Annotated in this window: 49 protein-coding genes, 3 tRNA genes and 1 CRISPR repeat array (2 of these 53 only partly in view); of the genes, 25 read left to right on the top strand and 27 right to left on the bottom strand. The window is 53.7% G+C overall.

Annotation, left to right across the window (positions count from 1 at the left end):
* The 3 genes from ABVS15_RS02175 to ABVS15_RS02185 form a co-directional block, all read right to left on the bottom strand.
* Positions 1-3294, bottom strand: the 5' portion of a protein-coding gene (locus ABVS15_RS02175; protein ID WP_369282132.1) for an S-layer homology domain-containing protein. Its footprint begins 1296 nt before the window's first position; the window shows 3294 of its 4590 coding nt (coding positions 1-3294); it begins with the start codon at positions 3292-3294; its stop codon lies off the left edge, out of view.
* 529 nt (positions 3295-3823) lie between these two features.
* Positions 3824-3946: a rubredoxin gene (locus tag ABVS15_RS02180; protein ID WP_293009589.1), complete on the bottom strand. Its 123-nt coding sequence runs from the start codon at positions 3944-3946 to the stop codon at positions 3824-3826.
* Positions 3947-3981: 35 nt separating this feature from the next.
* On the bottom strand, positions 3982-5334 hold the full coding sequence (locus tag ABVS15_RS02185) for an MBL fold metallo-hydrolase (RefSeq protein ID WP_369282133.1): 1353 nt from the start codon (positions 5332-5334) through the stop codon (positions 3982-3984).
* 428 nt (positions 5335-5762) lie between these two features.
* Here ABVS15_RS02185 and ABVS15_RS02190 point away from each other — a divergent pair, with 428 nt between their 5' ends.
* On the top strand, positions 5763-6341 hold the full coding sequence (locus ABVS15_RS02190) for a hypothetical protein (RefSeq protein WP_369282134.1): 579 nt from the start codon (positions 5763-5765) through the stop codon (positions 6339-6341).
* A gap of 170 nt (positions 6342-6511) precedes the next feature.
* Here the strand turns inward: ABVS15_RS02190 and ABVS15_RS02195 are convergent, their stop codons facing one another.
* Positions 6512-7756, bottom strand: coding sequence for a peptidoglycan-binding protein (locus ABVS15_RS02195; RefSeq protein WP_369282135.1), 1245 nt, complete (start codon positions 7754-7756; stop codon positions 6512-6514).
* Between the two features lie 366 nt (positions 7757-8122).
* On the opposite strand from ABVS15_RS02195, the gene ABVS15_RS02200 reads away from it, so the two are divergent.
* The 9 genes from ABVS15_RS02200 to mtnN all read left to right on the top strand — a co-directional run bounded on the left by ABVS15_RS02200 (position 8123) and on the right by mtnN (position 18403).
* Positions 8123-9016, top strand: a complete 894-nt coding sequence (locus ABVS15_RS02200) for a rhodanese-like domain-containing protein (RefSeq protein WP_369282136.1) — start codon at positions 8123-8125, stop codon at positions 9014-9016.
* Complete coding sequence (locus tag ABVS15_RS02205) at positions 9013-9189, top strand: CD1871A family CXXC motif-containing protein (RefSeq protein WP_369282137.1); 177 nt, start codon at positions 9013-9015, stop codon at positions 9187-9189. Before ABVS15_RS02200 ends, ABVS15_RS02205 begins: the two co-directional genes overlap by 4 nt.
* Positions 9189-10088 carry a 4Fe-4S binding protein gene (locus tag ABVS15_RS02210; RefSeq protein WP_369282138.1) on the top strand — a complete coding sequence of 300 codons (900 nt, stop codon included), beginning with the start codon at positions 9189-9191 and terminating at the stop codon, positions 10086-10088. The genes ABVS15_RS02205 and ABVS15_RS02210 overlap by 1 nt, the downstream gene beginning before the upstream one ends.
* A 190-nt stretch (positions 10089-10278) precedes the next feature.
* Entirely contained in the window at positions 10279-11787 is a 1509-nt protein-coding gene (locus ABVS15_RS02215) for an ABC transporter ATP-binding protein (protein ID WP_369282139.1), read from the top strand.
* A 15-nt stretch (positions 11788-11802) separates the two neighbouring features.
* Complete coding sequence (locus ABVS15_RS02220) at positions 11803-12864, top strand: ABC transporter permease (protein WP_369282140.1); 1062 nt, start codon at positions 11803-11805, stop codon at positions 12862-12864.
* Position 12865: 1 nt separating this feature from the next.
* Entirely contained in the window at positions 12866-13786 is a 921-nt protein-coding gene (locus ABVS15_RS02225; RefSeq protein WP_369282141.1) for an ABC transporter permease, read from the top strand.
* A 73-nt stretch (positions 13787-13859) separates the two neighbouring features.
* A complete protein-coding gene (locus ABVS15_RS02230) occupies positions 13860-14897 on the top strand; it encodes a BMP family protein (RefSeq protein ID WP_369282142.1) in 1038 nt (345 codons plus the stop codon).
* 275 nt (positions 14898-15172) lie between these two features.
* Positions 15173-15862, top strand: a complete 690-nt coding sequence (gene sigK, locus ABVS15_RS02235; RefSeq protein ID WP_369282143.1) for an RNA polymerase sporulation sigma factor SigK — start codon at positions 15173-15175, stop codon at positions 15860-15862.
* Positions 15863-16183: 321 nt separating this feature from the next.
* Entirely contained in the window at positions 16184-18403 is a 2220-nt protein-coding gene (mtnN, locus tag ABVS15_RS02240) for a 5'-methylthioadenosine/S-adenosylhomocysteine nucleosidase (RefSeq protein ID WP_369282144.1), read from the top strand.
* A gap of 83 nt (positions 18404-18486) precedes the next feature.
* A CRISPR array of direct repeats spans positions 18487-21674; the repeat unit is 33 nt; unit sequence ATTTCAATCCACGTCCCTCTCGCGAGGGACGAC.
* Positions 21675-21833: 159 nt separating this feature from the next.
* On the opposite strand, the gene cas2 is transcribed toward mtnN, so the two are convergent.
* The 7 genes from cas2 to cas3 are packed head-to-tail and all read right to left on the bottom strand — an operon-like array spanning position 21834 to position 29691.
* Entirely contained in the window at positions 21834-22124 is a 291-nt protein-coding gene (gene cas2 / locus ABVS15_RS02245) for a CRISPR-associated endonuclease Cas2 (RefSeq protein WP_369282145.1), read from the bottom strand.
* Between the two features lie 3 nt (positions 22125-22127).
* On the bottom strand, positions 22128-23159 hold the full coding sequence (cas1c, locus tag ABVS15_RS02250) for a type I-C CRISPR-associated endonuclease Cas1c (protein ID WP_369282146.1): 1032 nt from the start codon (positions 23157-23159) through the stop codon (positions 22128-22130).
* Positions 23156-23827 carry a CRISPR-associated protein Cas4 gene (gene cas4 / locus ABVS15_RS02255; RefSeq protein WP_369282147.1) on the bottom strand — a complete coding sequence of 224 codons (672 nt, stop codon included), beginning with the start codon at positions 23825-23827 and terminating at the stop codon, positions 23156-23158. The genes cas1c and cas4 overlap by 4 nt, the downstream gene beginning before the upstream one ends.
* Entirely contained in the window at positions 23817-24677 is an 861-nt protein-coding gene (gene cas7c / locus ABVS15_RS02260; protein ID WP_369282148.1) for a type I-C CRISPR-associated protein Cas7/Csd2, read from the bottom strand. The genes cas4 and cas7c overlap by 11 nt, the downstream gene beginning before the upstream one ends.
* Complete coding sequence (cas8c, locus tag ABVS15_RS02265; protein WP_369282202.1) at positions 24677-26536, bottom strand: type I-C CRISPR-associated protein Cas8c/Csd1; 1860 nt, start codon at positions 26534-26536, stop codon at positions 24677-24679. Before cas8c ends, cas7c begins: the two co-directional genes overlap by 1 nt.
* A 9-nt stretch (positions 26537-26545) precedes the next feature.
* Complete coding sequence (gene cas5c, locus ABVS15_RS02270; protein ID WP_369282149.1) at positions 26546-27265, bottom strand: type I-C CRISPR-associated protein Cas5c; 720 nt, start codon at positions 27263-27265, stop codon at positions 26546-26548.
* 14 nt (positions 27266-27279) lie between these two features.
* The gene (cas3, locus tag ABVS15_RS02275) at positions 27280-29691 is read right to left on the bottom strand and encodes a CRISPR-associated helicase Cas3' (protein WP_369282150.1); all 2412 of its coding nucleotides are present in this window, start codon (positions 29689-29691) and stop codon (positions 27280-27282) included.
* 454 nt (positions 29692-30145) lie between these two features.
* On the opposite strand from cas3, the gene ABVS15_RS02280 reads away from it, so the two are divergent.
* Together ABVS15_RS02280 and ABVS15_RS02285 are read left to right on the top strand one after the other, a co-directional pair.
* Positions 30146-30544, top strand: a complete 399-nt coding sequence (locus tag ABVS15_RS02280) for a hypothetical protein (protein ID WP_369282151.1) — start codon at positions 30146-30148, stop codon at positions 30542-30544.
* A 91-nt stretch (positions 30545-30635) separates the two neighbouring features.
* The gene (locus ABVS15_RS02285; RefSeq protein ID WP_369282203.1) at positions 30636-30695 is read left to right on the top strand and encodes a hypothetical protein; all 60 of its coding nucleotides are present in this window, start codon (positions 30636-30638) and stop codon (positions 30693-30695) included.
* 302 nt (positions 30696-30997) lie between these two features.
* Here the strand turns inward: ABVS15_RS02285 and ABVS15_RS02290 are convergent.
* Both ABVS15_RS02290 and ABVS15_RS02295 read right to left on the bottom strand, forming a co-directional pair.
* A tRNA-Ser gene (locus ABVS15_RS02290) sits at positions 30998-31088 on the bottom strand.
* Positions 31089-31125: 37 nt separating this feature from the next.
* A tRNA-Ser gene (locus ABVS15_RS02295) sits at positions 31126-31213 on the bottom strand.
* A 236-nt stretch (positions 31214-31449) separates the two neighbouring features.
* Here ABVS15_RS02295 and ABVS15_RS02300 point away from each other — a divergent pair.
* Positions 31450-31525: transfer RNA gene (locus tag ABVS15_RS02300), tRNA-Pro, on the top strand.
* Between the two features lie 115 nt (positions 31526-31640).
* On the opposite strand, the gene ABVS15_RS02305 is transcribed toward ABVS15_RS02300, so the two are convergent.
* The 6 genes from ABVS15_RS02305 to nifS all read right to left on the bottom strand — a co-directional run bounded on the left by ABVS15_RS02305 (position 31641) and on the right by nifS (position 37769).
* Positions 31641-32633 (bottom strand): linear amide C-N hydrolase, encoded by a 993-nt coding sequence (locus ABVS15_RS02305; protein ID WP_369282152.1) that lies wholly within the window; start codon positions 32631-32633, stop codon positions 31641-31643.
* A gap of 165 nt (positions 32634-32798) precedes the next feature.
* On the bottom strand, positions 32799-33563 hold the full coding sequence (locus ABVS15_RS02310; protein ID WP_369282153.1) for a hypothetical protein: 765 nt from the start codon (positions 33561-33563) through the stop codon (positions 32799-32801).
* A 316-nt stretch (positions 33564-33879) separates the two neighbouring features.
* A complete protein-coding gene (locus ABVS15_RS02315; RefSeq protein ID WP_369282154.1) occupies positions 33880-35202 on the bottom strand; it encodes an EAL and HDOD domain-containing protein in 1323 nt (440 codons plus the stop codon).
* A 185-nt stretch (positions 35203-35387) separates the two neighbouring features.
* Entirely contained in the window at positions 35388-35903 is a 516-nt protein-coding gene (locus ABVS15_RS02320) for a hypothetical protein (RefSeq protein WP_369282155.1), read from the bottom strand.
* A gap of 216 nt (positions 35904-36119) precedes the next feature.
* Entirely contained in the window at positions 36120-36557 is a 438-nt protein-coding gene (gene nifU / locus ABVS15_RS02325) for a Fe-S cluster assembly scaffold protein NifU (protein ID WP_369282156.1), read from the bottom strand.
* A gap of 21 nt (positions 36558-36578) precedes the next feature.
* Positions 36579-37769 carry a cysteine desulfurase NifS gene (gene nifS, locus ABVS15_RS02330; protein ID WP_369282157.1) on the bottom strand — a complete coding sequence of 397 codons (1191 nt, stop codon included), beginning with the start codon at positions 37767-37769 and terminating at the stop codon, positions 36579-36581.
* A 335-nt stretch (positions 37770-38104) separates the two neighbouring features.
* Here nifS and ABVS15_RS02335 point away from each other — a divergent pair, with 335 nt between their 5' ends.
* Positions 38105-39346 carry a polysaccharide deacetylase family protein gene (locus tag ABVS15_RS02335; RefSeq protein WP_369282158.1) on the top strand — a complete coding sequence of 414 codons (1242 nt, stop codon included), beginning with the start codon at positions 38105-38107 and terminating at the stop codon, positions 39344-39346.
* Positions 39347-39367: 21 nt separating this feature from the next.
* On the top strand, positions 39368-39760 hold the full coding sequence (gene cdd / locus ABVS15_RS02340) for a cytidine deaminase (RefSeq protein ID WP_369282159.1): 393 nt from the start codon (positions 39368-39370) through the stop codon (positions 39758-39760).
* 69 nt (positions 39761-39829) lie between these two features.
* Here cdd and ABVS15_RS02345 read toward each other — a convergent pair whose 3' ends face one another.
* Positions 39830-40351 (bottom strand): spore maturation protein, encoded by a 522-nt coding sequence (locus tag ABVS15_RS02345; protein ID WP_369282160.1) that lies wholly within the window; start codon positions 40349-40351, stop codon positions 39830-39832.
* Positions 40348-40926, bottom strand: coding sequence for a spore maturation protein A (locus ABVS15_RS02350; RefSeq protein ID WP_369282161.1), 579 nt, complete (start codon positions 40924-40926; stop codon positions 40348-40350). Before ABVS15_RS02350 ends, ABVS15_RS02345 begins: the two co-directional genes overlap by 4 nt.
* Before the next feature lie 215 nt (positions 40927-41141).
* On the opposite strand from ABVS15_RS02350, the gene ABVS15_RS02355 reads away from it, so the two are divergent.
* Positions 41142-41387: an AbrB/MazE/SpoVT family DNA-binding domain-containing protein gene (locus tag ABVS15_RS02355; RefSeq protein ID WP_294853180.1), complete on the top strand. Its 246-nt coding sequence runs from the start codon at positions 41142-41144 to the stop codon at positions 41385-41387.
* Between the two features lie 565 nt (positions 41388-41952).
* On the opposite strand, the gene ABVS15_RS02360 is transcribed toward ABVS15_RS02355, so the two are convergent.
* The 3 genes from ABVS15_RS02360 to ABVS15_RS02370 are packed head-to-tail and all read right to left on the bottom strand — an operon-like array spanning position 41953 to position 45416.
* On the bottom strand, positions 41953-42210 hold the full coding sequence (locus ABVS15_RS02360) for a hypothetical protein (RefSeq protein WP_369282162.1): 258 nt from the start codon (positions 42208-42210) through the stop codon (positions 41953-41955).
* A gap of 16 nt (positions 42211-42226) precedes the next feature.
* On the bottom strand, positions 42227-43762 hold the full coding sequence (hutH, locus tag ABVS15_RS02365) for a histidine ammonia-lyase (RefSeq protein ID WP_369282163.1): 1536 nt from the start codon (positions 43760-43762) through the stop codon (positions 42227-42229).
* Between the two features lie 13 nt (positions 43763-43775).
* The gene (locus tag ABVS15_RS02370; RefSeq protein ID WP_369282164.1) at positions 43776-45416 is read right to left on the bottom strand and encodes a BCCT family transporter; all 1641 of its coding nucleotides are present in this window, start codon (positions 45414-45416) and stop codon (positions 43776-43778) included.
* A 271-nt stretch (positions 45417-45687) separates the two neighbouring features.
* Between ABVS15_RS02370 and ABVS15_RS02375 the strand changes: the two genes are divergently transcribed.
* From ABVS15_RS02375 to ABVS15_RS02415, 9 genes are all read left to right on the top strand, one after another.
* Positions 45688-47388 carry a sigma-54 interaction domain-containing protein gene (locus ABVS15_RS02375; protein WP_369282165.1) on the top strand — a complete coding sequence of 567 codons (1701 nt, stop codon included), beginning with the start codon at positions 45688-45690 and terminating at the stop codon, positions 47386-47388.
* A 148-nt stretch (positions 47389-47536) separates the two neighbouring features.
* Positions 47537-48439: a LysR family transcriptional regulator gene (locus tag ABVS15_RS02380; protein WP_369282166.1), complete on the top strand. Its 903-nt coding sequence runs from the start codon at positions 47537-47539 to the stop codon at positions 48437-48439.
* Between the two features lie 204 nt (positions 48440-48643).
* Positions 48644-50272, top strand: a complete 1629-nt coding sequence (nikA, locus tag ABVS15_RS02385; protein WP_369282167.1) for a nickel ABC transporter substrate-binding protein — start codon at positions 48644-48646, stop codon at positions 50270-50272.
* Positions 50273-50355: 83 nt separating this feature from the next.
* A complete protein-coding gene (opp1B, locus tag ABVS15_RS02390; RefSeq protein ID WP_369282168.1) occupies positions 50356-51294 on the top strand; it encodes a nickel/cobalt ABC transporter permease in 939 nt (312 codons plus the stop codon).
* A 3-nt stretch (positions 51295-51297) separates the two neighbouring features.
* A complete protein-coding gene (opp1C, locus tag ABVS15_RS02395) occupies positions 51298-52122 on the top strand; it encodes a nickel/cobalt ABC transporter permease (RefSeq protein ID WP_369282169.1) in 825 nt (274 codons plus the stop codon).
* Positions 52119-52949: an ABC transporter ATP-binding protein gene (locus ABVS15_RS02400; RefSeq protein WP_369282170.1), complete on the top strand. Its 831-nt coding sequence runs from the start codon at positions 52119-52121 to the stop codon at positions 52947-52949. The genes opp1C and ABVS15_RS02400 overlap by 4 nt, the downstream gene beginning before the upstream one ends.
* Positions 52942-53739 carry an ABC transporter ATP-binding protein gene (locus tag ABVS15_RS02405; RefSeq protein ID WP_369282171.1) on the top strand — a complete coding sequence of 266 codons (798 nt, stop codon included), beginning with the start codon at positions 52942-52944 and terminating at the stop codon, positions 53737-53739. Before ABVS15_RS02400 ends, ABVS15_RS02405 begins: the two co-directional genes overlap by 8 nt.
* Positions 53736-54662 carry a M14 family metallopeptidase gene (locus tag ABVS15_RS02410; RefSeq protein WP_369282172.1) on the top strand — a complete coding sequence of 309 codons (927 nt, stop codon included), beginning with the start codon at positions 53736-53738 and terminating at the stop codon, positions 54660-54662. The genes ABVS15_RS02405 and ABVS15_RS02410 overlap by 4 nt, the downstream gene beginning before the upstream one ends.
* 49 nt (positions 54663-54711) lie before the next feature.
* Positions 54712-55185: a tyrosine-type recombinase/integrase gene (locus ABVS15_RS02415; protein ID WP_369282173.1), complete on the top strand. Its 474-nt coding sequence runs from the start codon at positions 54712-54714 to the stop codon at positions 55183-55185.
* Positions 55186-55681: 496 nt separating this feature from the next.
* Here ABVS15_RS02415 and ABVS15_RS02420 read toward each other — a convergent pair whose 3' ends face one another.
* The 3 genes from ABVS15_RS02420 to ABVS15_RS02430 all read right to left on the bottom strand — a co-directional run.
* Positions 55682-56179: a hypothetical protein gene (locus tag ABVS15_RS02420; RefSeq protein WP_369282174.1), complete on the bottom strand. Its 498-nt coding sequence runs from the start codon at positions 56177-56179 to the stop codon at positions 55682-55684.
* The gene (locus ABVS15_RS02425) at positions 56172-56675 is read right to left on the bottom strand and encodes an ImmA/IrrE family metallo-endopeptidase (protein ID WP_369282175.1); all 504 of its coding nucleotides are present in this window, start codon (positions 56673-56675) and stop codon (positions 56172-56174) included. Before ABVS15_RS02425 ends, ABVS15_RS02420 begins: the two co-directional genes overlap by 8 nt.
* A gap of 413 nt (positions 56676-57088) precedes the next feature.
* Positions 57089-57671, bottom strand: partial view of a hypothetical protein gene (locus ABVS15_RS02430; protein WP_369282176.1) — the 3' portion only. 263 nt of this gene lie beyond the right edge of the window; only the last 583 of its 846 coding nucleotides appear in the window; its start codon lies off the right edge, out of view; it ends in the stop codon at positions 57089-57091.

A 57671-nucleotide genomic window follows, 5' to 3' on the forward strand; every position in this document is an offset into this window, starting at 1 on the left:
ATAGCTGTTGGCGGCCTGACCGTTGACATACGTAATTCCAGTGCCGTCGGCATTGAGGACGCAGTAGAGACTTGTGACGCCCATGCTTACCAGTTCGGGATAGTTGTTGACGTTGCAGTCCCAGGTTCCCACCACATCGCTCAACTGGGCCAAAGAGCTGGCGGTGCGGGCTGCGGTGTAATCCATATTCTCAAGGCAGAACAGGGAGATTACCTGCTCCAGCAGTTCTTCGCTGCTGTCCGCCATCGCGCTGGTGGGAATGCCCGCAGCCAGCCAATTGGCATAGCTGCCGGTTGCAAATTGCTGAAGCGCATCTAAATCGCTGCCATAGCGGAATTCAATGTGATAGGTTGAGGCAGGCGTATCGGGCGCCATCAGGAAGTAGGTGTACTCTCCGGAGTTCGCATCCAGGCTTTGCAGGATGGTGAAGCCGGGCATAACCACCTGCCCCTCCATATACAGGGCCCCGGTACCCACGTAGCGATAGGGATGAGAGAATAGCTGGACGCCCTGCGCGTCAAAGCCGGAAATCTGCAAGCCGTTAAAGGTGAGGCTCGCTACATCGCCCATGAAGCCGCAGAAGAAAGAATCCCCACCCTGCTGGCCTTCTGCCGCGCCGATGGAAGCCTTCATCATGGCAACCATTTCGTCCGCCTTGTCCGCACCCACAATGGCAGCACAGTAGTCATACCAATAGTGGTCGTACTGGCTCTCCAGAGTCGCGCCCTCGAAAAGCTGCTGATAGGTATCGCTGATGCCTTGGATAAAGCCTGCTGTGTCGTCCTCACCGTATTGGTCCCCGCTCTCGTACATGCCGTTGGTCGTGCCCACGGCGTTTACGGCGGCCACGCTGTTGATTGTCAGACCGCTGAACGTATTGCTCTCATCAATGCTGCTGCCCACGGCCCGTCCGGCAATTGCACCGGGAGTGGTCGCGCCGTACAGGGAATCCACGCCGGTTCCGGCAGTGATGGAGCCGGAGACGGTATTGCCGCTGGCCGTGTATCGGTCTTCCATTCCGTAGAAATACAGACCGGTTCCGATCAGGCCGCCTACATGGGTGGCTCCTGGGGCATTAATGGTAATGTCAACCGTGTTGCCGGTGACAGTGGTAGGCGCGGCAGGCGCAACGTCGATGCCCGCTCCGTCAGTTCCGGTGCCCGCATAGCCGCACAGTCCGCCAATGGCGTGGCCGCCTTGCTGCGTGGTGATGGTCACACCGGAAACAGTGTTATCGGTGATGGCCGTCATGCATTGCAGGCAGCCAGCCAAGCCGCCAAGGCCCACAGGCTCATTACCGGCAGCGCTTACCGTGCAGTCGGTGGCGGAGCTGTTTGCGATGGAGCCGCCGAAGCCGCCGCCCACCACGGGACCACCGCATTCCGCAACGTCGACCTGAATGATGCGGCCCGGAGTCTCCGAGAAATCGTTGCTGCCCAGCACCACAATATCGGTCTTCGAGACGTCGCAGTAAGACAGCGTGGCGTTCTCACTTCCGCCGGTAATGCCACCCACGCAGTTCCGTCCGGTGACGGTATTTCGATGTCCATCAGCCGCCGTCAAGTCGACGTTGCTCAGAACTGCACCGGGCAGGGCATATCCGATGACGCCGCCGGCAGTCATGGCCGCATTTTCGTTGGAGGTGACGGTGACATTTTTCACTGTCAGGTCCTTCACCGTGCCGGTGACGCAGGAGAAGATGCCGCCGGGAGCCATCATCGTTTCATCGGCGCTGGCATCCACCGTGACGTTGGAAATCGTATAGTTTCCGCCGTCAAAGGTACCGGAAAACGCCTTGGTCAAATCCATCGCTCCGGTGGTCATATCCACGTCCGTGCCGTATCGCAGCACGCCGATGGGCTGCCACCTATGGTAGACGGTGCTGCCGTAACTCAAATCAAACGTGGCCCCAAGGTCAAGGTCAGCCGTCAGCTTGTAATTTGCATTCAGGCCGTAGTTCACCGCATACAGCGCGGCGGCATCTGCAATCTGATAAGGAGTATTGACAGCGCCGTCTCCGCCCGCAAAAATACGCTCGCTTCCGGGTGTGCCATTAATGCTGTCAAGCTCGGTGGCATGGCCCACCAGCCCATAGGAACCTGCGTCCGCGGTGCTATTGGTCACACTGATCCGGGCGGGAACCGGGTAATACGAGGCATAATCGGGGAAATAGAATCCGCCGCCCAACAGTCCGCCCACGCGGCTGGTTGCACCGATAGCGTAAATTTCCGAACCTGCCACGGTGCAGTTGTTAATCTGCGTAGGGGCCGCAAGGCCGCTTGTCCCGGAATAGCCCACAAGGCCGCCGATCAGGTCGGACTCGCCGTTGGCAATTCTGACCGTCACATTGGTCGCTTCGCAGTCTTTCACATAGGCCGCTTCAATGGCGCAGCCCGCAAGACCGCCGATACCGAAGGCATATTCTCCGGCAGTGGTGACCTCGACGCCGCCGCCTGTCGCAGTACAGTTCTCCAGCGTGCACCCTTCCATACCGCCAACCACAAGGCCCGCGTCATGAACGTTCGCGCCTGAATATGCTGCGCCGGAAATTCCGTCCATGGTCAGGGTAGTCCCGGAAACATCGCAGTTCAGAATGGTGGAATCCATGCCCGCGCCAACAATGCCCGCCACCATATTGGCAACGTTGGCGCCCGTACTCCGCCCGCGAATGGTATTGGCGCCGGTCAAGTCCACGTTGTCAACCGTGGTGTTGTAAGCATAGCCAATGACCGCGGCGGTCATGGTGAAGCCTGCAACCTGCGCGTCCTCAAGAGTCAGGTTTTTTACAGTGGCATTGGACGTAACGCCGAACAGGCCCACGCACATGGCGTTTTCTCCCCCGACGTTCAGTCCGGAAATCGTATTCCCGTTGCCGTCAAAGGTTCCGTGGAAGGCATAGGCTCCATCGGGCTCCTCGGCATTCTCCGCCGACGCCTGAAACGTACCGATGGGCGTCCATGTACCGGTCAGGGGAATATCCTCCACCAGCTGATAGGATGCTCCCATATCTTCCGCCACCAGGGCAAGCTGCTCGGGAGTCTGAATCTGATAAGGGTCGTCCACCGTACCGGAGCCGCCGGCAAAGTTTGATGTACCCTGCGATGCAGTGGTCAAATAGCTTTCGAGCTGTGCGTCGCTGCTGCGCTGCATTTCGCCGCTAATTTGCGCCGAAACGACCTGTTTTGCCGAATCGGCATCATTCAGTTCCGCCGCCAGTGCCGCCGACGGCAGTAAGGACAAAGCCATCACTGCCGACAAAACCGCAGACATTATTTTCTTACGTTCGATTTTCATTTTTTCCTCCTCTTAAAATACTGTACCGCCAGAAAGATTCTCCTCCTTTCCGCTTAATAGTTAGCTAAAGCTAACCACTAGGCAATATATGTTGCTTGCTGCAAGCCGCGGTCCGGAAATCAAGCAGAATACTCTGTCAAGCCCTTTGGTTAGTTAATACTAACCAAAGCCTATAAAAAAATCTCCCTCTGCCCTTTCCGCACCTCATTATTCTAATCTCAGCATCCGTATTTTACTGCAATGCTGCACACATGTCAACCGCAATTAAGAAAATTATGGAAATAAAAACTCGGACTAAATGTAAGCCAATGCAACAATTGCAGTGCCAAATTTAGCGAAGCGCGCGACTTTGCATCCTCCCGGGGGCCGATGTCCTCCTGCCGGGCCTCTGGGGATGATCGCACAGGCAGCTCCATTCCCGCCCGCAGATTTTTTGGCGGGCTAATCATTCTCGTGTCTTTCGGGTTGTACGGACCGGGCGGGGCCGTCTCTTTATAAAAGAAGACGGCCCCGCCCGTTTTTTAATCAATCAATCCTCGGGATGGAAATGGCTCTTGTCCGCGCCGCACAGAGGGCAGACGTAATCGTCGGGCATGGGGCCTTCCTCGGCCTCGTCATAGACATAGCCGCACATGTCGCACACATACTTCATAAAAAATCTCCTTTCCGATATATTTTTTCCTGTTTTCAGGGCAGGGGCTCAAAGACTTCGGCGGTGCGATGACAAATCGGACATTCAAAACCGTCCGGCAGGGCGTCACCCTGATAGATAAAACCGCACACCTTGCACACAAAGCCCTTGGGCTTGTCCTCATTTTGATCGCCGGGAGTAGCCGGCGTCTCTCCCCGCAAATCGGCGGCCAAGGCATCAGCCAAAGCCTCCAGCTCCGCGTCCTGTCCGATGGCCAGCGCGGATTTCAGCGTGACGGGGGCAGTCACAAGCTCCATATTCTTCATCCCGCCCAGAATCTGGGTCATCAGCTTTCCGCTGGCGGGTGCCCAGGAGCCGTTTTCAATCAGGGCCACCTTCCTGTTTTGCAGGTTGTGGTGGGCCACATCATGGAGCAGATTTTCCATGGAAACGAAGATGCCATTATTATAGGTAGTGGATGCAAACACAATATGGCTGTATTTAAACAGCTCGGACAATACGTAGGAATAGTGGGTCACGGACACGTCGTACATATCCACAGCGATGCCCCGCTCCGCCAGACGGCAGGCCAAAATGTTGGCCGCAGCCTCCGTCCCCCCGTAAACCGAGGCAAATGCAATCAGAACGCCCTGCACCTCCGGTTCATAGGCGGCCCACTTGGCATACTTGCTCAGGGGATAGTCCAGATTCTTCCGCCACACCGGTCCGTGGAGCGGGCAGATCATCCCCAGCTCCAGCCCCGAAACCTTCTTCAACAGCGAAAGCACCTGCGGGCCGTATTTCCCCACGATGTTGGTGTAGTACCGCCGGAACTCGTCCAGCCAGTCCCGGTCAAAGTCCACCTCGTCGGCAAACAGGATTCCGTTCAGTGCGCCGAAGCTGCCGAAGGCGTCGGCGGTAAACAGGATGTGGTCGGTGGAGTCGTAGCTGGCAATGACCTCCGGCCAGTGGACCATGGGGGCGTTGTAAAAGGTGAAGCTGTGCCGCCCGGTGGGAAGGGTATCCCCCTCGTTTACAAGAATCACCCGCTTGGGGTCCGTGCAGTGAAACTGGTGAATCATATTGACGGACTTCCCGTTGCACACAATCGTGGCCTCCGGATGCCGAAGCATCAGATCGCCCAACGTGGCCGCGTGGTCCGGCTCCATATGGTGGACAAACACGTAGTCCAGCGTCCGTTCCCCCAGCGCATACTCAAGATTCTCAAAAAACTGGGTCTGTACCGCCCGGTCCACCGTGTCGAACAGAACGGTTTTTTCATCCAGCAGAAGATAGGAATTGTAGGCCATGCCCCTAGGTGTAGGGTGGGCCGCCTCAAAGCGTGGGGCCTGACGGTCGCTGACACCGAGCCAGAGCAAATCCTCCGTTACCTTCCGAATACAGTGCATAGTCAACACCTTACCTTTCTAAAACGCAGCGTTTCCATACCGCCATACGGCGCGGTCAACAGTTCTTGGCCGTGCTTTCAGGCCGCCTCCGGCGGGCAAAAACGCAGCCAAAAACAATTACATTGCCTGCTTTGCTAATATTATAACATACTCTTCCTGTAAAAACCAACCGGAAATATGACAATTTTAGAGCCGCCATTCCGGATTTCAAAGTCCGTGGACCACAGCAACCAGCCGCAAAAGCGGGCGGTACAAGATTTGAATTCAACATATACCGGGCCCGGTGGCTTTGTCAAGCGGCAAATGCCTCGTTTTTCCCGACGGAGAACGGAAAATTTTTTTGAGAGCGAAACTTATTGGAGCGTTTTTACGTCAATTATTACAAGCCCAGCCAAAAACGGCAGGGATTACTTTTGGAGGTATTTTGTATGACAGGAAAAACGAAACCGCTTACTCATTTTAAAAAGCGGATGCTGGCACTATTGGCGGCGGTGTCCCTCATGGCTCTGAGTGCCTGCGCGGCGCAGCCGCCCGCAGGCTCTTCCGGCAGCGAGGGGCAGGCGTCCTCTTCCGGATCCGCCCAGTCGGGGACCTCTTCCGCCGGGTCTTCTCAGGCGGAGGACGCCGGTGCCATGGACCTTTCGGACCTGACGGGGCTTCTGGGCCTGACCCAGGAGGAGCTGATTGCCGCCTTGGGAGATGAAACGCCCGAATCTGTGGACGAGGGCGGATTGGCCTTTGAAAAGGCAGGCATCCGCGTCTGGTTTGACACTGACACCTACACGAAGGTGGCACAGGTCCTTGTGATGACGGACGACATTGACTTGAACGGGCTTCATCTAGGCGACAGCCTGTCCGACTTTACAGAGGTCTTCGGCGAGCCCCTCAGCGACAAGGATGGCGACGCCCATTTTGCCTATGAAGACATGTTCCTTTCCGTGGTTTACGATACGGCCTCCGCTTCTAAAGAGGTGATCAGCGTCTACGTACTTCAGGAGGATTTTTAAAACCCCGTCCCGTCTTTTCCATTTCTTTGACGGGCATTTGACAGCTTTTGCACAACCGGGTCCCTGCGCCATAGGCGCAGGGACCCGGTTTCATTTATTTCGGCGTGATTTTGCGGTGGGCCGGGGCATCGGCAAAGCTTGCGTGGAATTTCGCAGCTTTTTTGCTGAAACTACGCCAGATTGGCCACGGCGGTATAAATGCCCGAGATGCGGTACCATGTGGGGAAATTGACCCGTCCCGTCACCGGCAGGTCAAACGTCTCCTGAAATACCCGCACGGCATTTGCCGTACTCTCTCCGTACACGCCGTCCTCCGCCACCTTGGGAATCAGGGGATAGTTGTTGGAAATGGCGTTGAGCTGGTGCTGGATGGTCTGCACGGGAGCGCCGGTGGAGCCCTGCTCCAGCACGTAGCCGGGGAAGGAGATGGGAATACCCTCCACCTTTTGCGCCTGCTCCAAAAAGATGTCGTAGCCATAAAAGCTTTTCAGGATTTGCAGCGCGGGATAGCCCTGATCTCCCAAGTCCTTGGAGCCCCACTGGCTTAGCCAGCCCGGGCAGTTCCGCCTTGCCCCGTCGCAGTACTGGGTAAACAGGGGCTGGACAATGTCCGGCTTCGTGATATAGGTGGTAAATATTTCGTCCACCACCTCGGAAATCTCCCGGAAGATGGTGCGTCCATAGGTAAACGCTTGATCGTAGGCAGTGGAGTTGGTGACTGTAAAGTCAAAACCCTTATTTCGATACCACTCCGTGTAGACCCGATTGAGGGTAAAGGAAATGATTGCCAGAACGTTTGCCGTAATTGTTTCCCGGGGCCAGGTGGAGTAAATTTCACTGCTGGCCACGTTTTTGATGTAATCTGTAAAAAGCACCGTGACGTTGGCCGCATCTGTATTTTCCGGACGGCCCTGATGCACCACAATGAGTTCCGGTACCACCGGCTCCGGCAACACTACAAAATTCTCAGCAAAGGGCAGTTCTTTTATGGCATCCTCCGGAATTTTGGGTGGGAAATCTCCCCAAAGCGTGGGATAGGGAATCAAAAGGCCAGAAAACGTCGGCCGCAGGGCCACGTTCTGCACCGCGGTGACCTCTGGAAACATCTGCACGTTTTCGATGACCGTCTGCCCATAGCCGGGGAGTGAGACGAGCACATTGTACTGATTAAAGGGCCGGGGCTGCCCTGCCTCCATGGAAAATTCCAGCGGGGGCGTTGGAAAGGTCAGCTCCGGGGCCTTTCCTTGGGCGTTGGTCTGCACCTCCTCCAAAACATTTCCGGAATCGGGGTCAATTATCTGGACGGACACGTCTTCCGCGGGCACGCGCCGGTCCTCCAAAAACGCGTTGATCTGCAATTGTCCCAGTCCACCCCGGGTGTTTTGCACCGGTGCGGTATTGTTTTCACCATTCATACTTCAAGCGCTCCTCCCTGCGGCATGTGGATTTGACTGCTGACGGCGCGCCTCTCTGCGTCCGCCTGCCGCCCGGGCTTTCCCGGCGGCAGGCGGACGCAAAGACGCTTTTCGGACCGACAATACCATCCTATGCCGCTCCTGCGGGCCTTATCACTCCTGCTGCGCGGGAGCGTTTTTTCCTTTCCAAAAAGGGCATATAAGCCAAATACGAGATAGCTATAAGCCCAATAAATAGTAATCATTCCGAAAATATCCTTGCATTTTGGACCCTGATATGATACATATGAAGGGTACTACATCTGTCAAAACCCCGCATCGGACTGCCTAAAGCATTGCCGCTGCCGCCGTAAAGGAGGAACGACTGTGAAAAAAATAACAGCATTGCTGAGCCTGTCTTTTTTATTTCTATTGAGTGCCTGCTCCCCCAGTGAGCCGCCTGCTTCGGGTGGGGGTTCCGAGGACGTTTTTCCGGAGCCTGTTAAAATTACCGCTGAGGAAGCCCATGAGCGCATGACCGCAGGGACCCCCGTGGTGGTAGACGTGCGCACCGCCGGAGAATACGCAGAGGTCCACATTCCCGGGGCCATCCTGCTCCCCAACGAGGAAATCGGCACGGAGCCGCCGGCCCAGCTTCCCGTTCTGGACGCGGAGATTTTGATTTACTGCCGCAGCGGAAACCGCAGCGCACAGGCCGCAACAAAGCTCTCAGGCATGGGCTATACGAACCTCAGTGATTTCGGCGGGATCATCGACTGGCCCTATGAAACGGAGAGCGGGGAGTATCAGCCCGCCGAGAAGGCGGGAACCCTGTCCTCCTTCGCCGCGTGGGATTTAAACGGCGTCCCCGTGGACGAGGGGATTTTTGCGAATCACAAGCTGACCTTAATCAACATCTGGGCCACCTTCTGCGGCCCCTGCCTGCGGGAAATGCCGGATTTGGGCCAGTTGGCCGCCGACTATGGGGAACGGGGCGTTCAGATTGTGGGCATTGTGGTGGACGTTTCGCAGACCAGCGGGGCCTTCTCCCCGGATATGGTGCAGACCGCCCAGGAATTGGTAGAGCAGACGGGGGCAAACTACCTCCATCTGCTGCCCTCGGAAGATTTGATTGCCGCCAAGCTGTCTGGCGTCAGCTCCGTACCGGAGACGATTTTTGTCAACGACAAGGGCGAACTGGTGGGCCAGTCCTATGTGGGCGCACGCAGCGGCGAGGAGTGGTCCAAAATTATTGACACCCTGCTGGAGACTGTGGGATGACGGCAAAGGACGCACCCCGGCCCCACCGCCGGTTGGCAGGAAAACGCCTTGTCACCGTCGCGATTTTTACCATCTCGGTTGGCCTGATTGCGGTGGGCATTTCTGTTGGTGAGCCGGCGGAGGTTTTGCAAAAGGCCGTGAACATCTGCCTTGAGTGCATCGGGATCGGCTGATGAAACAGGGAACTCGGCATTTGATTCAGGCGCTGGCGGCGCTTGCCCAAAACCCGCATCTGGGAAACTTTATTACCGGGCGCATTCATCAGGGCCCTTCCAAGCGCCTGTGTGTCCCAGGGCTGAATTGCTACTCCTGCCCCGGCGCCGCGGGGGCCTGCCCCATCGGCTCCTTACAGGCAGTGATCGGCGGACGGACGCGGAGCGTATCCTATTACGTGGCAGGAACGGTTCTGCTGTTCGGCGTGTTGTTCGGGCGGCTGATCTGTGGCTTTTTGTGCCCTTTTGGCTTTGTGCAGGACCTGCTGCACAAAATCCCCTCTCCCAAGCCCAGCCCACCCCGGCGGCTGGACAGGACACTGCGCTGGGGGAAATATGTGTCTCTTGCTGCCGTGCTGCTGCTTCCCGCGCTGGTGAAGGACGCCTTCGGCATTGGAGACCCGTTTTTCTGTAAATACGTCTGCCCCGCCGGAACGCTGGAGGGCGGCCTTCCCCTGCTGGCGACCAACGAGGCGCTGCGGGCCGCCGCCAGGTTTTTGTTCTCATGGAAGCTGGGGCTTTTGGTGCTGGTTATTGCGTGGTCGGTGCTGATGTACCGTCCGTTTTGCAAATATCTCTGCCCTCTTGGGGCGATTTACGGACTGCTGAACCGTTTCAGCGTCTATCAGATGGGCGTGAACAAAAGCGCCTGCATTCATTGCGGACGGTGCGAAAAGGCCTGCAAAATGGGCGTGGACGTGACCGGGAATATCAACTCCGCGGAGTGCATCCGCTGCGGCGCGTGCAAGGCAGCCTGCCCCACCGGCGCCATCTGGTCCGGCTTTTTCAAGGACGAAAAAACCGCCGTGAACCCCAGCCAGACCCCGCCGTCGTCAGGGCCGTCCGTGGGTCGCGATTGAACAGGTTGTCCGGCAAGCCGTTAAAATTTCGACAAGCCCAAAAATTCCCCCTCGCCAGGATGGAATTTTGCCTTGACACTTTACTATTTTTAAGCTAGTATAAAAATAATTCAGGTGTGTCAACGGGGACGAAAAGCGAGTGGAAATGATCTGCGCTTTCGTCCCTCTTTTTATGATTGGGGGAAATCCAATGGAAGAACTTCTGCGCATGGAACACATCACCAAGCAGTTCGGCAGTGTCTACGCCAACCGGGACATCAATTTGGACGTCCGGCGAGGCGAGGTGCACACGCTTTTGGGCGAGAACGGCGCCGGAAAGAGCACGCTGATGAACGTGCTCTTTGGCCTCTATCAGCCTACCGCCGGGAAAATCTACCTGAATGGAGAAGCGGTGAAAATTGCTTCCCCCGCCGAGGCGGTGAAAAAGGGCATCGGCATGGTCCACCAGCACTTCATGCTGGTGGAGGCGATGACGGTTTTGGAGAACATCATTCTGGGCGACCGGCGGACAACGGGCCTGTTTATCGACAAGGAGGCCCGGCGCAAGGAAATTCTCGAGCTGGCGGAGCGCTACGGGCTGGACGTGGAGCTGGACAAGCCCATCACCGAAATTGCCGTAGGCGCGCAGCAGCGCGTGGAAATCCTCAAGGCACTGTACCGGGGCGCGGAGCTTTTGGTGCTGGACGAGCCCACCGCTGCCCTCACGGACATTGAGACGGAGGGCCTGTTTGCCATCATTGAAAAGCTGAAAAGCGAAAACAAGAGCGTCATCTTTATCAGCCATAAAATGCGCGAGGTGATGAAGATTTCTGACCGGGTCACGGTGCTGCGGGCGGGCCAGACGGTATGTACGCTGGACTGCCGCGGAACGGACAGCTGCCAGCTTGCAAACCTGATGATCGGCCGGGACCTTGCCCCCTCCCGCTATGAAAAAATTGAAACTCCCGGCGCGCCCGTAATGGAGCTGAGCCATGTGAGCTTTCACAAATCCTCCAAGCACAACGGGCTGAACGACGTGTCCCTGACGGTGGGCCGGGGAGAAATCGTGGGGATTGCGGGCGTGGACGGCAACGGCCAGAGCCAGCTCGCCCAGATTGTCACCGGCGTGCTCACGCCGGAGGAGGGCGTTGTGGACCTGAAGGGCTCCACCGTGGCCCGCTTTACCCCCAACGGCTTCATTCTGGAAAACGTGTCCCACATTCCGGAGGACCGCAATAAAATGGGTCTGATCGGCAACATGTCCGTGCAGGACAATCTGGTGCTGAAAAGCACGGAGGATTCCCGCTTTTCTGACGGACACGGACTGCACCTGAAGAAAAAGGCCATTCACGACTACGCGATGGGCATGCAGGAAAAATACGACATCCGCTGCGAATCCGTGGATCAGGAGTGCCGCAATCTCTCCGGCGGAAACCAGCAGAAGGTCATTCTGGCCCGGGAGCTGGAGGGCGATCCCGACCTGCTGGTGGCCGTGCACCCCACCCGGGGTCTTGACATCGGTGCCACCCGCTACGTGCATGACTCTATGATCGACGCCCGTGCCCGCGGCTGCGGCGTGCTGCTGATTTCCGCAGACTTTGACGAGGTGCTGGAGGTTTCCGACCGCATCATCGTCATATTTGAAGGGCAGATCATGGGCGTTTACTCCGGCAAGAATCCTCCTATCGAGGAAATCGGCCTGGCCATGGCCGGCAAATAAGGGGGCGGGATCGTTATGAAAATCAGAAAGAATCTGGTGAGCATTTTGGTGCCGCTGGCCTCTGTGCTGCTGGCCTTCGTCATTGGCGCCATTATTATCGCCGCTTTGGGGAGCAACCCCGTCAGCGCCGTAGGCTACCTGTTTCAGGGCGCCTTCGGCAAGGCCAACAACATTGCCTCCACACTGGTAAAGGCAACGCCGCTGATCTTCACCGGGCTTTGCGCCTGCTTCGCCTATCGCTGCGGCGTGTTTAACCTTGGCGGCGAGGGGCAGTTTATCATGGGCTCCATCGCCACCTGCTGGGTGGCCACCACCTGGGGCATTGAGGGGCCGGGAGCCACGCTGCTCTGCCTGCTCTTCGGCGCGGTGGCAGGCGGCCTGTGGGGCGCGATCCCCGGCATTTTGAAAATCACCCGGGGCCTGAACGAAATGATTGTCTCCATCATGCTCAATTATGTGGCAACTTTGTTCATGGGCCTTTTGTACACCAGCGTTCTGCGGGAGGGCAACGTTCCCCAGACCGCCGCCGTACCGGACGCCACGCAGCTCCAGCGCATTTTTCCCGACCTGCGGGTTACCTGGGGCATTATCATCGCGCTGGCGGTAGCTGCAGTGGTGCAGTACTTCCTGTTCAGCACCTCCAAGGGCTTTCAGCTCCGGGCGGTGGGCCTGAACATGACCGCCGCCGAGTTTAACGGCTTCAGCGTCAAGAAGTACATTCTGTACAGCTTTATCGTCTCCGGCGCTCTGGCGGGCCTTGGCGGCAGCGTGGAGCTGTTGGGCACCCAATACCGCCTGATCAGCGGCTATGCCGTGGGATACGGATTTGACGGCGTGGCCATGGCGCTGATTGCCCAGCTCAACCCGGTAGCCACGGTGGTGGTGGCCTATTTCTTCGCAGTGCTCCGCACCGGCGCCAACACCATGCAGGCCGGAACCGGCGTTCCCACCTCCGTTATCGGCATTATTCAGGCTCTGGTGATTGTCTTTGCCGTGGCCGGCACCGCGCTGGTCAAGCTGCCGCACATTCGCCAGTGGCTTTCAAACCGCCTGGAAAAGAAGGGAGAGGTGAAGTAATATGGATATCGGTGAACTGATTCTCTCCACCGTCCGCATGGCAACCCCTATTCTCATGGTAGCCCTTGCGGAGCTTTACTCCGAGCGTGCAGGCCTCGTCAACATCGGTCTGGACGGCATCATGGCCTTCGGTGCGCTGACGGGCTTTATGGTTTCCTTTCTCTCGGGCAGTCCCTTCCTCGGGATTGTGGCGGGAGCCTGCGGCGGCGTGCTGATCAACATGATTTACGCTTACTGCACCATCTCCCTGTGTGCGCCCCAGATTGTCTACGGCATGGCCATCAACATTTTTGCCCCTGCGGTGGCCTCCTTTATCTACCGGGTTTACTTCGGCGTCAGCTCCACGCTGGCGCAGGCGACCCTGATGCCCACCGTGGCAATCCCCGGTTTGAAGGATATCCCCTTTCTGGGCAAGCTCCTCTTTGACCAGACCCCTATGGTCTACTTTGCCTATCTGATGGTCGTTTTTACCGCCATCTTCTTCAACCGCACGAAAGCGGGCCTGAACTACAAGTCCGTAGGCGAGTATCCCAAGGCCGCGGAAACGCTGGGTATCAACGTCATCCGCCAGAAATACGTGGCCTGCATCATCTGCGGCGCGCTGGCGGGCATCGGCGGCGCATATCTCACCACCTGCTATGTCAACACCTATTCCGACGGCGTGGTGGCCGGGCGCGGCTTCATCGCCCTGTCCGCGGTCATCTTCGGCCGGTGGAGCGCGGGCGGCGTGCTGATGGCCTGCCTGCTCTTCGGCTTCTGCGACGCGCTCCAGCTCCGTCTGCAAATTTTCAACACCTCCACCCCCTATCAGCTATTCCAGATGATCCCCTATCTCTTCACGCTGGCGGCGCTGGCCGTGCTGGGCATTAAGAAGTCCGGACCCGCGTCCAACGGAAAGCCGTATATGCGCGAGGAGCGCTGAGTTCCATTCATCAGGCTCCAGCCTTTTGATAAAGTAACCAACCAAAAAATCTGAATTACGGAGGAAAATGAAAATGAAGAAGTTCTTTGCACTGGCTCTTGCGCTTGCCATGACCGTGTCTCTTGCGGCCTGCGGCGGCGGCTCCACCCCCCCTGCGTCCGGAAGCGGTTCTGCGGGCAGCGCCGCCGCTTCCGGCGGCAGCGACAAGGTCTATAAGGTGGCCATGATCTGCGACTCCAGCATCTCCGATGGCGGATGGGGCGCGGCCTGCTACAACGCTATGGAGGCTGCCGCCGCCGATCTCGGCTGGGAAACCAACTATGCCGACAGCGTGGCCCAGTCTGACTATGCCAACTCCATGACGGGCTTTTGCGATATGGGCTATGACATGATCTTCCTGCCCGGCAACCAGTATTCCGACGCCACCGTTCAGGTTGCCAAGGACTATCCCGACATTGCGTTCGCGGTGCTCAACGGCGCCACCACCCTGCCCACCGAAAACATCACCAGCATCCTGCCCGACGCCAACCAGATCGGCTACATGGCCGGTGCGTTGGCCGGCCTGATGAGCAAGACCAATGTTTTGGGCTTCATCGGCGGCATGGAAATCGACACCACCAAGGCGAAGCTGGCCGGGTTTGAGAAAGCCGCCAAGGCCATCAATCCCGACATCACCGTTCTCTCTGCCTATGCAGGTTCCTTCAACGACGTGGCCAAGGGCATGGAGCTGGCCAACGGCATGATCTCCCAGAAGGCCGATGTCTTCTTCGGCGATGCTTCCGCCGTGGACTCCGGCGCCCGTCAGGCCATCGACGCAGCCAACGGCAGCGGCGAGATTGCCATTTTCGACATTGGCCAGCCCGCCGATCTGGTGGCTCTGGGCCAGAATCCCTGCCTGATCGGCTCCGTTGTCACCGACAATGCCGGCATGCTGAAGCTGGCCATGCAGGACGTGGAAGCCGGAACCTTCGGCGGTAAGACCATCTACGGCTCCTTCGACAACCAGTGCCTGACTGTGGGTACCTTTAACGACGATCTGGTTTCCGCCGACGTGCAGACCTCCTACATGGAGTACATCAACCAGATGGCCGCGGGCACCTTCCCCGGTTAAGCGTTCAAAAGAAAGACGTACTCCAGGCCGGGCCGGACATATGTCCGGCCCGGCCTTTTTTAACGCCGCCGGGAATACGGGCAGCAAAGCAGGAACATGCACCGCCGGACGGGCTTTTTGCTTTCACCCGGCGGCAATTCCCGTTCATAGGAACCCGCCGCCGCCGCATAGGATAGCGAAGAGGGCGCCGGTGGGTGTGCCTTTGAATCGGCGGACCGCTCGCTTCATAAAAGCGGCAGACGCGGCGCAGAATGTGCCGCCAAGAGGGAGGGCTTATGCTGACTGCGGCACTGCTGCTGTTTGCCAATACGCTGCTTTTTACCCTGCGGCTCAACGGAGGGGGCTCTTTTCCAAAGCCCCTGACATCGGAGGAGGAGCGGGAATATCTTCGGCTGATGGCTGAGGGGGACATGAAGGCACGGGACGCGCTGATCGAGCGGAACCTGCGGCTGGTGGCCCATGTGGTGAAGAAATACTACTGTGCCCAAAGCAATCAGGAGGACCTGCTTTCCATTGGCACCATCGGCCTGATCAAGGGCGTTTCCACCTTTGACGCGTCCAAGGGCGCACGGCTTGCCACCTACGCGGCGCGGTGCATTGAAAATGAAATTCTGATGTATTTCCGCAGCCAGAAAAAACTTCAGGGTGACGTGTCCCTTGCGGATTCCATTGACACGGACAAAGAGGGCAACGCCTTGCAGCTGATGGACGTGGTGGGCGTCAACGACACGATGCTGGAGGACATTCAGGACCGGGACGACGCGCTGCGTTTGCGCCGTCTTGTGGCGGAAACACTGACCCGGCGGGAGGCTGAGATTATCCGCCTGCGGTACGGTCTGGGCGGCACGGTCCCCCTGACCCAGCGGGAGGTGGCCTCCTCCTTCGGCATCTCCCGGAGCTACGTATCACGATTGGAGACAAAAGCGCTGGCCAAACTGCGGGAGGCGTTCCAGGGGCGGGAATAGCAAAAGCGCCTTTGCGGGCAGGTATAAAAACGCGCCGCCATCAAGAAATGGCGGCGCGTTTGAGTTTTTGCAAATTTTTTCTCTGTTCCAAACGCCGCGGACGATAAACACGAACGCCGTATTGGCCCTTATAAAGGGTATCGCTACGTAAAGTTTAGATGTAAAAAGCACGGAAACTGGTGCCGGAAACGGCGCTTCTTTTTTTAAATTGCTGAAAATACAGAATTTATTTGCATTTTATTTGAAAGTCCTGTAAAATAGCAATTCAATAAAGGTACTACCTTATAGTGGTGCCACGAGGAAAAGAGAGGGTACTGGAAAATGAAAATAGCAAAAATTTTGTTGTCTTTTGTTCTGGCAATCTCAATGCTGACCATCATGACCACGGCCGTTTCCGCAGAAAACGCAAGCAAGGCTGGCCCCGGCGATGTGACAGAAAATTCCGCGTTTTCAGCAGCCATTCAGTTCGTCTGGGAACGGGGATACATGAACGGATACGCAGACGGAACCTTTCGTGCCGAAAACACAGTGACCCGTGCCCAGCTGTTTCAGACGCTTTACAATATTCAGAAAGCACCTTCCGTCTCCGGCATGACCTCTTTTCAGGATGTCCTAGCAAGTGCATGGTACGCCTCTGCAGCCGCGTGGTCTAAAGGCACAGGCCTGACACAGGGTACATCCACGGGCTTCTCCGCAAATGTAGAACTCAATCGTCAGCAGCTTGTCAAGGTGATGTGCGCTTACGCGGAGCTGACCGGCGAAACCCTGCAGGGAGGAGACTTGTCTGCGTATAAGGATGTGGATCAGGTGGCTTCCTACGCGCTGCCCTATATGAAGATGGCCGTGGGTTCCGGGATCATCAACGGCAATGGGGATAAGCTGAATCCTGCCGGTGCGGTGACCCGCGGCCAGCTGGCACAGATTCTCTATAACTATTTCAGCAAAGCGGAAGCTGCCTATACTAGTGCCAAACGCCCGCTGCTGTTGGAAGGCGCCATGGGCATTGAAACGACCACAATGATCGAGGCGCTGACCAATCCGGTGGAATACACACTGGGTCAGTATGACTATGTGGCCGGTACATACCACGGCTACCCCGTGGTGGTCTGCCGAACCGAACAGGGGCAGGCCAACGCCGCCGCTTCCACGGCGCTGGCGATGGAATTTTTCAATCCTGTCGCCGTCATCAATCAGGGTACCTCCGGCGGACATGACCCGGCTCTGCATACCTATGATATCGTGATCGGCAAGCAGTCCTTTGACGGCAGCGCATGGAAATCGGGTGCATCCGCCAAGGGAGCCGGCGTGGACTACAAAGACATTGAAATGCAGGGCGTCTACGCTTATGACAAGACTGCCGGGGAATTTACGCAGCAGGTCTACTATGATGCCGACGCCACATTGCTGGCTGCCGCCAATGCCGTCAAGGGCACGTATACTCAGGGCAGTGTTGTAAATGGCATCATTGATTCCTGCGACGCCTGGAACAATCAAATTGACCGGATGCTGTACCTTTACGAAACCTTCGGCTCCTCCTGTGAGGAAATGGAAACCAATGCCGTTGCCCAGATCTGCAAGACCTATGATATTCCGTTTTTAGGCATCCGCATTCTCTCCAATACTGGAATCTATGGCGAGAACTTTGACTGGAAAACCGGTGCAGCCTGTCAGAGCTACGTTCTCAATGTGGCAAAACAGTATATCACTTCCTATCTCAGCAGCGCGCCCGGTTCTGTGACCGCAAACAGTCAAAAGACCTCCTTGAATACCCAGAGCTATGATAAAACACAGCGGCCCATCCTGCTGGAAGGGGCCATGGGCATTGAGACAACCACGATGATCGACGCCCTGAGCAATCCTACCTCCTACAAGCTGGGCCAGTGGGATTATGTGGCCGGCACCTATAATGGTTATCCCGTCGTGGTCTGCCGCACGGAACAAGGCCTTGCCAATACGGGCGCCTCCACTGCGTTGGCGATGGAATTTTTCAACCCTTCTGCGGTGATCGATCAGGGCACCTCCGGCGGCCATGATCCCGCACTGCACACCTATGACATTGTTCTGGGCAAGCGGACTGTGAACTACTCTGCATGGAAAACCGTTGTCTCCGCCAAGGGAGCGGGTGTGGACTACACCGCCTTTGAAATGAACGGCGTCTACGCCTATGACAGAGAGGAAGACACCTTTACAAAGTCTGTCTATCATGATGCCGACCCTGCCCTGCTGAAGGCGGCCAACGCCGTCAAGAGCAGCTACACCGGCGGCTCCGTGGTGGAAGGGACTATCGCCTCCTCCAACGAGTGGAACAACCAGATTGACCGGATGCTCTACCTGAATAAGACGGTTGGAACCTCCTGTGAGGAAATGGAAACCGATGCCGCTGCACAGATTTGCGAGACTTACGGTGTTCCGTATCTGGGCGTGCGCATTTTGTCCAACACCGGTATTTACGGAGAAAACTTCGACTGGAAAACCGGTGCAGCCTGCCAGAACTATGTGCTCAGCGTTGCCGGAGAATATATCAGCAGCAACCTTAAATAACCCCCGAATACATGTGCGGCCAGCGCTTTTTGAGCGCTGGCCGCACAGTCATTTGATTCAAAAGCGTCAAACAGCTTTTGAACATTTCCATCCACGTCCCTCGCGAGAGGGACGACTTCATGCGCTTTACTGTGGGTATCCTGCCGCGCTATTTCAATCCACGTCCCTCGCAAGAGGGACGACCCAACAACATTTTTTCCCTTTTCCACAATTTCACGATTTCAATCCACGTCCCTCGCGAGAGGGACGACTTGGGGATGCCCTGTCCCGATGCAAAGTCAAAGGCATTTCAATCCACGTCCCTCGCAAGAGGGACGACTTCATGGGAGATATAATCGTTCATTTCTTTTTTATTTCAATCCACGTCCCTCGCAAGAGGGACGACTAGGAAACCACGACGGACGGGATGTACAGCTTATAATTTCAATCCACGTCCCTCGCGAGAGGGACGACCCTCACGGCGAAGGCCACAAAATCCACAGCGGGAATTTCAATCCACGTCCCTCGCGAGAGGGACGACCGTGCTGGCGGCAGCGTAGCTGTCGCCGACAAGATTTCAATCCACGTCCCTCGCGAGAGGGACGACAAAGCAAAGGCGCAATACTTTTAAAGGCTTAATATTTCAATCCACGTCCCTCGCGAGAGGGACGACCATATCGTTAATTGACATCATTGCTTGCAATAGAATTTCAATCCACGTCCCTCGCGAGAGGGACGACTGTGCCATAAACAGGCCCAACCCATGGTACATCTATTTCAATCCACGTCCCTCGCGAGAGGGACGACTGTGCCATAAACAGGCCCAACCCATGGTACATCTATTTCAATCCACGTCCCTCGCGAGAGGGACGACGTCTTTGGGTCAGCGCCCACACCACAGCATGTCGGATTTCAATCCACGTCCCTCGCGAGAGGGACGACGTCTAGTTTTGCGTGGGCCACACCAAACGATTTTATTTCAATCCACGTCCCTCGCGAGAGGGACGACCGCGCCGCCCTTTCATCGTATTAAGTTAGGGCTTGAATTTCAATCCACGTCCCTCGCGAGAGGGACGACAGCATATTGAGAATGTCACCGTAGCCGCTGACGATTTCAATCCACGTCCCTCGCGAGAGGGACGACCTGCGGGGGCTGGATTTCCTCCTCCACTTTTTCCGATTTCAATCCACGTCCCTCGCGAGAGGGACGACCTTTTCGCGGCTACCGTCGTTCTGCACAGAGCAATTTCAATCCACGTCCCTCTCGCGAGGGACGACAACGACGGGTCGTTGCTCTCGTATAACTTGCTCTATTTCAATCCACGTCCCTCTCGCGAGGGACGACCAGCGTAGGCAACTACTCCGTTTTCACAATCAGATTTCAATCCACGTCCCTCTCGCGAGGGACGACGCGTCAGTGTGGTAAAAATGAGGAACGCCACAACATTTCAATCCACGTCCCTCTCGCGAGGGACGACTCAACAGCCCAACCATCAGCTCATCAAACATATTATTTCAATCCACGTCCCTCTCGCGAGGGACGACGCACTCTTCTGCACGTCCGCTTATGAGCAGGCCATTTCAATCCACGTCCCTCTCGCGAGGGACGACCTGCGGGGCTTTTCCGGGGCTTTCCGCGCTATTCAACATTTCAATCCACGTCCCTCTCGCGAGGGACGACACCCCGCCGCCCTGAATATGTTTTGTTCCGTCCAATTTCAATCCACGTCCCTCTCGCGAGGGACGACCCGGAAATTTTTCATTTTTATGGCGATTATTTGTTAATTTCAATCCACGTCCCTCTCGCGAGGGACGACTTTGCCGTTGTCGGTAAATTTGACACAACAAAAATTTCAATCCACGTCCCTCTCGCGAGGGACGACGATTTTCCTGGAACGCTCCCGCCTGTTGGCTGCGAATTTCAATCCACGTCCCTCTCGCGAGGGACGACTTTTCCCGTGTCTGTGGTGGGCAGGCGCTGGATATTTCAATCCACGTCCCTCTCGCGAGGGACGACCAGTGGCATAGATCTCCGGTGGTAGAGCAGGGTATTTCAATCCACGTCCCTCTCGCGAGGGACGACGGCGCCTCCTCGGCGGCGGTAAGAGCCTGCCAGAATTTCAATCCACGTCCCTCTCGCGAGGGACGACTTTCCGGCTGCTGGAGGTGTAATAAGCCTCATATATTTCAATCCACGTCCCTCTCGCGAGGGACGACATATCTCTTTATGAGGTAATCGAAAAACTGATTATTTCAATCCACGTCCCTCTCGCGAGGGACGACCACGGTGAAAAAACCGTTGCGGCAAACTTCAAAGTATTTCAATCCACGTCCCTCTCGCGAGGGACGACTAAAGGCTGGGGGAGCAACAACTTAATCAAAGGATTTCAATCCACGTCCCTCTCGCGAGGGACGACTTTCGTAGTCGGATTGCTTTTCGCCCTCCGTGTATTTCAATCCACGTCCCTCTCGCGAGGGACGACGTCGGATTCGTTGGGGCTTCTGACGAGTGATGGATTTCAATCCACGTCCCTCTCGCGAGGGACGACCGGTGCGGGTGCTGGCATCCGATCAAGGGCATTTATTTCAATCCACGTCCCTCTCGCGAGGGACGACCAAATCTGCATCTGACAAGGCCATGCAGATATCTAATTTCAATCCACGTCCCTCTCGCGAGGGACGACCCACTATGTTGGAATGTTGTCAATAGATTGGAGGTATTTCAATCCACGTCCCTCTCGCGAGGGACGACCTCGCCACGCTGGAGATTTAATCATCTCTTTCGCATTTCAATCCACGTCCCTCTCGCGAGGGACGACGACGGAATGGCAGACGATTAGCGCAGAGACAGGTATTTCAATCCACGTCCCTCTCGCGAGGGACGACCAGCTTTCCATTTTGATAGGTATAGAGGATTGAAATTTCAATCCACGTCCCTCTCGCGAGGGACGACATTTGCGCGGCTTCCATAGGTTACGGCTTGTGAAGATTTCAATCCACGTCCCTCTCGCGAGGGACGACTAGCACCCGTGCATATTCCCTCAAACAGCACGGAATTTCAATCCACGTCCCTCTCGCGAGGGACGACGCTGAAAATAGAATCAATATCAAATTCCGATTTGCAATTTCAATCCACGTCCCTCTCGCGAGGGACGACCTATACGCCGAAAAAAATGCGCACCGCCAAAGCCGAATTTCAATCCACGTCCCTCTCGCGAGGGACGACTTGTTGTCCGAGTAGGCATTCCAAAGCGAGATAATTTCAATCCACGTCCCTCTCGCGAGGGACGACTGCGAAACAAACAAATTTGAATTTTATTCATTTGACTTGTTTGGTAATTATTAATAATATCAATTTAATTTTAGCGAACCCAGTCCATCTTCTCAGCGCAAAACCATCAATATTCATGCGCGAATCTCCCACTCATTTGCTGTATGCTTCCGGTTCGCGTTAAATAATGATTGGGTCTTCCGGCGAGTACGTCTGCTTTGCGCCGTAATGTTCAATTCGAGTTTTATAGCTGCTGCCCAGATTGTAAATTCTCAAGCTGTCTTTTTGCTCATCCATGGCCTTGAGTAGTTGACTTTTTACAATGCATAGTTCCGCGGGAGACAGCAGACATTCAAACACGGAATTTTGCACCCTCTGCCCGTAGTTGACGCAGACTTTTGCCACTTTGCGCAGCCGTCTGCTCCCTTGCGCGTCCTGGGTATTGACATCATAGGTTATGAGAACAAGCATCACCTACCTCCAGATGAACGGCGGATATTCGTCAATATCTCCGCGAATATATTTCGCCAGAAGCATGGCTTGTACATACGACAGAAGTCCCCATTCAACTTTTTCCTGTAAAAAGGGATGCATAATCTCTTCCTTCTTTTTCTGTTGCCACAGGGATAAGAACTTTTTTCGTCCGTCCTCGGTCAGCAGAATGCCACCGCTCTCTTTTTCAATAAAATCCTTACCGCAGATGCTTTTTTTGTTGATGGCGGTAAGTACAAATCGATCTGCGAACGCCGCGCGGAATTCTTCCAGTAAATCCAACGCCAGAGAACACCGTCCAGGCCGTTCTGTGTGGTAAACACCCGCATAAGCATCCAACCCGACCGATTCCAACGCGCTGACACACATGGAGGTGAGCAGACTATACGAAAACGAGAGCATTGCGTTGACATTGTCCATAGGTGGACGGCGCGACCGCCTATGATAGAAGAAATCATCCTTTTGCTGCAGGATCATGTCGTCAAACACAGAGAAATAGTGGTTAGCGCATTCACCTTCAAGCCCACGGAGGCTGTCGGCACTCTGCGCATGAAAGGCATTCACCTTTCCGCTTTGAAGCATTCCGCCGATCTGAACAAATTGATCGGTATTGATTCGCAGGGCATGATCCCGCACAGCGCGGCTGAGAACGGCGTTGCTGTTTGCAAGCTTTGCCGCGATGATATTTTTGGCGATCATTAACGAACGCGCCTCATCCTCGCAGATGCGGTACTGTGCACGGCGAAGCAGGATATTCCCATAGGATTTCCCCGTGACTTTGGCGAGGAACCGTCCGCTGGGCTTCAAAAATACCAGTGACTTGTTCATCTCGGCGCATTTTCCCATCAGCGCCGGGCTTGCTCCAAGATAGCCAAACGCCATAATGCCGTCTATCATATGCAGCGGCATGCGCCCCAGCATATTGCCCTCGCTCTGAACCACAACGTTTTCTCCGTCCAGAGAGAGATAAGCGTTTTCTGTGGTGACATACAGCGTGTTTAGCAGCTTTTTCATGTCTGAGCCTCCTCGGTACCGAGATTCTGCTCCAGATACTCCATTACGGATTTCACTTTGCAGAGTTTTGGCAGGCAAAGGTTCTTCAGCGAGCATGCGTTGCAGCTTTTCGTCGGCTTGACCCTGGGAACATATCCGCGCTGAACGTAGCCATGCATCTCGGCGAACAGATCCCTGACCCGATCTTTCAGCTCCCCTGTCAGTGCAACCTTTTGCCGCCGCTTTGTCTTTCCGTAAAAGATTGCGCCGTCAGAAATTTCGCAGCTTAACATCTCCTCCAGACAAATTGCCTGCGCCGCCAGCTGAAGTACATCAATCTCGTTGTCCTTGGGTTCCCCGTGCTTGTATTCCACAGGATAAACGGCATATTGGCCATCCTTTCGGTGAAGCGATATACCCTCAGTGGATTTTCTGAATTCAACAATGTCGCATTCTCCACTTGCGCCCAGATTTCGTGAAAAGATCGGCATGCCGCGGGATATCAGCACTTCTTTTCTACTCTCGGAAGAATAAGTGTCATGGCAGTTCTCGTGCAGCAGATTGCCCTCAGCCGTGCGCAGGTTTTCTTCCCAAAGCTGCTCTATATGGATCAGTGCCCACTGCCGGCGACAAAACGCAAAGTGCTGGATGCCCGACAGCATCAGGAAATCATCTTCCTCATATTCCATCGATCACTTCCGGCTCAAGCCCCTCAAGCGCGGTCAGCGTAATCTCATAATCCTCCACGGACTTGGGATAGGTCACCCCCTGCTTCTGCGTGATTTGCAGGGCGTTATGTACCTTGGCGGAGGAATACTGTCCGATCTTGTTATTGTGCTTCCACCAATAGAGCTTAACAACCTCCATGCTGCCATCCGGCCTCGCAGAGGAGCTGTCATTGATGAACAGGGTACGCAGACATTCTTTGATTTTTTCGGTGTCTTCTTCGGTGACTCCGGTCTTTTCGGCGAGTTGCACGTTAATGGCGCCTTTGATTTTATAAAGTCCGAATTCCACCATGTGCTTTGAACCCATCGTGTCAGAACTCTTTTTGCCGTCATCCGTCGGCTCGCTATTGACACTTTTGGTGATCTGCATGCTGTTGATATCCACAGGGGAAACGCTGATCGCCTGATGAATTGACACAGGCCCCCGAACGCCAACGGAAACGCTTTCCTTGTCTTTGTCCTTTCCTTTTTTATAGGCAAAGACCTGTCCGAAAGCTCTCACGTCAAACCACTGCGCACAGGCCTGTGCCGCATAGTCGTCCTTGGATGCGTAAGAGGTAATGGTTTTCCCGGCGCGGTCGCTCAGACTGTTGAAGCCATCATCGCAGCGCTCGTCAGACTGGACAAAAATGCGCTCGCCCATATCCTGAAGGCGGTTGCGGATTTTTCTTTTGATGCAGACATCGGAGATCTCTCCGTTGCCGGTATAGGTCGTGCGCGGGCGGTTGCCGTTCAGCGGGTCTCCGTTGGGATTTGCATTGGCTACAGATACCAGCACCACAAAGTCAATCTTGTTTTCAAGCGCTTTCATTATTGTTCATCCTCCCTGTTATTTTCGTCCTTGCTGTGCGATTGATTCAGTCTGGCCCGCTGCAGGTAATAGCCGATGAGATATAGTTCCTCCAACGGGCGGTTCAGCTCGTCCGGTTCCGAAGTCAACAGTTTATCGGTGATACTCGATATGAGATCTTTGTAGTACTTTCTTGAGCCCGGGTTCATCCGTTGGAAATACGGATTCAATTTGTCCTCGAGAATTTTCCATGTGCTCAGTGGATGATTAACATAGGCACTTTGCAGGCGTATGGCGTTTGTCTCCCTCGTTTCGCCCGCTGGAAAGGTTGAACGCTCCGCCTTTTCCAGCACGGCCAGCAAACGTCCGAACAGGTAACTTCTGTCGGTGTTTTCACAATCAAGTGCCATATTGATGCTCTCTCCTTTTCCTCTGTCATGATAAGATTTGGCAATCAGTGCGCATGCCGTTGAAAGAATCCGCTCGTGGTTTCCGTAAGAATAGGCCTGAGGCATGGAAGCGCGCAGGGCAGCCGCGTGGACAATATCCCGGGGCAGCGGCTGTTTGTCCAGCATGCAGTGCAGAATCCGCTGAGACTGCTCCTTCATGACTTTGTCACTTGTCTCCAGAAAATTCCCCCGTTCGGTTCCAAACGCGCAGCAAACAATCTGCTCGGTCAACGGGGTCAGAACTGTGGTGAAGGGCTTCCTTTCAGGTGAGAACTTGGTGAAGTACCAGCAGCAGGTTTTGCCCCAGTCGGTGATCCGGTCGTAAAAATCCGAACCGCTCAACTCGTTGAAATATGTGATGGAAAGGCGTCCGGTTGTGGCGGCGTCTAGGCCCATTACAACAATATTTTCATTGTTTTCCAGTTCACCGCGATACCCCTTGAATGTTCGGATCAGGCGCTTTTTGTATTCCTCCTCGGTGTAGGAGCGGGGTTCTTCATCCTCTTCCAACCCAAAGGGATTCTCCAGATCAATGACCTTTTTCCCATTTGGATTCCAACAGATATACGTACGCTTATCCTGCTTGCCGGCCGTCACGCCCTGTCTGGCCGCCAGCCATGTCAGCGCACTGTGGGCTTTTTGAGTGGCGTCATAGCTAACGGCGCAGGCCTGCCCCGAGGTGGTGAACCGCCCGCGGAAGGTGAAATTGGTGGCGTCATTGGCGGAGATCAGCTTTGCGCCGTAATTGGCGGCAATAATGCCCTTCGGGTGGTTTACCGCTATGGTATCGGGCTGGCCGGTGGGGTAGCAGATATCCTTTTCGCCGCCCTGTAAGCTTGCATAATACCGGGCATAGCAGTCGAACAGGGATTCGTCCTGCCATACGGCATCGGGCCGGTCATCAAGCACCCTGAACCGCACGACCGCCTTTTCATAAACCGTTCCGCTGACTTTTTTATCGCAGAGCGTTCCGTCAGAGGCCTCGAGAACCTTCGCCCGGATCAGATCCCGGGTCATCTCCTGTTTTGCCGCATAGGCGTAAATGGCCCTCACCTTTGGGTGTGAATCCGGCGATTCCGCCCAGCTTTGCAGTGTGGTTATGTATTTTTGAAACCGCCCCGCGGCTTTGTCGGCCGATTTTTTATCTGAAAGATACTGTCCGAAGTCTCCGGCAACATAGGTGAGGTTGTCGCACAGGGCGTGGGGTGCGTCTCCGCTGGAACGGGAGGCAGATGCCTCCGTCACCGGGATAATGATTTTGGAGTCCTCTTTTTCCACGGAGTGCGCGCCGCTAAATTCACCGTTCGAATCAATCAGAATTTCGATCTGTGCATTGGCCGTCATGTGGGCCACAGGCGAAAGCGGCACGCCCTCTACCGGCTTTCCGGCCATTTTGACATTCGCCTCATAGGTTTGATACAGCATGTTCATCCAGGCCACTTAAATTACCTCCGACTCAATGGGCGCAAAATTCCCAAGCGCTTCGCCAAAGGATTTGACGCCCATTTCCCGCACTGGGCGGTGAATACAGTCCTCCGGCGGAAGAAAGTCAATCACGCCACTTTTCATCACGGACCGCCACAGACGCACGGTCATCCGCCCCCTGGTTTCCTCCGAGTATGCCTCGTCGGCATAGGTAATACCGTGGTACATCATACCAAAATCCAGTTGGGGCGTGAGGGCGTAAAAGCTCTCTCCCTCATCGAAAACGCAGGGCGTAACATAGGCCTGGCACTCCCGCGTACCCAGGAAAATATCCCGTCGCCCACCGCGCTCAATCATGCGCTTGGCAATGTTATGGTGCTTGTTCTCGTTCCGGTCGCCCGCCAGCTCCGGTCGGTTGTCGTTCCAGATGAAATGCGCCCGCACCCGATAGCGGCAGTCCTTCAGATAGGTGTAATAGGAGAGGTCATTGCTGCCGCCGCTGTACTTAATCGGGCGAATTCCCTTGGTTTCTGTCTGAATCTGATTCATAACACGCACAGAATCGATCACCCAAATAATTGTTGGCTTCCAATAGATGCTTTGCAAAACGCCCTTCATTGCCTCGTAGGTCGGTACCTGATAGGTAAATTTTTCGCCCCCCACGCGGGTAATCGGGTCAGAAAACAAGGCATAGTCCCCGCAAACTTCAAATTCAACAATGTTATCGTGCTCCACTTCACTGCCTCCTTTCAAAAAATAAATTTTTCCAGAACCAGTCCGGTTTCAGGGTGGTAGCATTGAGCGTTCAACACGGTAAAATGGCTTTGTTTCTCCGGCGAAAGCATTCCGTATTCCCGCAGCTTTTTGTTTTGGTACTCAAAAATGCGGATGGTATAGGGCTTCGCCTTTTCGATGCACGCTTTCAGAAAACCAGTATCGTATTCGGCCCTTTTTGAAAACAAATCCGCGATGATTTCCTCTGCCTCGGCATTGTACGGGACAATCACCTCGGTTGTGGCTTCGTCAAAAACTTCGAACCACTCGCCCGCGGTTTTAAACGCCTGATTCAGAAAGTATTTGCCCTTGAATTCCGGCCGTTCGATGTGCCGCATATTATCCGCAAGCAGATCAAACAGATTTTCAGTGGCACCGTAGGGGAGCTTTTGCGGATAGTTGAATTTGCCCCGGATATCCTCATCGTGAAAAAGGTACTGATAGTACTCCGAGATGCTTTTTTCGCTCAGCAGATCGCAGTCATAGTGGCCCGGGTCCTGCGCGAACCTGTGCAAAAGCTGCTTTGCGCACCGCTGGGCCGCTTCAATCTCGTGCAGCATCCCCAGCCTTTCAGCCTCCTGATCCAGATTGACAACATATACAGTGCGGCAGCCCTCAAACTCATTGCTGCGATTGCAGCGTCCCGCCGCCTGCGCGATATTATCCAGTCCCGCCGCCACACGGATGACACATTCAAAGGAGAAATCCACGCCCGCCTCCACAACCTGGGTGGAAACGCACAGCATCTTTTCCCCGCTTTCTAAGCAGTCTTTGATGCACTCCAGCGTATCGGTTCTGTGCGCCATGCACATCGCAGCCGAAAGATGAAGCAGTCTGTATTCGCCGCACCGCTGCTCTAATTGCATGAAAAGCCGCAAGGCACTTTCCTTCGTATTGCAGATCACCAGCAGTGAGGAAACCGTCTCCAATAAATCCGCCGAAAAATCTGCCAGCTCTTCTACCGACATTCCGTACGGCGATGTTTTGTCAACAATCTCCGTCCGTTTGAACACCTCGAAAAAATCTTTTTGATATGGCACAATATCGGCCGGAACGGAGTATTTCAGCGGCATCGCGGTTTCGTCAAAGCAGGGCTGGGTTGCGGATGACAACACGATGGTGGCGCCGCAGCCATAGGCCAGAAAATTCAGCGCCATAGTAAACATATTGGTAGTCTTTTTCGGCAAAGACTGAATTTCGTCGATGACAATTACGGCGTCGGACAGTGCGCTCATGCGGCGCACCGCGGTAGTCTGATCCGAAAACAGCGTATTTAAAAGCTGCACCAGCGTGGTGATGATGATGGGGGCTTCCCACGTTTCGGTGAGAAACTCATATCTGTCCAGCTTCTCCGGCGTTTCAAACGTTCGAACCACATTGGAGTGGTGCTCGGTCAAAATGCTCTCGTCCTGAATGTAACTGCGGATGACCGCACTATTTTGATCAATGATACTGAGGAGGGGGATAACAAACAGTATTCGCTTTTTACCGTATGTCTTTGCTTGGTACAGCCCATAGCGCAGTGCCGAAAGTGTTTTACCGGCTCCAGTGGGCAGCGTCAATCGGTAAATGCCACCACCATGCACTTGTGCAAAGTCCCGACACTGCTCTGCAAAATGGCTTCTCGCCCGGTTGATGGACGTAGCCGCATGAACCCCCGCCATCTTTTTTTCAAAAAATGCGATTTGATCCGACCACACCGCTTCGGAGACATCCCCGCGCGGCTGCGCTTCCCCGCTCATGAATTCCGCCGTATCCCGGCGGTCACCGTCGATGACCGCCGATAAGACCATCCGTGCCGCCAGTCCCATCAAAATGCTGATTTGTGCGCTGCTCTTCCCAAAGCATGTGACAAACGTCTGAAACAGGGCGGTAATTTCGACTTGAGCAAGTGAAAACAACCGGTTGATTTCCTCGCTTGACGCACATTCTGCAAGGAAGCCTCCTACCGCCTCGTCATAGCAGATTTCGGCCGCGTCCTTGTTCAGCCGGTGTTCAAATCCGCTGGTATTTTCAAGCGTGACACAGTCAAATAGTCCATGGTGAGAGCCGATTGCGTAAACAAGAATTTCGCAGGCCATGGTATCAAAGCCTTGGGATCTGCCTGTATGGTACCGCTCCAAAAGATAGATGCAGCCGCAAAAAGTGTGATTTACACTTCCTCGCACGACAGTTTCGCCGCCTGCGGCTCTCTCCAGATAGTCCTGATATTTCCCAGTGTATTTGCCCATGTCGTGCAGGAGTCCGGCCAAATACGCAGTATGATAAAGCTTTATGCCTTTCAGTTTATCAGCCGCGTGACTGGCCACGTTCATAGAATGCGTCCGCAAAGGTTGTTCCGTTCTCTCTCCATTGATCTGGGCAATATGCGCAAGATATTTTTTCATGGCATCCCCAATCCTTTTTGACGGATCAATTTTCCGTTTTTTTGGCACAAAACAATTATTTCTTTATTATATTCCATATTGTGGCAAAATCAAGATGTAAGAAATTTAAATGAATGTCCTCTGTGTTTTTTATATTTTGGAACGCAAGTATGCCAGGGCAAACAGAAAGCGGCGCCAGCTCGGCACCGCCTTGTAAAACTATATCATGTTCAACTTTTTTTGCGAGAGAAATTCGGAGTGGTGCGTGGGGGCCCCGCCGTAGCGGTGTGAGAGAGGCGAGGTGATATTAAATACCGCATTCGAATAGTTGGAAAGGAATATGGGGGGCAAATTGACCCTCTAGAATCTAAAATTTTGGCTGGTTTGGGATCGTTTATTTCTTACCCGCAAAGGACAATCAAATTAACGACCATCATCACCTGAATCTGTCTCTTAGAATATAATGGAACGGAAGGTGGGGGAAGAATTGTTTTCAAAAATAACAAATCCAGAAATCTTTATTTACGATGGAGTGACTGGCGAACCTATATCACAGACACAATTCAGTCTATCTCTTGATGCAGAGAGAGCGTTACTGGACCTGGTTAATTATAATATAATTCCTCCGAGGCTATTGCTGCTTGATCTAAGATTTAAACCAGCAGAAAATTACATCCCACCATCGCTGAGTAGACCGGTTAAACGCATGGGTGTGATTAAGGGACTGTTTACAGATGCTTACTCCGGAGAACTGATACCTGTGGAAATACGTATTAGATACGATGCAAGAGCAAGAGGAAACCTTCAAGGTGACGAGTACTTTTTCGACAGCGTAGAATATAGCAACATAGAATTAGATGACATAATCTATTAGTAAAATGGTCGTCCTCATAAAGGGGCAGACGTATGACAATCCCTTGGGGCCGAATGAGGCCGATTCCATGCTTTTTAAAAAATACGCTGAAATGAACGGTATTACCATCTCGGAGCTTGTACGGCAATCTGTTGTTGAGCGTATTGAGTAGGATATTACTGAATACTTGCAGAAATACAGAACGAGAAGAATATTGTCTTGGTGTTGAGCATTGGACACCGTCGCGAGATTTACAAAGGATGATTTCTTAATTAAAATTGTGCTTGTCCAAGCCTGAGCCGCTCCTGGAAGGGGGCGGCTTTGATTTTGAGATGTACTTTAGCGTATACTGTATAGAATCGCTTTTCTCAGGTCTGTCTAATATTTTTGGTTAGATTCGCAAAATCAAACCTTATAACATAATAAAAACAAAAAGCACCGCAAAATCACTTTAAAAGCAATTTCACGGTACTTTGGCGGAGAAGGAGAGATTCGAACTCTCGCGCGGTTTAACCCGCCTACTCCCTTAGCAGGGGAGCCCCTTCGGCCTCTTGGGTACTTCTCCATCTGTCAAGTTTTGTCACCCATCCATGGAAAAAATGTGGCGGAGAGAGTGGGATTCGAACCCACGGACACTTGCGTGTCGCCGGTTTTCAAGACCGGTTCCTTCAACCGCTCGGACATCTCTCCATCAGAAAAGCAGTTTTTTCCGGAAGACTTGGATATCATAGCACATTGGTCGGAAGTTTGTCAACAGGATTCTGCCATGCGGTGGCATGTATCCCTCTTCATGACAACGCCGGGATCCGGCTCGGGGCAAAAACGGCAGAAAAGCAACAGTAAAATTTTGCGGAAAATTTAAAAAAGTACTTGCAAATTTTTCAATGCTATGCTATTCTAAATAAGCTGATTTGCAGCAAGCGTATCCGGGTGTAGCGCAGTTGGTAGCGCACTTGACTGGGGGTCAAGGGGTCGTGAGTTCAAGTCTCGCCACTCGGACCATAATTGGAGCCGTCAAATATGACGGCTCCAATTTTTTTACTTTCTTTGATAGTTACTTAGCATTGGGTACACTGCGATTTACTGAATACGCTGTCAAACGATATCTCTTGTCATATTATAAGCTTTCAACAATCATGGGCTGTGCCATCTTTCCCAAATCAGTTAAGGTTGCCGGTCGCGTCGCAGCAGCAGGAAAGCTCACCTTTCTAATTTGTAGATTCTCATATGTCTGGAAATAATATTCTCCGGCCCCAAGGTTGATCAAGGCTGTGTATTGGGTGTAATCATCTGTACCCCTGGCTGTCGTGACAGCTCCCCTGGGCACAAACACACTTTTCATGATTTGAAAAAAAGAGACAATTGCCTCCTCAGCGTCCTCCGGTGGAGGGATATGCGTGTTTAGATAGGCCGCCCGGACAAAGCGTTCCGGCGACGTATAGCCACCGGGTAAAGGCACTGTTCCTCCGGCCTGACCAAAGGGCGTCAGCCAGACGCCGCCCCAAACCGTTTCCTCCAGCTGCTGGGGGGACGTTTCCATATAGTTGCGCAGATTCGTCATGTGCCACCGAAAATCCGGGCTGTTAGCCAAGACGCCAATGGGATCGGTAAACAACTCCGCCCCTCTGTCCGTCTGCTCCAAAACAACACATTTTCCGGTTCGGTCCGCGGCAATCCAATGTAGCGGAGCTACCGTTTGGGTCAAGGGATCGGCCTTGCCGATGATGTAGATATTCTCCATCTGCGCCCGTAGGTCTTCCACGGACGCGCAATTCCCCAGAATATAATGAAGAAAATCATAGGATGCCACCTGTATGTCCGATGAATTTGGCGTGCCGGTATCATATTGGGCGTATCCCGCAAAATACAGAGCTGCCGCTGCGAAACCATGTTCATTCACCCCGTCAAAAAAGCCGAGCACTCCGTCGAGCTCCTGCCCGATTCCCATGAAGCTGTAAGAATCGCACATTTCTTTTCCAGTTACCGCGTTTGTCCAGCGATAATTTTCCGGTACAAAATAAAAGTGCGGCTGAAGTGCATAGGAAAAGTCCATGTTTCTTCCAAAATAATTTGATCCCTCTAAAGACCGCAGTGTAATCGCTGTGCACATTTGTTTTTCCTCCCACCAGAATTAAGTATACGCCATCTTATGCAATGGGCAGTTTTTTGGGCCATCCCACTATATTAAGGCTTATTTAATGCGAATGCTGCTCTCTAATTGCCATAACCCCGGCTTCTATTTTACACTGCAAAAGATTCGATTCGGCTTTGATGATTAGTTCGCGTCCAACTCCGCGTTGAACTGGTCCCATGCAAAGTCAACGGAAATAGTGGCTAGCTGGTTCTGGGTGTTTGCATCTTCGTTAGTGGCTTTGACGGCGGTGCTGCCGGTGGTATATACGCCCGCAGCGTCGGGGTCCATGGCCACGCCGATATAGAGGTCCATTCTACCCATGGGATCACTGGCAGTCATCATCTGGTTCAGCGTCTCCACCGTGGCGTCCGTTAGGGCGCTCAATCTGACAAAGGTCACGCCGCCGAGGGTAAAGGTGGCGTTTGACTCCTTGCTCAGATCATAAATTTCCTTATCCTGCTCATCGCAGACCCGCAGCGCAAGGCCCAGCATGCCGGCGGTATCGGCGTCCAGTGTTCCGCCTTCCGTGCCGGCGGCGGAGAAGGACAGGGCGCTCAGCTTCGCCGCAACGGTGCCCAGATTGATGATGTCGCTGCGGAACAGCTGGCCGTAGCCCGGATACATATTGTTCACGCTCAGCTCAATGTTATCGCTGCCAATGGTCGCGGCCGTATAGTCACCGTACTTGATGCCGATTTCCGCACCGTCTTTGTAGCCCGCGGAGAAATCCACGTCGTTATAGCCGTTGGCACGGGTCCGGTACTGACCGTTGGCAGAGTCTTCGTCGCCGCCGCGGCCCACAACGGAGTTGTGGTTATCCGTCCCATAGTCCTGCCCGTTGTTATTAAAGAACATCTTGTCGGCATAGCCGCTGCCAATGGCGTCATAAACGCTCCAGTTGCCCATCTTCTCCCACAGCCATGGAACCTTCTTCTACCAAAGTAGTATGCTCCGGTTTGCAGGAGGGTAGGCCGAACAGCACCGCCACCCCTTCCCCGGGACGCGCGGCGTTTTTTGACGAACGGACAAGCACAGCGTGGATTTCTTGCGACGGTTTCTCCGCCATTGACGCAAAAAGGCGCCCGAAGCCCGCATTTTCAGCGGATTTCGAGCGCTTTTACATCATATTTTTCGCGGCTTTTCAGAGGCTTTTGCGGCAGCGGAAGCCCCAGATCACATTTGGCTCCTCCCTGCCCCGCCGGGGCTTGGGACGCGCCGTTTTTTAAATAGATTCCTCTGGAAGGTCGGGTGCCTCCGGTGTGGAGATGCGCGCCCAGATGAGGTTGGCACGGTCTACAGAGTCAAAGTATACGCTGGTAAGCAGATTGGTGGGGATATTCAGCTCGTTTGCAAGGACGCTGATCTGGTCCCAATCTGCCCGCTCATAGCTGAGCAGCAGGGAATAGAGCTTTCCGGCGGAGCCCTCGCGGTAAAGCAAGGCCCGCTTGACCTCCTCCACCACAGGGACCTCTGCCAGAATCTCCTCCATGGGCGCGTCCACCAGATAGCCAAGCGTGGAGAACATGCCGATGAGGTAGGCGTCCGCCTTGGTGATGGAAAGCACGCCCCGGGGCGTGTAATCGATCAAATCGCTGCAAAAATTCGCCCGCAGGAAAGACAGCTTCAAAAATTCCTCCGAGGTCGGGTCAATCTCATTTTCGGCGTTGCTGGCGCTGAGGAGGTAAATCCACTGGCGAATCTGCCCCAGCCCCAGGGTCATAATGGCCTGACGAATGGTGGTGGCCCGGTGGGAGGAGGAAAAATAGACGGAGTTGGCCATTCGCAGCAGGCCGAAGACAAGGGACGCGTCCTGAGAAACCATCCGCTCAATTTCGTCGATGTCCGGCTCGTCCTGAGTAACGGCTACCATAAGCCGGAAAAAGTTTCCCTGCAAATAGCCGCTGGTGTGAGCCTTGCAGGAGAGCTTCTCCGCCACAAACGGCCCCTCCAGTGCGTCCACCTTCAGTCCCACAGCGGCATTGTACAGCACCGTATCGGTAATGTTGGTGGCGATGCACTTCTTCCCCATGCTGTGGGCCAGTTCGATAACGTTGGCCAGCGTGGTCGCCGGGGTGGACGCAAAATTCAGCTTAATGTAATGAATTTTGTCCATTAACGCCAGATATCGGGGGGCAAATTGAAATTCGTTCACCGCAATTTTATAGCCCTCCTTGGCGAACAGCTGCACGAAGTGCATGGCCAGAGGATGGATAATTACGCTGTCCTCAATCTGAATGACAAGTTCAGACTTCTTAAAGAGCCGGGGCGCTTTTTTCATCAGGAGCGTGGGGGTAAAGGTCATGAAATTCAGCGTTCCGGTCAGTGACTTGTCGGTATTCTGCGTTAAAAAGTTGTAGATGGCGTTGGCCGCTGCAAAGTCGTTTCCCGAGGCGGACGCATTGGGTGCGGACGCCCCCGCCCCGCCGGGCGAGGCGGAGTCCTCTCCAAACGCCTGATTCTCCCCGTAATAAAGAAGTTCATATCCAATCACGTTGCTGTCGGCATCCTTGATGGGCTGCCGCACAATATACTTGTTGCTCACCATGTCCTCCTTCCGGCGGGACGGTCCCGGACCCTTTTCCGTACCCGCTTTATCGTAGAGTAGTTATTTACAGTTTTATCGGCAGACTTTGACAAAAAATTAATACCTTTTTAAAATTTACGTTCAGTTTCAAAATTTTCTTGAAACCCAAGGCCTGATTTTTTTTATTTGCCGCATTTTAAAACCCTTCAGGGTTTCTTCCTTCCGGCAAATCCGGAAGAGGTGCTTTTGCTTTGGCGGCGGGCCTCCCGCTTTTTAAGGCGCCAGATATACCGGGGGCGTTCTCCACCCCGCACCGCGTATCGCAGCCAGTCCAGCCCCACAATTACCGGCCCGGCAGCAAGGCACCACAAACCCGCAAACTGGGGGCAGATTTGCCCCAAAATATTTCCCGGCATATGGGAATAGTCCCATACACCCCAGCCCAGCCACAGATTGACAATGCACCCGGTAAGAAACTCCGCCGCCGTGACGGCAAGACCGCTTAACACCGCCTGCGCCCAGATGGGACAATTCCATGGCAGCTCCGCTCCCATCCGCTCCAGCACAAGGCCCAGCAGCAGCGCCAGCACCAGCATGGTCCAGTTGATGCCCTCGGGATGGCCCTGAACTGTTTTCCAGACCACCTCAATCAAAAAATACGCACTCCCTACAAAGCAGGCCAAAAGCCCGCTTAAAATCACGTCCCCGCACTTGCGCATCATTGCCCCTCCTTCCGGCTGTCCGCAGTCCGCGCCGCCGACCCGCCCGCTGTTCTCTCTTATGCGCGGTCGGGCTCCGTCATGCCGGAGGACAGCCCTCGGGTGCGGCTTTGCGGGCAGACAGCCGGATTGCGCGCAGAATGCAAAATGCAAAAAAACGGGGGACCGGCAATGCCGGTTCCCCGTTTCAGTTGTTTGGAAAGCTCCGCTGATGCGGGCTTATTCCACGGCGCAGTGCCCGCACTCGTGGTCGCAGATGTTCAGCTCGTCACCATAGGCGATGCCGTTTTTGTCGTAATAGTCCTTCACCGCTGCTTTCACGGCCTGCTCCGCCAGAACGGAGCAGTGCAGCTTATGGGTTGGCAGCCCATCCAGCGCCTCCACCACGGCCTTATTGGAAAGGGTCAGGGCTTCCTTCACCGGCTTGCCAATAATCATCTCCGTGGCCATCGAACTGGTGGCGATGGCGCTGCCGCAGCCGAAGGTGTTAAACTTCACGTCGCTGATGGTCTGCGTGTCCTTGTCCACCTTAATATACATCCGCATGATATCGCCGCACTTGGCGTTGCCAACCTCGCCCACGCCGTCGGCGTCGTCCATTTTGCCCACATTCCGGGGATTCTGAAAGTGATCCATCACTTTTTCACTGTACAGCATATTCAACCGCTCCTTTCAAGCTCAAATCACGTGCTTCAGACTGCCTGTTTCCAGCTCGTCCCACACGGGAGAGATATTCCGAAGGTACTCCACGATCCCCGGCGTCACCGCCAGAATGTGGTCAATTTCCTCCGCCGTGTTGTACTCGCTGAGGCTCAGCCGCAGTGACCCGTGGGCCACCTCATGGGGCAGGCCCAGCGCCAGCAGCACATGGCTGGGGTCCAAAGACCCGGAGGTGCAGGCGCTTCCCGAGGACGCGCAGATGCCCTTCTGGTCCAGCAGCAGAAGGAGGGACTCCCCTTCGATGCCTTCAAAGCACAGGTTCACATTGCCGGGAAGGCGATGCTCTTGCTCACCGTTGAGAATGCTGTGGGGAATTTTCGTCAGGCCGTCGATCAGCCGGTCCCGCAGGACGGTGACCTTGGCCGCATTCTCCTCCAGATGGTCGCAAATCTCATCAAAGGCCGCAGAAGCGCCCACGATGCCGGCGATGTTCTCGGTTCCTGCCCGCTTGCCCCGCTCCTGCGCGCCGCCGTAAATTACGTTCATCAAAGAGACGGCCCCGCGCCGAACGTACAGCACGCCCACGCCCTTGGGCCCGTGGAACTTGTGGGCCGACAGGCTCAAAAGATCAATGTTCATAGCCCGCACGTCGATGGGAAGATGCCCCGCTGCCTGCACCGCGTCGGTATGGAAAGGGACGCCAAGCTCGCGGCAAATCGCCCCGATCTCGGGAATGGGCTGGATGGTGCCGATCTCGTTGTTGGCAAACATCACAGTCACAAGGCAGGTGTCCGGCCGAATGGCCTGACGCACCTGCTCCGCGGAAATCACGCCGGATTTGGGAATCGGCAGCAGTGTGACTTCAAAGCCCTCTTTCGACAGCTGCTCCAGCGTATGCAAAATAGCGTGGTGCTCAAACTCCGTGGAAATAATGTGCCGTTTATTCTTCTTCGCGCCCGCAGCCGCGGCAGAGCGCAGGGCCTGATTGTCGGCCTCGCTGCCACCGGAGGTAAAGGTGATTTCACTGGGGTCGCAGTTCAGCCTTTTTGCAAATACCTGCCGGGCCAGAGACAGCCGCTCCGCCGCCTCCTGCCCCACGGTATGCAGGCTGGACGGATTTCCGTAAAACTCCTGAAAGCATGGCAGCATGGCCTTTACAGCCGTATCACTCACGGCGGTGGTCGCCGCGTTATCTGCATATACACGCATTATTAGGACCTCCCCTAATTCATATCAATTTACTGTGATTAGAATATATCACAGCTATCCTATTTGTCAAGTATGGTAATTGGGTATTTACAATTTCTCCACATACTTTGTCGATTACTTTATGGGCGGGGCAAAAAGCGATGCGGCGGCTTAAAAAGCTTTGCAAAAAGCCGGAGTGTCTTGGGAATCGCCAACTTTAAAACAGCAGCCAATTTTGTAACTTTTTGGTGTTTTATTTTGTCGAATAACCTGATATACTGAACAATATCAGAAAAAAACGGCGGCTGCGGATTGCGCGGCCCTGCTTTGAACGTTTAGAAAGGGTGTCATTTATAATGCGTCGATTTCTGCCGCTTTTCCTGGCTCTCTCCCTGCTGGCGTCTCTGGCCGCCTGCGGCCAAACCGCAAGCGGCGCGGGCAGTGGGAGTGCTTCGGACGGCTCCTCCTCTTCCTCTTCTTCCTCCGCCGAGCCGGAGGCGCCCCAGATAGAGCCGTACGTCATCTCAGACCCTACCGTGGAGCCTGTGGGCGGCGTGGTGGACGGCGTGCCTTACGTGGCGTGGGACGGCATTGTGGAGCATCTGTTTTTCCATCCGGTGATCGCCTATCCCGAGCTCGCCTTTGACGGCGATGCGCAGGCCGACGGTCTGGACGATTTCATGGTCACTGTGGACGAGTATAACAATATTTTGCAAAGCGTCTACGACAAGGGCTATGTGCTGGTGGATATCGGAGACGTATGGCGGGAAACCACTGATGAGGGCGGACAGCCCGTGATGGTCCGCAACACATTGTATCTGCCCGAGGGAAAAAAGCCTTTGATTCTGTCCTATGACGATGTAAACTATTATCCATACATGCTCAAGGACGGGCTGACATATAAATTGATTATTGGGGACGACGGTCTGCTTTGGAGCGAGGGCAAGGACCCGCAGGGCAACGAGGTCCTCTCTCAGGATTTGGACGCTCTGCCGATTTTGGACAAGTTTGTCCGGGAGCATCCGGACTTCTCTCCCTTTGGCGCCAAGGGCAGCCTGTCTCTGACGGGATACTCCGGCATTTTGGGCTATCGCACCCAGACGGACACCAAAAGCTGGTCGGCAGAGCAGGAAGCGGCGCGGCAAAAGGAAATTACCGCGGTCAAGCCCATCATTGCCGAGCTCAAGCGCACCGGCTGGACCTTCGGCAGCCACACCTGGGGCCACATCCGTTTGGGCGTCAAGTCTTTGGAGACGGTTCAGGCCGACACCAAGCGGTGGTTTGACGAGGTGGGCAGTCTGGTGGGAAAGACCACCATTTTGTACTATCCCCATGGGGAGCGTCCCGACGGGAACGACTGGACCAAAACCGGACCGGTGTTTCAGTATCTCCAAAGTCAGGGCTTTCGTGTGTTCGCCTCTGTGGGCGTGGAAAGCTTCAGCTATATCAAAAAGGACATCTGCGCGGTCATCTGCGACCGGCTTCACCCGGACGGCACCACTCTGCGCCACTCCCGGGACCGGTATCTGCAATTTTACGACGCCAAGGACATCATGGATATTGACGTCCGCCCCCAGCGGGCGGTGGATTGGAAGTAACAACTGGAAGGAGCGGATTTTATGACGCGGGAGGAATTGAAAGCGGCGGCCACTGGGATGCTGGACAAGGCATACTGTCCCTATTCCCACTTCCCTGTGGGCGCGGCGCTGGAGTGCGCCGACGGCACGGTATACACCGGCTGCAATATTGAAAACGCGGCCTACCCCGTGGGCACCTGCGCGGAGCGCACCGCCATGGGCAAGGCCATCAGCGAGGGCCGCCGGGAGGACTTTGTGCGCATCGTGGTGGCGGGCAAGAGCGACGGTCCCTGTGTCCCCTGCGGCATGTGCCGGCAGTTTATGAAGGAGTTTGCCCCAAAGCTGGAGGTCATCTGCCTCAACGCAAAGGGTGAGGAGCAGGCCTTCACCATGGAAGAACTGCTGCCCCACGGCTTTGATCAGTCGTATCTGTAAGAGCATCCCTTATTTTCAACCTTTTATGCACGCTGTCCGGCCGTCTTTTCAGGTGGCCGGACAGTTTTTCTATACGCCGAAAAAAATGCGCACCGCCAAAGCCGAAGCGATAAATCCGGCCAAATCAGCGGTCAGCGCGGCGGGAACCGTGTGTCTGGTGCGGGTAATCCCTGCTGCTCCAAAGTAAACGGCGATGGTGTAGAAGGTCGTCTCCGTGCTGCCCAGCATGACTGCCGCCACCCGGCCCACATAGCTGTCGGGTCCGTAAGACTGCATCACCTCGCTGCCCACCGCCAGCGCGCCGCTTCCGGAAATGGGCCGGACCAGCATCAGCGGCGTCAGCTCCGGTGGGATACCCAGCCGTTCCAACAGCGGAGCACACAAGGCGGACATCCACTCCATGGCTCCCGAGGCCCGGAACATGGCCACGGCGGTCAGCAGCCCCACCAGCGCGGGAGCAATGCGGAAAACTACACTTAGTCCCTCGCCTGCTCCGGCAGTCAGCGCGCCGTATACGTCCACACGCCGCCACAGGGCGATGAGCGCCGTGCCAGCCAGCAGGGCGGGCACCACCATGGCGGAGGGGCTCACGTCCGCCTCCTGCCCAGGAAGGCCAGCAGCTTTGCCGCAGCCAATCCCGCAGTCACGCTCAGCACCGACGCAAGCCACACTGCGGGCAGAATGTCAAATGGGGCCGCGGCCCCGGCAGCGGACCGGACCGAGGCCACCGTGGCCGGAATTAACTGAATGGAGGCCGTATTCAGCACCACCAGCAGGCACAGCTCGTCGCTGGCCACCCCCTCCTGTCCCACGGCCATCCGTCGGGCAGCCTGAATGCCGAGGGGCGTGGCCGCGTTCCCCAGCCCCAGGAGATTGGCGGAGACATTGGCGGAGACTGCCGCCAGTGTTTTCTCATCCCGGCTTGCGTACGGCAGCAGCGCTTTTAGAATCGGACGAAACGCGCGGGCCAGCTTGGCGGACAGTCCGCTCCGATTCATCAGCTCCATAACGCCGCTCCAAAGGCAGAGTACGCCCGCCATGGAGATGCATAGCTGAATCGCACTTCCCGCGCCTTCCAGCGCGGCGGCGGAAACTGCCTCCATCCGTCCGTTGATTAATCCGAATATGACCGATAACAGGACCATTCCGGTCCATAAAACTGCCATTGCCATATCTTCCCTCCATATTTTTATTGCTCAAAATCGCATAAAACGACAAAGTGTTTAAATGCATTAATTTTGTCCTCGAGAGGGGGACAACATGTGAAATAAGTATGAATAATTGTAAAAGTTTCTAAAAGGAATTGACAAAATATTACATTCTATGTTATTGTCAAAAAGCCAAGGAATTAATGAAACAATCGCGGAAAAGGAGATAAAATATGAAATCAACCGGAATTGTGCGGAAGGTGGACGAATTAGGCCGCATAGTGCTTCCGATCGAAATGCGTCGCACCCTTGATATAGCGGAAAAGGATGCATTGGAAATCTATGTGGAAGGGAACTCCGTCATTCTCAAAAAATACAAACCCAGTTGCATCTTCTGTGACAGCAATAAGGACATTGTTCAGTTTAAGGGCAAAAACATTTGTCCCAAATGCCTGCGGGAGCTGACTGACTTGCAGTGACATCCTTTTAAATTCGCCATCCAGTCACTGCTTTCCATGGACATATACCTTGCTATACCCGGCCTTTCCAGAAAAGCCGCAGCGGATGTCGCTGCGGATTTTTACATGCTATGCGTTCTTCTTTGTTTTCAATAAAGGCAGGCGGAGGCGGGTTCACCTCCGCCTTTTTCCTCACAAACGCCTGATGTGACAGCCTTTTTGGCCCAGACCTTTTTGCATTTGGACTATAAATTGGGCCTTAGACCGTATAACTCTATCGGTGGCAACAAATGCAGTCCTATTCTGAGTGCAGTTAATAAAGTGCACACGGCAGCAAACAAAATTTTATTCGGGGCAACCAGCAAAAAAAGCCACTGCTTTTCGTAAAAAGCAGTGGCTTTTAAAATTTTCGTCGGGACTTTCCGAAGGGCATCCTTACCAGGTGCCCGAAATGCCTTAACGTAATAAATGGGTATTCCGCAGCGCATGAATACGCTTAGTCCCCGCTTTCAGTTCCTCGCAAAACCCGTTGTTTTTCAAACCGGAAATAAAATTTCTTCTATATTTCTTTCGTTTTCCGGCGTGCTTATTTGCAAAATTCACTTTTACGGAACAGGGACCGCAGCAGCACCATCCAGCCCCAAGAGAGGGATACGGCAGGCATGCAGGCCAGCAAAATGGCCTTCACCGGGGAAATCTCAGAGAAGCAAATCGGCCCGAAAAAGATGAGAAACGTAATCAGCATCATGATCAACAGGGAGATTCTCTCCCTACGGGAATTGGGTGGCGTCAAAAAGATTTTTTTCAAATCTATTTCAACCTGCGTTTTATCGTTTCCGCGCATCTATGCTCACTCCCTTTCAGTTCAGCGGACCGGTGACGTGTTCCACCGTCTTTATCAGTTCTCCTGTGTGAATCAGCTCCCGCAAGGCCACAATATAGGGGTAAAGGAACAGATCCTTTTCCATCACCGGCACCAGCTCCCCCACCGTTTTGAGAACCGCTGCGCTGCCTGCCCCCCGGCTTACATCTCTGTCTAAAAACTGTTGCGCCTGGTAACCTGAGAGCAGCTCAATCGCCAGAATATACTCAAGCTTCTCCGCCGCCGCGCCAGCCTTTTTGCAGGCGTTATAGCCCATGGCCACATAATCCTCCTGATTGCCGCAAGTGGGTGTGTTGTCGATTGTGGACGGCGTGGCCAGCATTCTCATTTCATTCAGAAGACCGGCCTGCGTATATTGGGGAATCATCAGGCCGGAGTTCAGCCCCGGTTTTTTGATGCAGAACCACGGATAGCCTGACAGGCTTTCGTCAATCAGACGGTTGTTGCGCCGCTCCGACATCTTGGCAAGCCCCACCGCAGCGATACAGGCGCTGTCCATCTCCATTCCCACATAGGAAGAGTCCGCATTGCAGGCGGAGATTACCGCCTCGTTTCCGTCCTCGGGCCAGACAATCGGGTTGTCGCAGCAGGCGTTCATCTCAATTTCAATGGCTGCTTTGGCGTCCAGCAGTGTCTTTTTTGCCGCGCCGTGGAGCTGGGGGATGCATCGCAGGGAAAGTGCATCCTGCACCCGGCTGCCCTTGTATTTCTCCATAATGCCGGAACCTTTTAAAACGGCACGGACATTCTCCGCCGTCCGGGCTTGATCGGGATGGGGACGCACCTGCATCACCCGAGGATCAAAAGCGTCCAGAACGCCCCGGCTGACCTCCAACGTCAGCGCGCCGATGATATCGGCGGATTTGGCGGCGTTCAGCAGATCCCAAATGGCCAGAGCCGCCATAGCGGTGGAGGAGGTGGTGCCGGATATGAGCCCCAGCCCCTCCTTGGAACCAAGAACGAGCGGCTCCAGATTCACTTTTGCAAGGGCTTCGCGGCCTTCCAGCAATTCGCTGTTCAAATAGGCCTTGCCTCCGCCGATGAGAACCATCGCCATGTGTGCCTCGGGGGACAGATAGCCGACGCTTCCGTCGCCCGGAGCCCACGGCGTCAGCCCCAGATTCAAGAAATTCCGGTACTGTTCCAGCACGGTAAGGCCCACGCCGGAGTAACCCTGCCCCAGATTTTGCAGAACCATCAGCATGGTTCCCCGCACCTGTTCAATCGACAGCGGCTGACCTACGGACACGGAATGGGAAAGCAGTATATTTTCCTGAAGCTGGGCGGTTTCCTCCTTGTCGATGGCTTTGGTGCACAATGCACCAAAGCCGGTGGTCACGCCGTACATGACCTTTTCCTCGTCCACCCATTGCTCCACCAGGGCGCGGGACCGCTTTACTCGGGCCCGATATTCGTCAGAGAATTCTACCGACGCCCCATTCCGGGCCACGGCGATAAAATCCTTTAGGGTGAGGGGCTCCCCCAGCACCACCGTTTGATGTTCTTTTTTCACACAATGCCTCCGCTCACTCGGTTTTTCCCGGTGCAGCGGCGGTTTCGCTGGCCTGGATATCGCGTTTGGTAGCCGGATCGAAGAAAAACACCTTCACCGCTGAGAACACCTGCAGGATAAAAATGGCCAGCACCACAAAGCCGCCGCAGGCCGCCAGATATTTTACACCGTCCACGCCCTGCACGCCGCCGCCAAAAGCCACCATAACGCAAGCAATCAATCCAATGGACGTGCCCCAGACAACCTTCTGCCAAAGAGCCGGCTCCTCATCGTGCCGCGCACCTTGAGTGCACAGAGCCGAGATGGTGGTGGACATGGTGTCCGCCGTGGTGGAAAATGCCGCAATCAGAGTAATTACGATGGCGGGAATCAAAATGTTACCCAGAGGCACATGCTTTAGAAACTCCCATATGCCGGCCACTGCACCCTCGGCCTGAATCGCGCTGATGATATCAGCCTTGCCCGCGATCTGCCAGCTCAGTGCCGTGCCGCCCCAAATGGCAAACCACACAAAGCCAAAAGCAGAGGGGAGCATCCAGTTGATGACCAAAAACTGCCGGATGGTTCGGCCATATGCGATGATGGCAAAGAAAATGCCCATCAGCGGCGCATAGGCAATCCAGATTGCCCAGTCGTACATGGTCCACCATGTCACCAACGCGGAGCCTCCCACAGTGGAGGGATCAAAGCCCCACATCCAGAACCGGTCAAGCCAGTAACCAAGGCCCACGTTGGCCATATTCAGGATGTAAATCGTCGGCCCGATAATAAAGAGCAGGATCAGCAAAATATAAAAGATTTTAGAAGTCAGCCCTGCCAGCCACTTGATGCCTTTATCAATGCCGGTGACGGATGCCGCGGTAAAGGTCACAGTAATGATGGCGGTGAGGATAAACCAGACCAGCGGGCCCTGCGCAATGCCATAGGCTGCGGAAAGACCGGTGCCAATCAGCGCAAGGCCGGCGCCCAGAGAGGCAGCAAGACCCAGAGCAATTGCCAGCACAGAAAGCACGTCCACCAGGGACTTCCAAAACCCATGCATTACCTTTTCGCCGAACAGCGGCGTGAGGGACGCGGCCACAGACAGCTCCTTGCCCCGGTTAAAGTAAAGATATGCGATGAGCACACCGGACAGGGCATACATAGCGTAGGGAATGACAGTCCAGTTGTAGAAGCAGCGGCCCATAGAAAAATACGCCGCTTCATCGCTGAGGGCCTGAATACCGTAGCCATCCAGTTCTCCGTAAATATTGCCGAAATAAATCAGCACCTCATTGACGCCATAGGTAATCAATCCCGTGGCGATGCCGCCGGTGAGGGTCATGGCAAACCAGGAACCAAACGAGTGCTTTGCCTTTGCCTCCGGTCCCCCCAGCCGAATGTTGCCCAGCTTTGAAAAGGCCAGCAGACTGATGAGCAGCAGCGTTCCCATGGCTACCAGCTGATAGAGCCAGCCGAAGTTACCCAGGGACCATCCGAAAACGGCGCTGGCAACCTCCGTCAGCCACGCATTGTTGACGACACCCAGAATGGCGGCACCGCCGATAACTAAGAAGCAGGGGACGAATACGCTCCAACGGACAGGTTTCTGCGCGGTATTTTTCTCGCTCATGACTTGTTGTTGTATGGTTCTGTCGCTAAAACGGCAGATCATACGCTCCTTTCTTCTTTTCAAAAATATTAGCAATTATTGTGCCATTTTTGTACACTTTTAAAAGTGTTAAAAAATATCGACGGCAAATCAATTAAATTTCATTGAAGTTTCAGTGTTTTTTTACAAATAAAATTTTTTGTTATATTTTTTGAGGGGCGCGAGAATATGCGTATATTTGTTTTTTGCATAAGTATTATTGCTTAATAAGTGCCAAACTATTTGGCGTAACGCAAAATAGTTTGGCACTTATCTTGACGCTTTTTATAAAGCCATGCTATGCTTAGGACAAGGAGGCGATTTTCTGGAGTTCTACGATTTTTATTTTCTCCTGGAAAAAGACGGTGTAATCAACCGGGTAACCTGGGGAAATCCACAGGCACAGGAGATGTACCAGCTTTTGTTTTCAGACTGGGCGCTTCGCAGACATAAACCCGCAAAGGCTTTTTCTCTGCAGGAGGAAGTGCACACGGGAGAATTTATCTGGGGCAAGGATCATTTTTTCTTTGAAAAGCTTCCGGCGGAGGACGGCAGGACATATCTGTTTATCAAAAAGCGAAATGATTGGGAGTGGCTTATGACGCAAGCCATGAACCACGTTTTGGAGGGTATCCAGATTTACGATAAAAATGCCTGTGCAGTCTTTATCAACAAGTCCAGCCGGCAAATTTCCCAAATTCCAGATGATCTGGCTGTGGGAGGGCGGCATTTGTTGGACATGTATGAGCTGAGCGAGGATATCAGCACTGTGATGACCTGTCTGAGAACCCAACTGCCGGTCATCAACCGGGTGGATCACTTCACATCCAGCAACGGCGTCTCCATTGCCACCGCCAATACCGCCTACCCGATTCTGCGCGGGAAGGAATTGGTGGGTGCTGTTGTGTTTGAACAGAGCAGCAGCATTGTAAGCGCTTACGCTCAGAGGGTTGAAGAAATTGACAAGGCTTTGAAGCAATACGCCCAGCACACCCAGACCGTCCGCTTTACCGGATACACATTTGAACATATCATTGGTCACGGCCCAAAGCTTCGGGAGGCGGTTGAACTGGCCCAGAGGGTAGCCCCCCGAGGAAGTTCTATCTTGCTGGTGGGTGAGACTGGGACAGGCAAGGAAGTCTTTGCCCAAAGTATTCACCGGGCCAGTAACCGCCGGGACAGGAAGTTTGTGGCGCTGAACTGCGCCGCCATTCCGGAAACCCTTATTGAAAGTCTGTTGTTTGGCTCTCAGAAGGGAGCGTTCACAGGGAGTGAGAGCAAACCGGGTTACTTTGAGGAAGCCGAGGGCGGCACGCTCTTTCTGGATGAGCTGAACTCCATGAGCTTAGGAATGCAGTCCAAGATACTGCGAGCCATTCAGGAGAATACGTTTCGCCGGGTAGGCGGGCAGAAAGACATTCAAATGGATGTCCGTATCATCTCCTCCTGCAACGAGGACCCGTTTCAGGCGGTTGTGAAAAATGAACTTCGCAAAGACCTGTTCTACCGCTTGTCCACAGTGATGATTGAACTGCCTTCTCTGCGGGAGCACCTGGAAGATCTGGATGAGTTGATTGCCTATCGGCTCAGCTCCACGTCCTTCCAGTTTGTTCACACGTTTTCTCAAATTACCCCCGAGGTTCGGCGTCTGTTCAGCGCCTACACCTGGCCGGGCAATGTACGGGAGCTGTTCCATGTACTGGATTATGCCCAAAACGTTACGGATGATGATGTCCTCACGGTGGAGTATCTGCCCGGTTATCTGCGGAAAACCCAAGAGATTTGCCCCGAGTTTTCGGACCCGGTCAGTGGCAGCGATTCTGCCACCTTTCCCTGGGAGGAAAATTTGCAAAACATTATGGACGCTTATGAAAGTAAGGTTTTACGCGAGGCGCTGGCACACTATGGCTATAACATTTCCAAAACTGCCGACGCATTGGGCATCAGACGCCAGAGCTTGCAGTACCGTATCAACAAGTATGGCATTATCATTTGACACAAAGACGTGCGGATGATAAACTGACAGCACCTTAGTTAGCATTTTCTAACCGTTCTTATACGATGTAGGAATGCTCCTTTGACATGCTGCATGTTCAATCCTGTAAATGGCCACCCTCGGATGCAAAGAAAGGAATTCATACAGCATGGATATTAAACAACTGGAATTTTTTGTGGTAGCCTGTGAGCGGGGAAGCCTGTCTCAGGCAGCCGAGTGTTTGTATACCTCTCAGCCGAATGTCAGCAAGACCATCCGCACCCTTGAGCATGAGCTGGGCCGCCCGCTTTTGATGCGCAGCGGCAAGGGGGTGCAGCCCACCGCCTATGGCAAGCGTGTGCTGGAGTATGCCCAGCTCATCATCAGAACCACTATTACCATCTCCTCCCTCGCTCTGCCGGACAGCCGGAACAGTCTGTGCATTTCCGCCTATCCCAGCAATATGATCGCCCACCTGCTGGCGGATTTCTATCGGGAGTGGGGGGAAAGCTGCTATATCGAGCACCGGGAAGGCACGGTAGAGGAGATTACAGACGATGTGCAGCAGGGCATTTCCGAGGTTGGCATTGTCTATGTGGCGGAAAAGCAGGCCGCAACCTTTCAGCATATCCTGTCCCACAAAAATCTCAGCTTCGTGGTGCAGGACACAAAAAAAATCTGCCTGTATGTGGGGCCCCGGCACCCACTTTATCACGCGGAAAGTGTGGACTTTTCGGATCTCTCCAGCCTGAAATTTATGCGGGGCGTGCGGGATTTCTTTTCAATGGAACATCATCTGGGGCATGTGAGTATGGGCGTCATTGACACGGCGGCGCTGCACAACGTGGTCTACACCAACAGCGATCATCTGAATATTGCGCTGTTGCTGGAAACCGATGTTTGCAGTCTGGGGCTGGACTTTCTTCATGAGCCATACGCCCAATATGACATCAAGGCCTTGCCCATCAATGGCTGCGAGCCTTTTTTGCAGGTGGGCTATGTGCAGGATGCCGAACATACGCTTTCCACTCAGGCCCAGTGGTTTGTTTCGTATTTTCAAAAGCTGCTGTAATGCCTGTGGCGGTATTTTTTTAATCAGGTTAATCAATTCAGCGGCGTCCGGCGGGTAATTCCGCCTGACGCCGCTTTTTCTGATCCATAACAGATTGTTATGGATCTCCATAAAAAATCCCCCTCTGGTAAGCCTGCGCTAACCACGATATAATAATCAGCGCTAGTCACACATCACTAAAATCACTGGAGGACCGAAAGAAAGATGAAAAAACGATTATTTGCCGCCCTGCTGGGAAGTGTCATGCTGCTGGGCGCTCTAAGTGCCTGCGGCCAGAGTGCCGCCTCCGGCTCATCCGCCGATCCTGCCGCGGGCAGTGGCAACGCTTCCGTGCGGGATGAGCTGAATTTTGTCAATTTCCGGGACATCCGGGATTTGAATCCGCACCTGTACGCCGGTGAGATGTATGCCCAGAGTATTCTGTATGATACGTTGGTGCGCGTCTCCGACAGCGAGGACGCTACTGACGGCGTGATTCCCTGTCTTGCCGAAAGCTGGGAAATCACCGAGGAAGGTAAGGTCTACCTGTTCCACATTCGTCAGGGCGTGACCTTCACCGATGGCGCCGCCTGCGACGCCCATGCCATCAAGGCCAACTTTGATGCCATTCTGGAAAACAAGAACCGTCACACCTGGCTTGAGATGATGAACGTGCTGGAATCTGTGGAGGCTGTGGATGAATACACCCTTGAGATCCGGCTTACCTCTGCGTATTACCCCATGCTGATCGAGTTGGGCGGCACGCGTCCCTTCGCCATAATCTCTCCCAACTGCATGATTGACGGCAGCACCATGAACGGCGTTAACGGCCACATCGGCACCGGCCCCTATGTGCTGACAGATTTTGTCACCGACGAATACGCTGTATTTGAACGCAACGACAGCTACTGGGGCGAGGCCCCCGCCGTCAAGAAGATTACCGTCAAGGTTATCCCTGACAACCAGACCCGCATTATGGCGCTGGAATCTGGCGAAATTGATTTGATTTACGGCAAGGATATGCTGGATGCGGAAGCGCTGACCAGCTATATGGAAAGCGATAAATTTACCGTGGAACTCTCCGCCCCCATTTCCACGCGGCAGCTTTTGATGAACACCACAGACGAGGTTCTGGGCGATGTGGCAGTGCGAAAGGCTTTACAGCACGCCACCAACAAGCAGGCCATTTCCGATGGAATTTTCAGCGGTTTGGAAACCCCCGCCGATTTTCTGTACTCCAGCAGCATTCCCTATTGTGACGTGGGCCTGGTCCCCTATGATTATGATATGGAAGAGGCTGCGGCCATTTTGGACGAGGCCGGTTGGACGCCGGGCGCCGGCGGAATCCGCGAAAAGGGCGGTGTGAAGCTGTCCTTCGGCCTGCTTTATTGCAGCGACCGCGTGACAGAAAAGAATATTGCCGAGTATTTGCAGCAGGAATTCCGTTCGCTGGGCATTGAAATGGATATCCACGGCGAGGAAGAGCAGTCCTACCGTGACAATATGAAATCCGGCAACTTTGACATGGTCTTTAACATCGCCTGGGGTACGCCTCAGGACCCCCAGTCCTCCATGGCTGCCATGCGCGCCCCTGTCTACGGGGATTTTGCCGCCCAGCAGGGACTGGATGACAAGGGCGAAATTGACCAGGCCATCACGGACATTCTGGTTTCCACCGATGAGACAGGCCGTCAGGAACTGTATTCCTTCGTACTGACCCGGCTGCATGAGGACGCAGTGTACATTCCCCTGACCTATGAATGCAACAAGGCTCTGCACATCAACACGCTGGACGGTGTTGAATTTGACGCGAACTGCTATCGCATTCCCCTTGAGCGTATGTTCTTCAACTGATCGAAGTTTTCACTTCGCGTACGAGAGCCGCTTCTATAAGAAGCGGCTCTCGTACTGAAACTCATTTATAGAGAGGCGCATTTATGAAACGCTATGTAATCCGCCGCCTTCTGATGGCCATTCCGCTGTTGCTGGTAATTTCGTTTGTCTGTTTTTGCTTTATCAGTCTCATTCCATCCAATCCCGCCGAGGTGGCCCTGCGGATACAGCAGACCCCCATCATTACAGAAGAGGCCATTGCGAAAATGGAAGAGCTTCTAGGGCTAAACAAACCCTTTCTTGTCCGCTATGTGGACTGGGTGCTGGGCTGTCTTCACGGGGATTTTGGGATCAGCTATGTCAATCCCGCCCGGACCGTGGCGGGGGAGCTGGTGCGCTGTCTGCCCGCCACACTGCAGTTGGCCGGTGCATCCTTCATCATCGTGGTGGTGCTGAGTATCCCCATCGGCTTTTTGTGCGCGATCCATAAAGACGGCTGGTTTGACAAAATCATGCGGGGCATCATCTTTATCTCCACCGCCATGCCCGCTTACTGGGTGGGTCTGCTGCTGATGTGGGGCATCGGCGTCAAGCTGGGCTGGCTGCCCACCAACGGCAACGGCACATGGCGGCACCTCATTATGCCTGCGTTTACCGTGGCACTGAGCTATATCTCTACTTACATCCGTCTGATTCGCAACAATATGCTTGAAAACATGAAGCAGGATTATGTGCTTTACGCCAACGTCCGTGGCCTGCCGCAAAAGTCCATTCTGATAAAACATATTCTGAAGAACTCCATGCACACCTGTATCGTGGCCATGGGCATGAGCATTCCCCAGCTGATCTCGGGCACCATCGTGGTGGAGAACGTGTTCTCCTGGCCCGGACTTGGCACGCTGTGCATCAGCTCTATCTTCAACCGTGACTATCCGGTAATTCAGACCTATGTGTTGCTGATTGGCGTGCTGTTTGTGGTATTCAACCTGCTATTTGACATTTTGCAGACTGTATCCGACCCCAGACTCAGAAAGGAGAGCTGACCCGTGGGAAAACGCTTTTTGCACAACCGGACCGCCGTGTTGACGGTAAGTCTGGTGGCCATCATTGCCCTGATCGGCATCTTTGCGCCTTTTTTTGCTCCCAACGATCCCTATAAGACAGATATCCTCAACAAATTTGCCGATTACAGTGCGCAGTTTCCCCTTGGCACCGACCAGCTGGGCCGGTGCGTCCTTTCCCGTCTGATCTACGGAATCCGCCCAACTCTGGGGCTGGCCGTGCTGACCATGCTGGGCACCATCGGCCTTGGCGCGCTTCTGGGCATTATGGCAGGCTACTTCCGCGGCATCGTCGAGGAGATCATCATGCGAGTGGTGGATGTGGTGCTGTCCTTTCCCAGCCAGATTATGGTGTTTGCCGTAGTGGCTTTGCTGGGCGTCAGCGTGCAGAATGTCATCATCGCAAATGTGTTTATTAAGTGGGCATGGTATGCCCGCATGATACGCACCGGCGTCATGCAGTATCGGGATCGCAACTTTGTTCAGTTTTCCAGATGCGTAGGCATGCCGGAGCGGTTCATCCTCTTCCGCCATCTGCTGCCCTCCATCACCTCGGACTTGGCGGTGCTGGCCTCTTTGGATGTGGGCTGGGCCATTATCAACATTTCAACACTTTCCTTCCTGAGCCTTGGTGTGCAGGCGCCAACCCCCGAATGGGGCGCCATGCTGAACGAGGCCAAGGATGTACTGACCAGCAACCCCACCCAGATGATCGTCCCCGGTATCGCCATTGTGGTCCTGGTGTCCTGCTTCAATCTGATGGGGGACGCACTGCGGGATGTACTGGACCCCAAGGAGGCGGAACGATGAGCACTGTTCTAGAGCTAAAGAATTTACAGGTGGGCCTGCGTCAGCGGCAAAGCGAAACACCGCTGGTCAAGTGTGTTTCCTTTGCAGTTGCTCCCGGGGAATGCCTTGGCATTCTGGGCGAATCCGGCAGTGGAAAAAGCATGTCCGTAAAAGCGGCCATGGGCCTGCTGGACAGCAGCTTCCATATCTCCGGCAGCGCCTTGTTTCAGGGAGAGGAACTACTGGGTAAAAGCGCCGAGGAGCTGCGCCGTCTGCGGGGCGGCAGGGTGGGCATCATTCTGCAAAATCCCATGACCTGTTTTGACCCTATTTATCGCATCGGCGACCAGATTGCGGAAACTTTTGCCGCCCACAACAGCTGGGATAAGGCGGAAATTCGCACCCGCTCTCTTTCCATGCTGGAAAAAATGCGCATCCGCAGCCCGGAGGAGGTTTTGGAAAAATATCCTCATCAGCTTTCCGGGGGAATGCTTCAGCGGGTGATGATCGGCATTGCCACCGCCATGGCGCCCGAACTACTCATCGCCGACGAGCCCACCACCGCCATTGACGCCATCACCCAGTTTGAAATCCTCAATGAGCTTCTTAAAATTAAGCACGAGCAAAAAGTGGCTATGCTGTTTATCAGTCATGACCTGAACGCCATCTCCAAGGTGGCAGACCGCATCGTGGTGCTTAATCAGGGGCAGGTGGTGGATGAGGGCGATTTTCACCACATTCTTTACCATGCCACCGACCCCTATACCCGGCTGCTGGTGGAAAAGCGGGCCGCTGTTATGAGGCAGTACCGGGTCGTTTTGAAGAAAGCGGGGGCTGAACATGCTTGAATTGAAGAACATTAATGTCAGCTTTCGCAGTGAGCGGCAGGACAAGGTATTCGGCCATACCCGCCAGCAGGTGCTGTTTGACGTCTCCTTTAAGGTGGAGGACGGCAAGTGCCTTGGTATTCTTGGGGAATCCGGCAGCGGCAAATCCACCATGGGCCGGGTGCTGTGCGGACTGCTGAAACCCGACAGCGGCGTGGCCGCCATCGACGGCGTTTCCATCTACGGCTCCCGGGCGGGACGGCGCACTCTGCAAAACAAGCTCAGCGTCGTCTTTCAGGACTACACCTCCTCCGCCAATCCCCGCTTCCGGGTGCGGGACATTATTGGGGAGGGACTTACCGTCCGGCAGCGGCGGGAGAACAGCAAACCGGATCGCGCCGCCGAAACGGTTTCCCTGCTGGAAACCGTTGGACTGGACAGCAGTTATGCCGACCGGTTCCCCCACGAGCTGTCCGGCGGACAGCTTCAGAGGGTCTGCATCGCCCGGGCGGTGGCCTGCAATCCGGAGGTAATTCTCTTTGATGAGGCCATCTCTTCTCTGGATGCCCACACGCAGGTACAGGTGATGGATCTGCTGAAAGAGCTTAAAGAGAAATTTGGTCTGACCTATGTCTTCATTACCCACGATCTGACGTCGATTACCTATCTCTGTGACGATGTGCTGTTTCTTTATCAGGGTCATGTCTCAGAATATCTTCCGGTGGAACAAATCAGTGAGACGAAGGACGAATATGCCCGGAAGCTTCTGGACTCCATTGTGGTGTTCGACATCGGGAAGGACGCGGTATGATGCTGTGCGGCAATTCTATCTGTGCCGGGGAGAAGAAATCGGTTTTTCTGCCAATTCCCGGCGCTGCTCCCCTCCGGGCAGTTTTATACTGCGGCGCGCGTCCCGGCAAAACGCTGGCCGTCACCGCCGGTGTCCACGGCTGTGAATACGTGGGGATCGAAGCGGCGAGACGACTGGAGCGACTGCTGGACCCTGCTGCCCTTTCCGGCAATGTAATTTTGCTGCCCCTGATTAATAAGGTGGGGTTTTACGCCGGGATCAAGCAGATTATGCCCGTTGACGGAAAGAATCTCAACCGGGCGTTCCCGGGCAGCTCCGATGGTACAGTCACAGAGCGGCTGGCCCATCTGCTGGAAACCACACTCTACCCAGACATAGATTTTCTCCTTGATCTCCATGGGGGTGACTGGAACGAGGCTATGTGCCCACTGGTATTTTTTCCTGCCGCCGGAACTTCACAGGTGAATGCCGTTTCACTGGCGGCTGCAAAAACTCTGCACGTTTCCTACCGTGTCCCTTCCACCGCCAAAAACGGCCTGTACAGCTGGGCCATTCAGCAGCGTGTTCCCGCATTGCTGGTGGAGCGGGGCGGGCAGGGACGATGGTCGGAGGATGAGGTTTCCGCTTGTTTAGCGGATGTTCAAGCTCTGATGGAGTACTTAAATATTTTGCCCGAACCGCCTGCGGAGCTGCCTCAGCAGGAAATTGCAGAAGCGGTCTACGAAGAAAGCCCTGCAGACGGCTTCTGGTATCCCCAGACAACAGCCGGAGCGGCCATTCGCAGAGGGGAGTTGCTGGGCAAGCTGAATACCGATGCCGCCTCGCTGGAGGTGCGTGCCAAATTTGACGGTGTAACCCTGTACTATACCACCGCGCTGGGTGTGCGGGCCGGTGACCCGCTGATTGCTTATGGCCGAACGTAAGGAATTTTGAAGTCTTGCCGCCCCTCCCGCGGCGGAGGGACTGCTGCTGATGCTGCTGCGCTGTCAATCTGCTGATGATATCGGCGCTGGGCACTCTGCCGTGGCAGCAGTCAGTATTTATGGACAGCCTCGCTACGTCCTCTCCCAGCCGAAAAGAGAAAACTCGATCCGGCTTGTGTCTGGTACCTCAAGAGGCCCTCGACTTGCTGATGCAGGAGCACAGCAAGCGTCTCGACAATCTCTACCTGTTCTATTCCCTCATACCGGCGAGAGGCACCATCCAGACTCGGTGGTAAACATCCACAGAAAGATTTTGAAAGACGCAGGGCTAGAGCACCTCAAATTTCAAGGACTTCATCATACCTTCGCCACAGCCACCCTGCAAAACCGCGTAGATATCAAGATTGCCTCCGCCATGTTGGGGCATCACGACGCCAGGTTCACACTTTGCACCTACCCCACCCAGAAAACGCAGGACGCAGCCACAATTACTATGAGCGAAATAATGGCAAATGTAATATAAAATCAATATTTTTACAAAAACAATGAAACCACCGGGCAGAAATTCTGACCGGTGGTTTTTCTTCGTATTCGCTTGTTTCCGCATGTAGGCCACAGCGCGGGCCAAAAATTCCCGAAAACCTTTTAAATAGTAAAAGCCACCGTTTTTTATAACGGTGGCTTTTGGAGCTGCTACCCGGATTCGGACCGGGGACCTCATCCTTACCAATTCTAAACAGGCTGTTTTTCTTTGTTGTTGCTTACAGTCTTATATCGGTTATATCTATTGTGCCGCAATAGATATAAGGTTTTGCTTGTCACTGCTTGCCGTGAATTGATGTACCTTTAAAATAGCTATTTTTTAATAGTGGTGTTGGTTTTGTGTTGGTTTTTACGAGGTCATTGCGTTGCTGACCTCATCCCTATATAATTCCATGGACGAGTCAAAATGCAGTCTAGGCAGCAACACCGCCCCTATCCAATAAGGACGGGGCGGTGTTTTATTTGAAATTGGTTCCCTAGTTTTTCCCATTCTTGTCTGCGAGAAGGTAATCCAGCAACTTATGTGTCACAACCTTAAATGTCTCCAAATACTGATCGTTGTGGACGTATCTTATCATATAAAACAAAGCAGTAAATAAGTTTGCAATGATATATGTAAAAATTGAAACCAACGCCGCTGGTGACACTTGAATCACTTTGAACGAGTCCAAGAACACTAAAGCGAACACAGCGACCAGAGAGAGAGATAGGGTTGTCCATGAAAAAATTATAAACCGCTTTCTCCAGTCTTTTTTTGTGTTCTCATTGTCCAAACTCAGTTTGTAAATTGAATTAGAGCTTTCAAGGGCAGAAAGTAATATTTTTACGCGCAGATCGCTCTCGGATGTTTTTTCCGGATCTTCTTTATCGGATTCATCGTCTGAGCAGTCTTGGCATTCTTCCAGTCCGTCAGACCGCAACGCTTCATTAGCATAGTGCTCGAGATCCAACTGTTCCGGTGGCTTTTTATCCAATATAACTCAGTCCTAACTCATCAAGCCTATTTTTCATTGCCGCTTTGGAAACTCGAAACGTTTCAGCTAGTTGCGATACGAGCGGATAAAACAATTTCCCGTGTTCTTCCTTTACCATATCTCTTGGCATTAAAAGCTCCGCGGCAAACGCGTCAGCCTCGCGTTCCCGATTATTTTTCAAGCATCGGAAGCTAATAATAACGTCATCCGAATCATTTGCTATGTGCAATATCTTATGCCCAAGCTCATGCGCAATTGTAAATCTCTGCCTGGATTGGATATCCCTACTGTTAATTTTGATCTCCGACTTATCCCCTCGTGAGATTATTGCGCCGGATATATCTTTCCCAACCCTTTTTTCGATTTCCTGCATATCAATATAATCGACAGATATTTTCATTTTGCGGCAAATGTCTTCAACGTTAATAGGAGGCTGATTCATACCGTATTGGTCCCGAATTTTATTTGCTTTTTTTTCAATATCAGAACGAAGCATGATAATATCCTCCTTTTAAATAGTACATGTTTCTATGCTTAGAATAGCATATGCAAAATGCTCTGTCAATTCCACAACAAATTTTGCCTGCAAATAGCCCAATCTTGAGCCCACCTAATCCCTTCTATATTTCTTGCTCTATGCACCGTTTTATGCACCATTTTATGCACTAGGTGCCTATGCGTTTTATTATTTAATTTCGCTCTGCACTTTTTCCGCGAAAATTGTTTTTAAAATCATATGCGTTACACTCTATTTTCATCTTTTATGGTGTCTTTTGGATTATCCAGATATAGTATTATCATCCTGTAAAGTGCAAGAACTTGTCATTTTTATACTTTTTTTATCTCTCACCAAAAAGGCAAGCCCGGCTCCTCAGTATTTCCGTAGAGACAGGCTTGCTTTTTTATTTACTATTTAACTTCAAGCCCTAATTCTTTAAGATAGAATCTCCAAAATTCGTTATCGTGTCCATGCTGTTGCTTACAATAATACATCATAAGCACCTCAAGTTCTTGCTTTTTCCCTCGAATAAACTTTTTCTTTGGAATATTTCTATAGAGCTGGTCAATATTAAATAAATTATCCAAATTTTTATAGTTATATTTATATGGGAAATACTTCTGGCCGGTTGCTATCCTGTGATTTGCCGGCCAATTATCATAAGAATTAAAGAAGGACTTAATATATTGATAAGCGAATTCTAGCAAATCCACATGGCATTCACAAAATGTCTCTGTTATCCAATTATCAATTTCAGTATTTACGAAAAATTTATTGTGGAAGCTTTCTCCAATTCTCCTTTCCCCATGTTCTGTGCATACTCTGTGGTAATCCTTTACAAATCGAAACAGCATTTCACTTTGTTCTGAGAGGAATGGGCACCGTTTACTAAGCGCAGCATATACCTTGTAAGAAAGGCTTCTAAATTCATGATCCTCGGTATAAAGCAAAAAAAACGGATCGCCAATTACATGTGCTACCAATCGATCAACA

This window comes from Oscillibacter sp. GMB15532 (genome assembly GCF_041020825.1).
Lineage (GTDB): Bacteria > Bacillota > Clostridia > Oscillospirales > Oscillospiraceae > Oscillibacter.

Excerpts from the sequence above, each read along its gene's own strand:
- ABVS15_RS02180 (WP_293009589.1), bottom strand. The coding sequence starts at position 3,946 with ATGAAGTATGTGTGCGACATGTGCGGCTATGTCTATGACGAGGCCGAG.
- ABVS15_RS02185 (WP_369282133.1), bottom strand. The coding sequence starts at position 5,334 with ATGCACTGTATTCGGAAGGTAACGGAGGATTTGCTCTGGCTCGGTGTC.
- ABVS15_RS02190 (WP_369282134.1), top strand. The coding sequence starts at position 5,763 with ATGACAGGAAAAACGAAACCGCTTACTCATTTTAAAAAGCGGATGCTG.
- ABVS15_RS02195 (WP_369282135.1), bottom strand. The coding sequence starts at position 7,756 with ATGAATGGTGAAAACAATACCGCACCGGTGCAAAACACCCGGGGTGGA.
- ABVS15_RS02205 (WP_369282137.1), top strand. The coding sequence starts at position 9,013 with ATGACGGCAAAGGACGCACCCCGGCCCCACCGCCGGTTGGCAGGAAAA.
- ABVS15_RS02210 (WP_369282138.1), top strand. The coding sequence starts at position 9,189 with ATGAAACAGGGAACTCGGCATTTGATTCAGGCGCTGGCGGCGCTTGCC.
- ABVS15_RS02215 (WP_369282139.1), top strand. The coding sequence starts at position 10,279 with ATGGAAGAACTTCTGCGCATGGAACACATCACCAAGCAGTTCGGCAGT.
- ABVS15_RS02220 (WP_369282140.1), top strand. The coding sequence starts at position 11,803 with ATGAAAATCAGAAAGAATCTGGTGAGCATTTTGGTGCCGCTGGCCTCT.
- ABVS15_RS02225 (WP_369282141.1), top strand. The coding sequence starts at position 12,866 with ATGGATATCGGTGAACTGATTCTCTCCACCGTCCGCATGGCAACCCCT.
- ABVS15_RS02230 (WP_369282142.1), top strand. The coding sequence starts at position 13,860 with ATGAAGAAGTTCTTTGCACTGGCTCTTGCGCTTGCCATGACCGTGTCT.
- sigK (WP_369282143.1), top strand. The coding sequence starts at position 15,173 with ATGCTGACTGCGGCACTGCTGCTGTTTGCCAATACGCTGCTTTTTACC.
- mtnN (WP_369282144.1), top strand. The coding sequence starts at position 16,184 with ATGAAAATAGCAAAAATTTTGTTGTCTTTTGTTCTGGCAATCTCAATG.
- cas2 (WP_369282145.1), bottom strand. The coding sequence starts at position 22,124 with ATGCTTGTTCTCATAACCTATGATGTCAATACCCAGGACGCGCAAGGG.
- cas1c (WP_369282146.1), bottom strand. The coding sequence starts at position 23,159 with ATGAAAAAGCTGCTAAACACGCTGTATGTCACCACAGAAAACGCTTAT.
- cas4 (WP_369282147.1), bottom strand. The coding sequence starts at position 23,827 with ATGGAATATGAGGAAGATGATTTCCTGATGCTGTCGGGCATCCAGCAC.
- cas7c (WP_369282148.1), bottom strand. The coding sequence starts at position 24,677 with ATGAAAGCGCTTGAAAACAAGATTGACTTTGTGGTGCTGGTATCTGTA.
- cas8c (WP_369282202.1), bottom strand. The coding sequence starts at position 26,536 with ATGAACATGCTGTATCAAACCTATGAGGCGAATGTCAAAATGGCCGGA.
- cas3 (WP_369282150.1), bottom strand. The coding sequence starts at position 29,691 with ATGAAAAAATATCTTGCGCATATTGCCCAGATCAATGGAGAGAGAACG.
- ABVS15_RS02305 (WP_369282152.1), bottom strand. The coding sequence starts at position 32,633 with ATGTGCACAGCGATTACACTGCGGTCTTTAGAGGGATCAAATTATTTT.
- ABVS15_RS02310 (WP_369282153.1), bottom strand. The coding sequence starts at position 33,563 with ATGGGCAACTGGAGCGTTTATGACGCCATTGGCAGCGGCTATGCCGAC.
- ABVS15_RS02315 (WP_369282154.1), bottom strand. The coding sequence starts at position 35,202 with ATGGTGAGCAACAAGTATATTGTGCGGCAGCCCATCAAGGATGCCGAC.
- ABVS15_RS02320 (WP_369282155.1), bottom strand. The coding sequence starts at position 35,903 with ATGATGCGCAAGTGCGGGGACGTGATTTTAAGCGGGCTTTTGGCCTGC.
- nifU (WP_369282156.1), bottom strand. The coding sequence starts at position 36,557 with ATGCTGTACAGTGAAAAAGTGATGGATCACTTTCAGAATCCCCGGAAT.
- nifS (WP_369282157.1), bottom strand. The coding sequence starts at position 37,769 with ATGCGTGTATATGCAGATAACGCGGCGACCACCGCCGTGAGTGATACG.
- ABVS15_RS02335 (WP_369282158.1), top strand. The coding sequence starts at position 38,105 with ATGCGTCGATTTCTGCCGCTTTTCCTGGCTCTCTCCCTGCTGGCGTCT.
- cdd (WP_369282159.1), top strand. The coding sequence starts at position 39,368 with ATGACGCGGGAGGAATTGAAAGCGGCGGCCACTGGGATGCTGGACAAG.
- ABVS15_RS02350 (WP_369282161.1), bottom strand. The coding sequence starts at position 40,926 with ATGGCAGTTTTATGGACCGGAATGGTCCTGTTATCGGTCATATTCGGA.
- ABVS15_RS02355 (WP_294853180.1), top strand. The coding sequence starts at position 41,142 with ATGAAATCAACCGGAATTGTGCGGAAGGTGGACGAATTAGGCCGCATA.
- ABVS15_RS02360 (WP_369282162.1), bottom strand. The coding sequence starts at position 42,210 with ATGCGCGGAAACGATAAAACGCAGGTTGAAATAGATTTGAAAAAAATC.
- ABVS15_RS02370 (WP_369282164.1), bottom strand. The coding sequence starts at position 45,416 with ATGATCTGCCGTTTTAGCGACAGAACCATACAACAACAAGTCATGAGC.
- ABVS15_RS02375 (WP_369282165.1), top strand. The coding sequence starts at position 45,688 with ATGCTATGCTTAGGACAAGGAGGCGATTTTCTGGAGTTCTACGATTTT.
- ABVS15_RS02380 (WP_369282166.1), top strand. The coding sequence starts at position 47,537 with ATGGATATTAAACAACTGGAATTTTTTGTGGTAGCCTGTGAGCGGGGA.
- nikA (WP_369282167.1), top strand. The coding sequence starts at position 48,644 with ATGAAAAAACGATTATTTGCCGCCCTGCTGGGAAGTGTCATGCTGCTG.
- opp1B (WP_369282168.1), top strand. The coding sequence starts at position 50,356 with ATGAAACGCTATGTAATCCGCCGCCTTCTGATGGCCATTCCGCTGTTG.
- ABVS15_RS02400 (WP_369282170.1), top strand. The coding sequence starts at position 52,119 with ATGAGCACTGTTCTAGAGCTAAAGAATTTACAGGTGGGCCTGCGTCAG.
- ABVS15_RS02405 (WP_369282171.1), top strand. The coding sequence starts at position 52,942 with ATGCTTGAATTGAAGAACATTAATGTCAGCTTTCGCAGTGAGCGGCAG.
- ABVS15_RS02410 (WP_369282172.1), top strand. The coding sequence starts at position 53,736 with ATGATGCTGTGCGGCAATTCTATCTGTGCCGGGGAGAAGAAATCGGTT.
- ABVS15_RS02415 (WP_369282173.1), top strand. The coding sequence starts at position 54,712 with ATGCTGCTGCGCTGTCAATCTGCTGATGATATCGGCGCTGGGCACTCT.
- ABVS15_RS02425 (WP_369282175.1), bottom strand. The coding sequence starts at position 56,675 with ATGCTTCGTTCTGATATTGAAAAAAAAGCAAATAAAATTCGGGACCAA.